Raw genomic sequence first — 56572 nt, 5'->3', positions numbered from 1 at the left:
TTCCATCGAAGATTCGGAGAGTTTGTCGTCAGCTCGGGTAGCGCCACGTTCGGTGAGTTTGGAGGTGCGCAATTCCTCAATAACCTCGGCTGTTGTAGCGGCGGTGGAGTCCACTGCGCCAGTGCAGCTCATATCACCGACAGTGCGGTATCGCACGGTGCGAGTTTCAAGTGTCTCGCCGTCTTTTGGCCCACCCCATTCGCCTGGTGCCAACCACATACCTTTGCGTCGAAAAACTTGACGCTGGTGCGAGTAGTAAATAGATGGCAATTCGATATCGCGCGCCTGAATGTAGGCCCACACATCGGCCTCTGTCCAGTTGGAGATGGGGAAGACTCGCACATTTTCACCAGGCGCATGGCGGCCATTGTAGAGGCCCCATAATTCGGGACGCTGCCGACGAGGGTCCCAGCCACCAAAAGTGTCTCGCACGGAAAAGACTCTTTCCTTGGCTCGTGCCTTTTCCTCATCGCGTCGGGCGCCACCGAGTACTGCGTCATATCCGCGTTCGGCAATGGTTTCTACTAGGGGCACGGTCTGCAGCGGGTTCCGGGTGCCGTCGGCACGCTCGGTGAGAACACCGGAGTCAATCCAATCCTGTACTTTCGCCACGTGCAGGGTAATTCCCGGTTGAGCGGCGATCTTGTCGCGGAACTCAATAACCTCCGGGAAGTTGTGCCCGGTGTCTACGTGCAGCAATTCCATTGGCACTGGCGCCGGCGAGAAGGCGCGCTTGGCCAGCTCCAGGACCAATACCGAGTCTTTACCTCCGGAAAACAACAGAGCGGTGTGATCGAATTGCCCTGCAGCCTGGCGAATGATGTCAATAGATTCCGCTTCTAACTGTGCTAGTCGCGGGTCGAGCGTGGTCATTATCGTGTTTCTCCTACAAGTTCAAGTGCAGCCCGCACTCAGTCTTTTCGGTTCCTTGCCAACGTCCCGATCGTGGGTCTGCGCCCGGAGCAACCTTGGCCGTGCAGGTGGCACAGCCGATGGAGGGATATCCCTGCTTTGTCAGCGGATGGATGATGAGGTTGTGCTCGGCAATGAAGTTGTCGACGTCCTCATTAGTCCAGCTGGCCAGTGGATTGAGCTTAATTCGTCCGGTGTGGTCCAGCTCCAAGACCGGAGTGTTCCTGCGTGTCGGCGCGTCGACGCGCTTAAGGCCACTGACCCAGCCTTCATAGGGCAGCTTCGCTTCCGCTAATGGCTGCACCTTACGCAGGTCACAGCACAGCGTCGGATTGGTTTTGTATAGGTCCTTGCCGTATTGCGCATCCTGTTCGGCGCGGGTTTGTTTTGGCAAAACCCGCAGTAGGCGGTTCGAATAGCGATGCTCGACCGCATCGGCGACATCGAGTGTTTCTTGGAAATGGTAGCCGGTGTCCAAGAAAACCAAATCTGCTGACGGTGCATACTGAGACGCCAATTCTGCCAGCACCGTGTCCTGCATGGACAGGGTCACCGCCATAGGGGTGTGCAGGTGTTCTGCGCCCCAAGCCAACACCTCTCCGGCACTGTAGTTTTCCAGCTTGCTAGCCCAGTCCTGAGCCAGCTGTGATAGTCGTTGAGCGGTATCGGGATTCGCAAGCACGTCCGTACTCATTTACTGAACCCACCTTTCTGCTTCCCGGGCAATATGTCTATGCAATGTCACTGTGAATACGCGACAACACTCTTTACATTCCCATGCGTCACTGTTTTCTGCATTTGGCCAGAGATCCTGACCAGCGCAATAGGGGCAATACATGATGGCCCCGCTGTTGGGAGTGTCGTGAGGGGTCTGTTTGCCGATATCTGAGGTCACTGCAGATCACTTTCATCCGCGCGTGCCACCCAGTGACGGAACTGCTCTCCAGGCTCTCGCTGCTCCTTGTAGTGAGTAATTAGTCGCACAACATAGTCGCCCAGCTGCGCTGAAGTTACCTTGTGTCCGCGCAGTTTGCGCCCGAAGTTCGCGTCCAACCCCAGTGCGCCGCCGAGATGGACCTGGAAGCCCTCGACGCGGTTGCCGTCATCATCAGTAACGATCTGCCCTTTCAGACCGATATCGGCAATCTGGGTACGAGCGCAGGCATTTGGACAGCCGTTGAGTGAGATAGTGATGGGCACGTCCAGGTCGCCGATACGCTCTTCAAGCTCCTCAACCAGCGCAGCTGCTCGTTGACGTGTGGTGACCAGAGCCAGTTTGCAAAACTCCAATCCGGTGCAGGAAATAACGCCGCGACGAAAGGCCGAGGGGGTGGCGGACAGCCCAATTTCATCGAGGTCAGCCAGCAAGCTATCAACCTCGTCATCGGCAACGTCGAGCAGGATGAGTTCCTTCATCACTGACGTGCGGATTCGACTGACCCCGTGCTTCTCAGCGACGTCAGCAAGCTTGATAAGATCAGTGCCCGGTACTCTGCCAACAACTGCCTTAACGCCAACATAGTTGAGCCCGTCGTTTTGCTTATGGACACCAACGTGGTCTCGATCTTTCTCCCACGGCTCCGGGGCTGGCCCGTCAATGAGCTTGCGGTGCAGGTAGTCATCTTCGAGTACCTTGCGGAATTTTTCTACGCCCCACTGCGCCACCAGGAACTTCAGCCGGGCGCGGTTGCGCAGTCGACGGTAGCCATAATCGCGGAATAGCCGACATACCGCTGCCCATACTTCGGGTACTTCGTCGAGGGAGACCCACGCTCCAAGTCGCTGGCCCAGCATGGGATTGGTGGATAATCCACCGCCAACCCACACATCAAAGCCGGGTCCGTGTTCGGGGTGATTGACGCCGACGAAGGCGATGTCCTGGATTTCGTGGGTGACGTCCAGGCGGGGACTACCGGAGATGGCGGACTTGTACTTTCGGGGAAGGTTGACGAATTCGTTGTTGCCGTTTTCGTCGGGACGGAGGTATTCCTCCTTGATACGACGAATTGCCTGCGTACCGTCGATGATTTCGTCGGCGGCAACTCCGGCAACGGGGCTGCCGAGGATGACGCGCGGTACATCACCGCAGCCAAAGTTGGTATCGAGGCCAACTGTGGCCAGGCGATCCCAGATCTCCGGGACGTCTTCAATATGAACCCAGTGGAACTGGATATTCTGGCGGTCGGAGAAGTCTGCGGTATTGCGGCCAAAGTCACGGCTAATTTCCCCAAGGGTGCGAACCGCCTCAGTGGTGAGTTGGCCACCGTCGAGTCGGACGCGCAGCATGAAGTACTTGTCCTGCAGCTCGGCGTTGGACTTGACCCCGGTCTGTTCACCGCCCATGTCTTGGCGACGCTGGGTGTACAGGCCTATCCATTTGAACCGGGGGGCCAGGTCATCAGCGGGGATGGAATCGAATCCCTTCTTGGAATAGATGTCGATAACGCGCTGCTTGACGGCAAATCCAGCGTCTTCCTGCTTGATTCGTTCATCGTCGTTGAGTGGTTTGGTGCCGTCGATAAGCCATTGTCCTTGTGACTTCGGTGCGCGACGCTTGCGCGGTTCCTTGGTGGCGGTGGTCATGGTGGGTGAATTCCCTTTCCTGGTTTGTCCGGTGGCAGACAATCCGGTCTAGTTTTTCGTAAGCGGCACGTAGGACGGATTTGCCGATTGTATTCAAACTGATGCTGTATCGTTTTTATGTTCGCTAATAAAAGTCCTCTGCAGAACGCTCGGGGTTGAGAAGAATTGGTCGTCGGCGGGTGATGTGAGCCATAGCCTCGACGGGATCAGCGGCGTTTTTGTCGCCAACGTAGGAAGTCAAACGGCCTGGCAGGCAATTCCGGGCAATGGGGATGTCAGTGGTGACACCCGTTGCGGACACGGTCATGGATGGTCCTTGGTGATGAGGGGGCAGGGATACGCACGCGTGGATTGGAGCCGCTTGTCAGCGACAGCAACACATTCGCATGCGCATAGGTCCTCTTCTCCAAGGTCTCGTGTCACCAGCTCGCACCTGCGAGCCATCGATGATGGAACAGTACCATCCTGCGAGATGGAGTCTCAAATATTCAACGATACGCGCATGTTGTCGCCCCGAGCGGAGGGGTGTAGTTGACGTCGTGTTCCCGGCAACAGAGCTAGGTGTGGGGACCGGAGATACTTAGCTTCCTGCAGCTTTTCGCCCGAGTTGTCATCTGACTGCTTGCTGGCCTTCTCACTGAGTGCGGAACGATCATCTGGCGGTCTCATCAGGACGGGATCTGGCTCGGCGATCTGATCGGCACCTCTGAGAAGGTGACCGATCGTCGTGTCGTGAAGTCCATGGAGCTCGGGGAGACGCCGTCCTGCCCGGCATGCGGATGTAGGGCATCCTGCGGAAGAACCAGGCCAGCACCCTCAGTGGTCCTGAGCTTTGGGACAAAAAGAAGACCCCGTTCATTCAGTATGCTCATGACACTCACCTTGGCGTCGACGGCAAAGCTGTCGAGATCACGCGCAAGAACCCCACTCCGTCAGGGTGGCGGGACCCGTTCAAGTTCATCAACCACAGTAACGAGAAGTTCTACTGCGGGATTGCGGAAGGTATTGATCCCAACATCAATGTTGAGTTCATGTACCAGGACGTCAGCTGACAGGCATGATGCAGCAGCCTCGCGATGCCCGGCCCGAGCGCAAATGTGTCCATCTGATCGACACATCAATGGAACGTGTCGAAATTCGTCGCTTTCTTCGACACGTTCATTGGATCTGGTTACGTTGTGACCATGTGGAACTACCCTGATCGCCCGTATCAGGATTTGCCTGCGCTCCCACCATCAGGCGTTGTGGAGACGCCGACGGTGCTCAAGGCGACGAATCCCTCGCCGCTCGCCCCATCACCAGCAAGACCGCAGTCGAGGTCTGCTCCCACATCCACGCGCGAACGGCCATCATCCGCAACCAGCCCGGCACCTATATAGGCGATCCCATGACGGGGAACCGGATCTACACTCCACCCGAAGGCAGGGACGTCATCCTCGACCACCTGTCAGCCTGGGAGCGCTTCCTGCACAGCGACCACGGACTGGACCCGCTTGTCGTGATGGCGTTGTCCCACTACCAGTTCGAGGCAATCCACCCCTTCTTCGACGGTAACGGCCGCACCGGACGAGTGCTCAACATACTCATCCTCATCGAGACCGGCCTACTGCAGCTACCCATCCTGTACTTGTCCGGCCACATCATGCGCCACAAGGACACCTATTACGAACGACTGAACGCTGTGACTTGCGAAGATGCCTGGGAACCGTGGATCCTGTTCATGCTGGATGGCGTGGAGTCGACAGCACGCTGGACCCTGGATCTCATCGAGACCACCGACACCATGCGTGCCGCGATTCAGGACGAGATCCGTGCGGTGAATTCGAAGGTACCGGCTACCTCGCTCACCCGGCTCTTGTTTTCGCAGCCCTACCTCAGGATCGACAACGTCGTGGAGGCTGGCCTCGCCAAGCGCCAGACTGCTGCCCGGTGGCTCACTGAGATCTCTGACACGGGGTTGGTCGTCAAGGAGAAGGTCGGCCGAAACGTCGTGTTCATTAACACACGCCTGCTCCAGACGCTGTTCCAGACGCCCCTGCCCCCTTCGTCACCCCGGTAGCGGCAACAACCTCATGAACCGCAACAGCTAGCAGTCTGCCAGTTTCTTCCACTTCCTGATCTTGGCGCGAATCGTGGTAAACGGGGCGACCGTGTTGATATGCACCCATTTCCATACCGGCCACGCCGACGGTGTAGAAGATGCCCATGCTCGCTGTCCAGACTCAAATAACTCCGGCTCAGTTAGCCCACCCACCATCTGGACCACCTCACCAAGCACAACCCCGAACCTGTCGATCAAATCCTCAGTCGATGCCTGTTCCCAGCGCTGGTAAAACTGCTCGTATAGGCGACCTAGCTGATTCCACTTAAAACCCGGTGCCGGGGTCACCACGTCAAGACCGGCTTGTTCGTCATGTTCCCAACTGAGCAGTAATTCCATCCAGCCAAGCTGGTAGGCGATCATCTGCCGGGGCGTGCGGTCAACGCCGTCAACCATCCGGTCCCAACCGTCATCAGGCAGATCTGCGAATTCACCGACAAAAAGACCACCGCGCTTAGTAATCTCTGCAGCCCATGACCTAACCTGCACAACAAAACAGACCTTCCGTGTCACATGTCTTCGGTCATTCGATGGCGATAGGGTTCCGTCATGGGCCACCATGGTCTGGTAGCTAGTAGTATAATAGTAGGTCCGTACCTCGTATGATCCGAACGTAATAGTTCTGTGCCAGATTTACTTCCAATATCACCGACCACTGAGTTCCGGTCGCTGTAACAAAGGGGACGCACGGCGAGGTGCCCGATGCTTTCGGATTAGTATCTTGCACACTTGCCCACGTCAATGTATCGGGCACGGTGTCTCTAATTAGCTTACTGTCGCTTCCTTGGTCACGATTCGTACATCCCTAACCAGCAGAGGCACAAAGTGGAGGGTAATCACCGTGATCGCAGAAATCAGGAGTACCTCATGGGCGCCTACCAGCCGCGATACGGGGCCGACCAGAGCCTGTGACAGTGGTACGGTGGCAAAGGACAGCAAGTCATCGATAGATGCCACGCGCGACAGTTCGCTTCGAGGAACTCGGGTCTGAAGCGCAGAATCGTATGTCACCCCTGCGGCGGTAATTCCGAATGAAGAAACGAATACGATGATGAAGATGACGGCGATCGGGGCATTGATTCCGATCGCTAGGAGCGGTAAAGCAGTCATTGAGCCAAATATCAGTCCCGCCACTAAGGGATTTTTGAATCGCAATTTGAGCAGGACAATGCTGGCACACAATAGGCCGGCAGCGCGTACCGAAAGAATGATACCCCATACGGCTACGTTATGGTCTTGCCGAATTAGGTCGGGGCTAATTACCTGCCAGGGGCCAATGACGAATAGGTTGATCATGGCATAGCTCAAACTCAGCGTCCACACCCACCGTAGCCTGCGGAAAACAGCGAATCCCTCGGACAATTGCTTCAGCATGCCATCTTGATGGCGTTTAGCTGACGTCTGGCCTGGCAGTCGGCTGAAGAAGGCTGCGGCAAGTATGAAGGTAATGGCATCGATGACAAGTGCCATCCCGCCGCCGGCGAAAGCAACAAGCAGACCCGCTATCGTGGGTCCGAGAATTTTGCTGGCATTCTTGGCGGTAGCCAATGCAGCATTAGCGGTTTGAATGTAATCCTCATCGACTAAATCGGGCACGATGCCACGTAACGCTGGAGAAGAAAATGCACTGATCATACCGCTACATGCTGCAAGGACTGCCATGAGGATCAGGCTGAAGCTTTGTGAAAAGAGTGCGGCGGCCATAGCAAGTTGGACAAGTGCGCTAAGTCCACAAGTAATAATGAGGATGCGTGCACGGGAAATCCTATCCGCAACCACCCCACCCAACAGCATCAGAATAAGAGCGGGAAGAACATTTGCGGCAAGGACGACTCCAGTGTCCGATACCGAATTTGTTGCCTGCAAGACAGCCAGAGCCAGTACAACTGGGGTCATAGCGCTTCCCGCAAGATCGATCGTACGACCGATAAAGAAAAGAAGAAACTTTCGATTCGCACGAAACATTGAGCGTTCTCCAATACCTTTAGTAAGTCAGTAAACCGGCACTGATTCATTAGTACATTAGTTCGAGGATGGAACCAAGCCTTCGGAAACGCGCATCGTGGGTTGATTTTCTAAGCGCGATTCTCCTCCGCCCGAAAAAACTGATTATTATACAAAATTGCTAAAATATCTTGACTCACACCCCCCATCAGCAGCTTGACAGTTAGATCTTCTAATGTTTACAAATCGATAAACTTTCCACCCTATTCTACGTAGAAGCGGTCGTCTCAGAATCAAAGCGGTCAAGCGCCCTAAAGGACCGCTATTATAAAGTTCATATACCCACGCTCTAAACCCCCAGACTACCGTTCCATCAGATTGCACCACTGGAACTTCGTGTTGAGCCCTGACAAGATCAATCTCTAGCCCCGAATGACCAATGTCTTGAAGAGGTTGAAACTCCAGATTGCAACCAACTCTTTGGAGAAATAGGATTGATTTTAGACACACCTTGCAGCCGTCATCGTACAGAAATATCGAAGTCGCCGGATCGCTGCACGCCCGTGTTATAGAAGTTTTCCCCTGCATGTGTTGCCTCCGCATTGCGTCCCGGGTTTGGTTCGGACTGTCGCCTTTCAATGAACCCTTGGCTGCCTACAAGGGAAGCTTTGGATCATTCACGATCGACCATGTCGAAAGTCGTGGCAAATTCGCCAACCGTGCAATAATTGATCGTAAAACCCGCACGGTCTACGCGCGAAACCAGAGGCGCCAGCGGCAACTCTACCTACCATGATAACACGGTCACGGTCAGCCGTCAAGCATTGTTCGTGACGCGTGGCGCTAGAAGTCCGACTGTTGCCCGACATTTTGTTGGTAAGTTGCGGAGGTACCAGGACGAATTGCAAATAGGATGCTATACGAATGCCGCATTCAATCTGCTGACTTGAACGGTACCTCGTGATGTAAGTACAGGTGTCAGGAACCCAATCTCGAGGCTTCCAGGGTAGTGGAGCAGAACTGTTCGGCCCTGGTACTCGAGCAACAAGGAAGCGACGCTTAGCGCGTATTTTGTTCGTGGGCGATACTCACTTGGCTTAGCGCGACATATCCGGTTCTGTGGCAAGTTTTGTTACCTTAAAGCCGAGTGTCAGCATATCTACCGTCGTTCCCCGCCCTCATCAGGGAAGGGTTTTCAATTGTTGGTCATCAACGGTCTTTATGCGGTCATCGGAACTAGAGCCAACGTCGATTGACATCAAGCCTGCCATTATTGATTCGAATTTCGCAATACGCACGCACTAGGGTTTGCGCCGGTTTCGCGGTCAATCGCCCTCTAAGTGGAACGCTGTCATGTGGCCGATTTAGAACTCACATGCGTGATGTGAAATGCTTTCCCATGCTACTTTTTGACGCCAGCCCCATACCTTTTGACGCGAGGCCATACATTTTGACGCTTCCTGGCTCGATGCACCGAGTGGGCCCCTGAGATACCCCTCCGAGGGTCCGATCAAGCCGCACTAGGAGCCGCTCCACAGAGCCATGCGCCCGGCACCAACACTCCCAAAACCGCCCTAGAACAGCGAAAACGCCACCCTGGACACTTCCCGGCTGGGCCAGGATTCTTTGTATCCAAAGTGACGTGCTATTGGAGTGGGCGACGGGAATCGAACCCGCGTGTCCAGCTTGGGAAGCTGGCGCTCTACCATTGAGCTACGCCCGCGTATCTCTTGTGGAGACTCGCCGTAGGTTAGCGCACCTCGTCAGAACAGTGCGACTCACCTCGCCGGCTGGTCAGTAATGTTGCGGAACCGGTCCGTAGATGACTGGGCCGTCGAGGTGGTGCGCTTCTGGCGGTGTGGAACCATGCGAATCCATCCAACGGCGTACCGGCGGCAGCCAGACGATGATCCCAGCTGCGACGAGAAACGGCATACCCATCCATGCCACCCAATTTAGGGTAACGGCGGCACTTCCAACCACAACGCCACCAATGGCCCCCACCGCGCCCCAGCAGCGTCAAAAACCACATGAACCGCAACAGCTAGGGCCTCGGTATAGGCCAGGCGGGACAAACCGTCATCGGTGGAGTGCAGATAGGTGTAGCCGACTTTCTGCCTGCCTCTGGTTGCGGCGACCATGGACTCACCAGCCGCCACCATCGTGGGATCGTGGCGACCTTGTTGACGTCCATGTCGACTATGTGGCCCGGGTAGCCGGCGATGATCCGCCCTGGCTGGTGCAGGTGCTGTCTGTCGCGGGTGATGTCGCCGGTTGTGTTGGATGCGAGCCGGTCCAGCCAGTGGCGCATCGTGCGCACGCAGTACTGGAAATCCTGGCTCATCGGCGTGCCCGGGATGATCGCGAGCCGAGCGCTTCTTGGTCGGTCGTCAGTGTTTGATCAGCTCCACCACCCACGCAGGTAGCCGACAGGGGCGGTTGAGCGGAGCGCTGGAACGGTCTTCGAGGCCGGCGCTGCCGATCACGGTAGCAGGCTACCCACTTCGACACCGTGGCCCACCTGATGTGGAACTCGGCGACCACGTGGACGATTGGACGTCCACATTTGATGGCTTTGGCGACAACTCGCTGTCTTCCACCACTGGTTAAGGGGGGCATTACGGTGGGTCATCCAATGGGTCTCCCCCCTAGCAGATGAATGGTTTCGCCACCACCCATCGCACCGGTCAGGAGCCCGTTCCTTCATCCCACACCGTCACTACCATGTCATGACCCGCAACTACTGGTACCGTGATGAAGTCGAATCGATAACGGGAGTGTTTTATGGCAATTAACGTATGCTGTAAAGATGGGATTAGATACTCTTAAGTATGACCGTATAGTTTGTCGTTAAGCTGCCCAGTTTTGTTCGTTTTGAGTCCGTCAAACGTAAAACCTCAGGAGTCATCAGAATTATGAGTCAAAGTGCAAGGAGATGATGATGAACCCAATTATGAAGGCCATAGCCTTTATTTCTAGCTGCGCAATTGCTGCCACCTAGCTGTCTATTTCTATGGCTGGATTTTCGGAAGCTTCCGCCTGTCCGTCTCCTGGTTCTATGACCAGCATTGCTGCTGAGGTAAATGCGAAGTCAGGTATATTAACCGAGCAAGAGTATGCAGAACTTGTTTTAGTTTTTGAAAAGAGCGAGTGGGGTAAAACGGTCCGATCCTACGGGCAGGATCGTAGCGTCGGAACGGCCGCTATCAAAAAGGCGATCAAATGGGCCTTGCATCATGAGGATGACATCGTAAAAGGTGTCAGAAAATGGGTGGGAAAAGAACCAGCTCGGCGAGTAGAAAAGGTTATCTACGATATTAGTCCAACGTTGAATAGATTACTTAGCTATGAGGATCTTGTTTGGCAAACAGTGCAGGATCAGCTATCGCCAGTCATAGGTAGAGATCTTGCTTTTTGGATAACCAAAGTAATTGAGTGGGTAGCTCCCGTCTAGGAGGCGATTAAATGAGCGGACTTCTCAGGGATGAAATTGTCAATGAGTTGCGAGTTGAAGTTTCGTGGATTAGTGATGCTATAACAGAATTAAGCGATCACCTAAAACTCTCATCCTATACTTTTTGTTTACTGCGAAATAAAGTAGAACCGGAGGAAGCTCGTTCTATAGAGCGAGTCATATTTACCGAATGGAAGGAATTAGAATCAACTTCTTTTCGGACTTTGCGCTCACTTATCATTGATGATTTTACTGAGTCAACAGAAAAACCATGGTCACTGTCCGATGAAGTCCTCAAACAACTTATAGAGTTTAAGATTTCAGAACTAATGCCATAGCTTGTGCAACAAGCTGCGCATCACCCCTTATTTGTGATGAGCCACTTTGCCTTCATACTTGAGGAGGAGTGCTTTCAGAGCTTCGAGATTGTCACCGTGGATGATCATGTTCTCGGAGCCATTATCTTCTTGGTGCTGGCCGCTGGCCGGTCTCGTCGAAGGAGTACTGGCGGTCGAGGACGCGGTAAGGCACGTCGAGGTGATGGGTGATTACCTTGTCTTTGCCAACCCATGTAAGTTCAGCCATCAGCGTTTCTCCTTCACCGGCTGAGACATCCGCTTTGCCTGTTGTTGTGAATCCTTAGCGGCTTTCAACACGGCCTCTTCCAACTCTCTCAGAGTCCGGCCAGCCTCGTCTTTCCAGGTGACTTTGCCCGAGGTGGACGAACCGATGAGAAAGTTCGAAGCCGCTGATGGCGAGGTGAACAGGGTGTCTCGCAGTAGTTCACCAGAAGCGCTGATTCGGTCTGCGAAGCGTTGCCGGTTCTTCTTGGCCGACTCGGGTGCCGAATCTGTCATGCGTAAGCGAAGCTTGGCACCAGCTAGGACAACGAAACCGTCGGTGGTTTGTCGGCCATCACCTGAAGCAGAGGCACACTTCAGATGTAACAACGGTTCGGCATTCGGGGTGCTGTCCATCGGTGCAGGAATCACTGTCTTTGCATCATCGACCGCGTCGAAGACCCGGTAGCCCAGTGAACCTATGAGTATCTTCGAGTTGGCTATGAACTCGTCCAGCGCGGCTTTTTTCTCCTCGGTCACGTTGCCTGGGGAGGGGTCGTTGCCGTTGATCGTCTGGACTCGTCCGGCAGCCACGGCCTGCTGGTAGAAAGCGTTCTCAAGGTAGGAGATTTCCGTGGGACCAAGCGAGTTAGTGGAGTCAATGATGACAATGGCGTGGGTGAAGTAATCCAGCTTCTCCTCACCTAGGTGCTCTGCGATCCTAGCCAGTACTCCGTTGCCGTTTTTGCGCTCACGGGCTTGTCCAACATAGAGCTTCTCATCCCCAGTTTCAGTGTCCGTGCCGAATAACAGGTAGATACCGGTTTGGGATAAGTCAACACGGTCTTTGGAACGGGTGAGTTCGGTGCGCGGGATGAGGTAGACCTTGCCCGTCCAGTTATCCAGTGAGCACTTAATCCGCCCCTTGGGTGAGCCGTCCATCAAGAACAGCTGCACAGTTCTGCCGAAAGCCATCGGGTGCCTCACTTCTTCCTCGTCACACCGTGAATACCCGTAGGATATCCGGCGCACTGACCATCATGTCGGTGTCGAGTCTTGCTTTACCCCGCGACTTAACAGAAGGATTCCATCACTATCGGTAATCAGATAGCAATATATAACTCTTGCTAGGCCTTGGAGTAGGAGCAGTCCTTGGACTTCTCACCTACACACAACATTGGTTGTAAACCTTACCATAGAAGGATTACTTGGGGTTGCCCGCATATCGTGGACACGTAATTAAGCGGCTTTGGTGTTGGCCGCGGTTGTTGGGGTCTTTCCTTCGGTGATCTGGCTTTCGAAGCTAACGGGTGAGATCATTCCGATGGCCGAGTGCCGGCGCCGCCGGTTGTAGACCACCTCAATCCAGTGAGCCACCGCCTTGCGCGCCTGGTTCCTTGTGGCCCACGATTTCCGGTCATAGAACTCGGTCTTAAGCGTGGACCAAAACGACTCGCTCATCGCGTTATCAAAGTACACCCCGGTAAGGCCCACCGATTGAGCAATCCCCAGTTCCTGGCAGACCTGCCACATCTGCGTACTGGTGAACTGGCACCCACGGTCAGCATGGAACACCAGACCGTCGGGCACCTCACCACGCAGCGTGTGAGCCATCCGCAGAGCACGCTCCACCAAGTCCGTTGTCTGGACAGAATCCATCGGCCAGCCCAACACCCGGCGAGAATGCCCATCACGGATAACGCACAAATACAACCAGCCTTCACGGGTGCGCAGATAGGTAATATCCGATAGCCATACCCGGTTAAACTCACCAGCATCAAACAGGCGCTTAACCAGGTCAGGAAGGTTCGACCCGTGCTCAGACTGGATCGTGGTCACAGGCGCGAACGTCCGGGGCGAGATTCCTTCAATACCCATCAGCCGCATCCTTTTGGCAACAGTCTTACGGTCAACGATAAACCCGCGATCGGCTAGCGCCACAGTGATCCGTGGTGAGCCGTAGACTTCATCTGATTCATCCCAAATCTTCTTGATCTGCCTATCTAGGGCATCCAAGTCTATCCTCGCCACAATCGCGTTTGTGCTGTGCCTGGGCCTATTTGTAGTAGCCGGAACGAGACACCTTTACAAGCCTGGCCATGCGCTTGATGCTGTAATTTGCCTTCTCTCGCCGAATTAATTCGAATCGTTCCGCTGTCGTTGCTTCGCAGCGAAGAAGGCTGTTGCTTTTGACAAGAACTCGTTATCTATCCGAGCCTCAGCCAACTCACGACGCAGCCTGGCGTTCTCAGCACGCAGATCAGACTCGCTCATTCCATCGGCATTTCCCTGGCATTCGCTCTCGTTTTGACCCATTTACCGAGCGTTTGCTCGCACAGACCCAACGATTTCGCGACGGCAACAATTGTTTGACCAGTATCAATCACTTGACTCGCAGCATCATGACGGTATTCAGGCATAAACCGTCTTCTCTTCGCACTCATCAGACACATCCTTCCAAGGAACCGACACCACAGGCCAATCCCTCTTAGCTAGTGTCAACAAAACAAGGATAACCCCACAGGTGACGCAAATTCCTACTTATCAGACCTGACGTCCTAGCGAAAAATAGTTGCTAGACTTTTACACAGGCGGTAGTATGTCATGCAAGGAACAAGGTTAAGCAAGGATTGGTTGTGTCTGAGTCGCAGTTACGCAAGGGCGCTGTTGAACTGGTTGTCCTTGGATTGCTTTCGTCTCGTCCTTCTTACGGGGGGCAGCTTGTAGAGCGTTTTCGTGAGGAAGCGGGGTTGGAGATTTCGACGGGTACGTTATATCCGCTGCTTGCGCGGCTACGTAAATCAGGGTTGGTAGTTACGGCTTGGGAGGAGTCTCCGGTAGGGCCGCCGAGGAAGATTTATAAGCTCGCAAAATCTGGGAAGAATCGCTTATTGCAGATGCGTCGCGAGTGGGAGGCGCTTGATTGTGCTGTGAAGCGAACAACGCAGAAAGGAATACGGTAATGAAGTGGTTCGGTAAGGACACAGAAGGGCAGGCGCGAGTTTTGGGGATACCTGTCTCCGGGCTGTGGTTGGGGCGCTCTGATGCTGCGTTGGATGGTTTTGAACCAGAGAATCCGCGCTTGTGCATTCCTCGAAAATACGGACTGGGTTGGGACGTTAATCTGGGTGCTGTTGGCGTGCGTTTAGGGCTAATTCGCCCTGATGATTCTCTACCGGACTTGGCCAGTTATGTCCCCTCACGTCTAAAGCGCGGCATTAAGCTCACCACTATTGCCGGCGGGATTGGGGTTGGGTTCTTGGCGGTACTCGTTAGTCGCAATGAGCAGGTTCTCGTCCAGCGGTCAACACGCGGAGGGTCTGAAAAATTTATTACCGGCAGGCAGGCTGCGCTAGCTCCAGTGGTTTTAACGACCGTTGCAGCACTAGCGCCACAGATCTTTCGACGCGATGACCCAGAATCCGAAGATGCCGTACGTTTGGCCAATCACGCTGATCTGCTGGGAGTTGAAGCCATGTCCATAGCCTGGCTTGCAGCAATGCGCCGGGCTGGTGACAAGCAGGAAATGAGCCGCCGGTCGATGGTACCCATTGTTGCTTTATGGCCCCTCGTTGCTGGCGTTTGCCAACTCGCTTATGTGAAAACCGTGTTATCCAGGGTAAAAACCCGGCTACATAATTCAGGAGACGAGCAATGAACTCTATAGATAAACTGTTGGATTTGCCGACCCCAGCATTGATAGGGGTCTGCATCCTTATAGGAGTTCAACTGGTAGCGGTGGTCTGGTCTTTAATTTGGCTGCTGCGCGATAAGCGAACTCACATTGCAGGCTTAAATCGCCTAGTGTGGCTCTTGGTTATCATCTTTGGCCAAGTGATTGGGCCAATCGTCTTTTTGGTTATGTACTTTCACGAACAAAAACAGCTTAAGGTGCAGCGTGAATATGAACAGAACGCTACAGCCAAACATCACCAGGTTGATGCGAGTTCAGTGGTAAGCAAGCTGTATCCGAAGGAATGAAAATGGATTTAGCAGTCTCTACTAAAGATTTGTCCAAAACCTTTGGTAAGCACCAAGTACTAAACAACATAAACCTTCGAGTTCCTACCGGCTCCTGTTATGGGTTTGTGGGAGGGAACGGGGCTGGTAAAACCACCACCATGAGGATCCTTGCAGGACTGGCTGGAGCCAGTAGTGGTAGCGCCACCGCGCTGGGAGTTAGTCGAGGCAAACTTCCGGTCAAACCGATCCCTGGCGTGTCTTACCTGACTGATGTCCCTCAGATTAGCCCCTGGCTTAGAGCCAAGGATGCGCTCATCACTCTCGCCCGCCTTGGTGGAATCTCTCCAGACCTTGCAGCCGAAAGAAGCGACGAACTACTCAATCTGGTGAACCTCGACAAAGCCCCCGGAAGAATCGGCTCCTTTTCTAGAGGCATGAAGCAACGGATGGGAATAGCAGCAGCACTCGTTACTGCCCCGAAACTACTACTGATAGACGAACCAACCAGCGCTCTTGACCCGATCGGGCGAGCAGATGTTCTGGGGCTACTACGCGAGTTAACCGGGCAGGTAACGATAGTGTTTTCCTCCCACATCCTCAGTGATGTCGCTAAAGTCTCTACCCACGTGGGAATCTTGCATCGCGGTAGCCTGCTAGCTCAAGGACAGTTAGGCGAGCTGGTCAATCAGCAAACTAAACACGTTACCCTTGACGTCACGGTGCGTTCAGACGTTGCCACCGCCGTGGCTAAGGCTATCTATAGCCTCGATTCTGCCGCAAAGATTCACCCCACCTTTACCGGCTTAGATGAACTTTTCACCAAACTAACTAAGGACGGCGGTAAAAAATCGTGAGTACCTCGAGTTTCAGATTGATCTGGCGCTATCAAGCTGTCTGGCTCCTGCGCTCCTATGAGACATGGATTATAGGTGGGGTATTCGTTATCCTTGCTCTCACGCAAGGATTGTTTACCCAATACACGCCGCAAATCATCAGATTTCTGGCCGGATCAGAAGTAACCACGCTAATAGAGTCGCTACCAGAACCTTCCTGGCAGCAAGCCTACGCGGGATGGATAAAGAACCTTACCCAAATTCTTATCGTAATTCTTGTTGCAATGAACTCTTTTCGTTGCAGGGTGCTTACCGGCAATGGTGACATTCCTTTTGTTTTCCCTGGTAGCGTGCAGCGCTCTCACTACCTCATTAGCTTTGCTATCAGCAGCTGGCTATCTACCCTATTCCTTGCTCTCTTCAGCGGTACCCTAGCGTGGGCAGGAACATCACTGTTATTCCCAGGCGCTAATCCCGCCCCGATCATATTGGCTAGTTTGGTATGGGCTCTACAAATCATTCTAATTCACGCAACACAAACGGTCGCAGCTACTTTTAAACCAGGCATCGGCATGCCACTTGCGGCCGGATTTGGAGCCTACCTACTAATAACTATGTCAGCGATATTTATCCAGGAGGGCAACAAAACTCCCCTTGGCCTCGCCTCCATAATCAACAACCTCGCTCAAGACACACTCGAGGCACCTTGGATCTGGCCAATCACCAGCACCCTACTGCTAATCATTGCGCTACTTTTCACCGCCACTTACTTATACAACAGAGTAGAACTTAACTAAAAGCCAAACACGGGCAACGCAAATAGATTCGATTCAAAAGTAGAAATAGAACCACCATCGCAAGCACTACAGCGAACGCCACCTGCCATCCGTTAGCGAGTTAAACCACAAAACTCTACCCGAACAGGAAAAACACGATACTAGGTAACGCAAAACCCAAACCCGCTAACGCAAGCGATTTTTCACACCCCCTTGGGGCATACTCGCCAAACGCAACCCCAGCCTTATCAAATCCGAGGTCATAGTGGAGCGGGCGACGGGAATCGAACCCGCGTATCCAGCTTGGGAAGCTGGCGCTCTACCATTGAGCTACGCCCGCGTATCTCTTGTGGAGACTCGCCGTAGGTTAGCGCACCTCGTCAGAACAGTGCGACTCACCTCGCCGGCTGGTCAGTAATGTTGCGGAACCGGTCCGTAGATGACTGGGCCGTCGAGCTGGTGCGCTTCTGGCGGTGTGGAACCATGCGAATCCATCCAATGGCGTACCGGTGGCAGCCAGACAATGATCCCAGCTGCGACGAGAAACGGCATACCGATCCATGCCACCCAGTTCAGGGTAATGGCGGCACACCCTACGCCGACTCCGCCAATGGCCCCCCACCGCACCCAACGGCGTCCTAGCCAGGTGTTCACTGCGAGAATTCCCGGCATAGCCACCATCGCCCCAGCAATGCACATCATCGCGGTAGCCAGCAGCACTGACGCCAACGACCCTGGTCTCGGATGGGTCCACGTCATCAGCTGGGTCGCGTGGATGAAGGTGGGGATGTGGATCGACTGCCACCATGCCACCACCAGAGCAACCGCAGCAGCCACGGCGGCCACGTAGTACAGGCCAGCGGCAAGACGTCCTAATGTGGCTGACGATTTCGTCTGGGTCTCCACGTCCTCCAGAGGAGGAAGGGTGCCGATCGTCTCGGCACTGGCACGGACTGGCTGAGCCTTGTCCGTGTGCGCGTCTTCGGCATGGCGGGGCTGGGGGTATGCGGGTTGTTCGGTCACAATCCTCCTGACGGTCTGGCACCAAGCCTAACCGTGTTTGACTGCGCAACCACGATCACGGGTCAGGGACGTTGACCGGGGCGTTTTGGCATGACGACTTTCCCGATGTGGAAACGGTCGTCTCGACGTACATCGATGTCGTTGAGCCCTTCGACGTCATCGTGAGCGTGGCCCCGGACTCGTCGTGTGCCTGAACCGTTGCGCCGTCGACCCGCTGGTCGAAAAACCCCACCTCGTCGAGGCGATCCTGCACCGAGTCAGCAATATTGCCTTCCCAGTGTGTTTTTTGACAAGAGGTTCCAGCCCCTCATCGGTCGTCCAGGTCACGGACCGGTAAGCGCACGTCGAACCGGATGGGGTGAACCCGACCTTGCTGGCGTCAAGGCGCCAACGATGATCGGGATCGCGGAAAGTCCCGGTGAGTTCGACGAGGGTGCTTTCGTAGGTGACTGAGGCGTTCTCGGTCGTCACTGGTGGGGTTGTGGTGGGGGAGGGGGTGGTTGCCGTCGTCTCGCTGGCTGCCGGGGTACTGGTGTGTGTCGAGGTATTTCCGTTCGAACAGCCGACCATTGCCACGACGACCGCACCTGCGATAGCGATGTGAGCCAGAGCTCCACGTGTTATCACGGTCGATCATGGTAGATGGCAGCTGTGAGCCCGGCAATCAGTCCGCAGGTTTCTGACAGGCCCAAAACCCCTTTTCAAGAGGGTTTACCGAGTCATGAGTGGCGCTGTTCACCGAGGTTTCATCCACTGGTTGCCGAAATGAGGCCCGCTGTGGCCATCGCGTTCAAACCTGTTGCCGACGATGGAGCACGCAGGCATGGACCGCCTGCACACGTCAAGCGTGAGGACAATCACATGTCACGTACCGGAAGGTCCGCGCGTTCCTGCTCGCGGTGGCTGTCACCGTCGCGGCGATGGCCGGTATCAGCGCCACTGACAACCTTGACGGTGACATCACCAACATCACGGTGTCCGGAAACATCAACACCAGCAAGGTTGGCACCTACAAGGTGACCTATCGCGTCACTGACAAGGCCGGGACCGCCGCCAGTGGTGAACGCAACGTGACGGTGGTCGAGAAGACCCCGGCCCCCTCTCCGAGTGGGTCGGCGACTGCTTCCCCAAGCGGCCCGGCGACCTTGTCCCCAAGCGGATCGACGACCTCGTCCCCAATCGGATCAGTGACTCCACCCGCGAGTGCCCCGGACAACCCGAACGATGTCACGAGCACCGCACTGACGATGGCTTCCAGCAACACCGCCACTGCTGGCGGCACCGGTAGCGAAAAGTACCGCCCCGCCATTCTTCCCAGGACTGGAGTGTGATTGACCGGTAGCGGCAGGGGGTTTTGTAAAACCTTCGACCGACACCATGGCTGCGTGCGTCAAAGTCCCGGTCGCCTGTGGTGGCCGGGGCCTCGCGTCGTCTCGCACAGAGCGGGATGGCGCGCCCGGTAGAAAACGAACACCAAGGTCGATCGCTGCCAGCTCAATGGGAGAATCAGTCGTAGTCGGAAGGGAATAGTCCGGCTTGCCATCGGTGTTGCCCTGGTATGACCAACAGATTTGCACAGCTCGCCACGTTCGAAGATCCCTTTACCCTCACAGTGACCGAGGGAGAAGAGCCACATGCCGGTCCAGGCCAGGTCCGAGTGCGGGTGGCCGCAGTCGGTCTCAACCCGCTGGACTGGAAGGTTGCATCCAACCCTCACACGGCTGAGGGTTTCGGGGTGAGCGCACCGACTGGTTTCGGGGGAGATATGGCTGGAACCGTCGACGAGGTTGGTGATGGAACTGAAGGTTTCGCCGTCGGCGACCGAGTGTTCGGGCAAGCCGGTCTGGGCCAGGCAGCTGCCCAATACGTCGTCATTGACCATCCCGAAAAGGACCTTGTTCACACCCCGGACAAGCTGTCCGACGAGGTGGCAGCCGGACTCCCCATCGTCGCGCTCACGGCAGACGGGGCGCTGACGACGATCGGCCTTACCAAGGGTGACACCCTCCTCATCGGCGGAGCGGCTGGTGGGGTCGGAACCATCACCGTTCAGTTGGCCGCGCGTATGGGTGCGACAGTCATCGGCACTGCGTCTGAGGGTAACCACGAGTACCTGCGCAGCTTGGGGGCCATTCCCACCACCTACGGTCCGGGACTGGCCGACCGGGTTCGCAAGCTTGCCCCCACTATCAATGCCGCCCTTGATCTCAACGGCACCCAGACTGCTGAAGCTGCCGTCGAACTCGGCGTCGCTCCCGGGCGAATCGGGGTTATCGCTGCCGGTGACGACGCTCCGGCTGGGGTCCAGCGCACCGGTATGGTCAAAGCAACCGACGGAGCCCTCTCACGTATCGCAGATCTTGTCGCTGACGGTGACATCGTGCTGCCGATCCAGCAGGTATTCCCGCTCGATCAGATTCAGGACGCAGTGACACTTCAGCGGGGCGGGCACGTCCGCGGAAAGGTCATTGTTCGGATCTGAGCTATCGGCCAGAGACGGCACACCCAGATAGCGTGAATGCGAAAGTGGCTCCCGACATATATGCCGGGGGCCACGTGTATCGGTGATCGGTCAGGAAAGCTTCATGGTGCCGGTCTCGAGGAACCGGGTGTGCCACGCATATGCCTCACCCAGCAGCTGCGGGGTGTGCTTGAACTTGCAGTCATGCAGCGCACGCTCGTAGTAGTCCAGCAATATCGGGCGGTAGTCCGGGTGGGCGCAGTTCTCGATGATCTTGGGTGCGCGCTGACGTGGGGCCAGGCCACGCAGATCGGCGATGCCCTGCTCGGTGATGATGACCATGACGTCGTGCTCGGTGTGGTCAACGTGCGACACCATCGGGACGATCGCCGAGATGGCACCGCCCTTGGCAGTCGATGGGGACACGAAAGCCGAGATAAAGGCGTTACGGGTAAAGTCACCGGACCCACCGATACCGTTCATCATCCGCGAGCCGGTGACGTGGGTCGAGTTGACGTTGCCGTAGATGTCAGCCTCGATCATGCCGTTGGCACCGATAACACCGAGTCGACGGATGACCTCGGGGTGGTTCGAGATCTCCTGGGGGCGCAGGACGATGTGCTTGCGGTAGAAGGAGGCATTCTCGTTCATCTTGTGCGCGTACTCAGGCGACAGCGAGAAGGCGGTGGCGGAGGCCACGTCGAGTTTGCCAGCGTCGATGAGGTCGATCATGCCGTCCTGGATGACCTCGGTGTAGGAGGTCAGGTGCTCCAGGTCAGAGTGCAGCAGGCCGTCAAGAACGGCGTTCGGAATGTTGCCGACACCCGACTGCAGCGGCAGCAGGTTCTTCGGCATACGTCCCTGCTTGACCTCGTTGTCGTAGAAGTCCAGCAGATAACCGGCGATCTTGTGGGAGTCGTCGTCGATCGGCTTGAACGGACTGTTGCGGTCAGGACCAGATGTCTCGACCACGGCAACGACCTTGTTCTGCGGCACGCGCAGGTACTTTTCACCAATGCGGTCACCAGGATGGGTGATCGGAATCGGCACGCGGTTCGGGGGCAGGGCGAAGCCGTAGTACACGTCGTGCATACCTTCGAGGTCCTCAGACTGCCACGAGTTGACCTCGATAATGATCTTGTCGGCCTTCTCTACCCAGACATTGTTGTTGCCGATGGAAGATGTGGGGACGACGTCGCCATCCTCGGTGATCTTGGTTGCCTCGATGACGGCGAAGTCAATGTTGCCGAAGAATCCCTCGCGCGCCATCATTCCGGCCTCGGAGAGGTGGATGTCGGTGTACAAGGAGGTGCCGTCGTTGATCTTGGAACGCATTTGGGGATCGGACTGGTAGGGCATACGCCAACCAATGCCGCTGACGGAGGCAAGCTCGCCGTCAAGCTCAGGAGCGGTAGAAGCTCCGGTAAATACGTTGACGGTGAACTTTTCGCCGCGATCGTGGGCTTCCTTGATGCGCTTGGCCAGCGCTCCCGGAACCGCCTTGGGGTAGCCCGACCCAGTGAATCCACCGAATCCGATCTGGTCACCGTCATTGATGAGGGCAGCCGCGTCGTCCGCGCTCATCACTTTCTGACGCAGGGCTGCGTTCGCAATCCGCTCTGACATCTGTCCTCCTGCCGCCGTGCGGCTGGTTGTCGGTGACGGCGCACCGCGCTACCAGTGAGCCGTCGAAGAAACACTGTTTCGTTCCCGTTGCAGGCGGTCCGAAACCGTATCGATATTTTATATGTGGGTTCTTGGCCTTGGACGGCCTACCCCAACTTTTTACTCTCTAATGTGCACAGTTGACCGGAAATCAGTGGTGCCGACGCACGGCTGTTCACGGGACTTCGGGTGGGAGGTAGGCCGACGATGTCACGGGCGTCGTCGTGGCCTTACTAGGATCACAATCTTTCGTGGTCACAATGACGTGACGGTGATTGTCGTCGTCGCGACGAGGTCGGCACCTGGGTCAAGGGTGACCGCGTTGTCCTTGCAGACTCCAGTCTCGACGCACACGAAGTCGCGCCATGCCTGTGCTGTTGGGGTGTCGGCAATTCCCGACGCCGAGCGTGGGTTCCAGACCACTGCGCTGGGGCAGTTGGTCGTCGCCAGATGAATGTTACGGCCCCAGACCGGGTCAACGAGGGTCAGGGCTGGCCCGACTCCCTGAATGACGGTGTCGGTGTCGGGGGCCATGACGAGCTCATCGGTGTCAAAAGACCCCTCGTCACCGGTCGCGAAGTTGCGCCAATCGGCACCCTTGACCCCCTGGACACGGGCCTGTGCGGAGTCACCAACGCGCAGGTAGGAGTGCCACATTCCCTCGACGGTGCGGGGCACCTCGTCATGGTTTGTGAGGGTGAGTGTCATCTCCAGGGCGTTTTTGGTCATGACGACCTGGTGACGAATTCCGATAGCAGCGGTCTCGGCGGTTCCGACGACCTGGAAGGGGTCTGCCATCGTCACCGAGAAGTCGGTGCGGCGAGCCAAACCGTGTTGGGGATCTTGGTCGTTATTCGGCCCGTGACCAAACCACGGGGCACACAGCGGGATACCTCCCCGAATAACCACGTCGGACTCGTCGGCGTGTTCGGCGTCGAACCAGATGACGGGCTTGTCGTCGGCCTGCCAGCTCAGCACCTGGCAGCCGTGCTCTGCCACCTGCCATGCGCCTTCATGAGCGGAATGAACGGTTCCCGGGAGGTTACTCATGCATCCATCATCGTGGTCATTGTGCCCACACCGAGCGAACTGCGTCGATCCGCTCACACCGGATGGTGTTTCGTGCAGCAGCGACGGCGACGGGTTTAGCGCAGAAGGCGATCGCCAGCCCGGCAGTCGCGAACATATCGAGATCATTGGCTCCGTCACCAACGGCGATCGTCCGCCTCAGGTCGACGTTGCGCCCCTTGGCCCAGCGACGTAGCCAGGTGGCCTTGGCGGCGCGATCAACAATGTCTCCGACGACCCTGCCGGTGAGGTGATCGTCGACGATTTCCAGCTCGTTGGCGGCAGTGAGGTCAGCGCCAATCTCCTCAGCCAGTGGGTTCACCAGCGCCGTGAATCCCCCTGACACCAATCCTACGGCGGCACCAACCTGATGTGCAGCCGTGACGAGCTCAGCTGCTCCTGGGGTGATGACGGTGGCCTTGCGTGCTTCCTCGATGGCCCCGACATGCAGACCTTCCAGACATTTCACGCGCTCATTGAGGGACTCAGCGAAGTCGAGTTCCCCGGCCATCGCGCGGGCTGTGACCTCGCTGACTTCCTTAGCCTTTCCGGCATACTCGGCGAGCAGATCAATGGCTTCGGTACGGGTCATCGTCGAGTCGACGTCACAGACGATCAGACCGGGTGGTTCGGTCGCGAGGGGGCCGTGAGGGTGCAGAACCCCGGCGCCTGTCTGGGCGGCGAGCGCGCGCACCTGGGTCATATTGCCGTCGAAAGACATGGCGTATTCGAAGATGTGAGCGGCCCAATCGCCGGTGTGGATGCCGCGCATACATGCGGCGTGGGGCCAAAGAGCGGTGCCGGGGGCGCGGAGGCTGGAGCGGTCGTCGCTGACGAGGATGACGCGAGAACTCATGACACCACGGTAGGAGAGTTTGGGGCTGGGTGGTGTGGGTTCCGCCCCTCGGCATGATCGTCTACCAACGGGACAGCTAGCCGTGCTGTACAACACAAACTATCCTCGTCTTTAAGTAGGCCCCTTAGTGGGGGACGGCGAGTGTTACGCCAATTCAGTCGCTGTCGTAATGTGGATCCTTCTGTAGGTGCGATGTCTTCCGAAAATAGTTACCAGCAACAGATTGCTTCTCTCGAACGCAAAGTTGCGCGATTAGAAGATTTAGTGTTTGACATTGTTCATTGCGTGGAGTACCGCGACGATAAACCATTTAATGCTCTCACTTCACAGTTGATGATATACGGAGATGAGCGCATTGAGTTATTTTTTACACTCGACTATATTTGTGATTTATTGGAAGGTCGGCCTTCTGCTTCAAAATCACATTTACTCAGGCGAAAAATTGACGACAAAGATGTATTTAGACGTACCTCGTTAAGCGAGCCAGAAGCGGTAGGCTATCTCTCTGAAATAGTCGGACCTGCGAATGCTGAAGAGATGCTGAACGCTTTTAGGCGGCAGTATCGACACAAGTAGGTGTCGTTCTGTATGCGCTGTTGACGGCTGCGGGTAGTAGGGGACGAGTGGTCTATCGCGGCCGTTAGTCACTCATCCTTTTTGTGAGCAGTCCGAATAGCTTCAGGGATCATAATGACCAGCCTTATGCCGGTATAGGCTGCGGCGAATACGCCAAACCAAATGAAGGCGTTTTTGACATTCCATCCCGATGGTTTGAGGAAGAATGCTACAGCCATGGCGATTACTCCGGCGAAAGTGTCAGACAGACGCTCTTTCGTTTTGTCTCTCATTTCTTCAGCTTCTCTGCCGCCTTAAGGGCTTGCTTTACCGCCCATGTCAGCGCTCGTGCTGCAACTGGTTTCGGCTTATTTAATGCCCACTCTAAAGGACGCCATCCGGCGCATCCAGCAGCGAATTGCCATATTAGATCGTCTGCCTTGGCAAGGTCACTCCCAAATACGGAAGGCGAACCATGAAAATTTATTTCTGACGCTGAAGCAATGCTGGCGCTGCTACAACCGATAGCCAGCACTGTTGTCCCGACGATGAGCGCCCTAATCTTTTTCATCTCGACTCCTGTGTCTGGATTGTGTGTTCTTCTACTGGGAGTTGAGACTGGAGTAACCGTGTGTTTTTGGTTAGCTGTGTTGGTATCCCATCATGAGTAGCAGACCGAGCGGTACCGACATATGTCGGTGTGTGTTCCCGACATATGTCGATTTGATCGAGTGTTCGGAGCGTCATGGGGAACATTGGAGGTAACGACGAACAAAATCCCTATAAGTATGATTAGCGCGACAGGACTGGCTCAGGTTTCAGCAATGCGGTCTCGGAGGCGGACAAACCCGCTGTTCGTACTCGAGGGTGTGGCGCGGTATAGCGTCGGGGCCTCTCCGCTATGTAGTTGCTCAGCAGGTCGTGCCCCTACCGGGTGATGTGACGAAATTGCTCGTTCCGCCGTGAGACTCTGCACGTGTGTGCACATCGGGACCGGTGACGGTTTTTCACGCCCTACCGTGTGCAGGTGTTAGCTGCGTGATCGGAGGCATTGTGGCCCTACAGGAAATTGAATTCACCTCACACAATGGTCGTGACCATATTCAGGCATGGATCTATGAACCCGCCGCCGACCCGGTGGCAGTGGTGCAGCTTGTTCATGGTTTGGGTGAGCATTCTCGGCGCTACCTGCACATGATCGGCACCCTGCTCGACGCTCGCTGTGTTGTCGTGGCTGACGACCACGCCGGCCACGGACGTACTGCCATGGTGTCGGGGGTATGGGCAGACGCAGGGGATGACGGTGCCACCGTTGTTGTTGAGGACGAGCTGACGTTGCAGGCCTTGGCACGAGAACAGTTCCCGGACCTGCCCTATCTTGTCTTTGGTCACAGCTGGGGTTCGATGATCGCCCGGGTGATGGCGGTCGATCCTCGGGCACGACTTGATGGCCTGGCTCTGTGTGGCGTCGCGGCCGAGCTGAAGGGTTTGGAGCATAGCCTGGACCGGGATGGGTTGCGTGCCGCCGTCGAGGCTGACCCAGCCGGAGCCGTCGAGCCGGTGTTTCTTGAGCAATTGTTTGACGGTTTCCTCGACCGCTGTGGGCCTAACCCGGGTCCCACTGATTGGGTGGCCTCCGACCCGTTCGTCGTTCGCGATCACGGCAGGGACAAGTTCAACAACTTCGGTGCCCCAATGAGCAACCGGTTCGTCTGGAGCTTCCTCGAAATCTATCAGCGCGCCAACGCCGAGTCGTTCTACCGTGATCTGCCACCCATGCCAGTGCTCATTTTCTCCGGCGGCGACGATCCGGTTGCCAATTTTGGTGACGGTGCCCAGCACGTTGCAGACGAACTCACCCGCACTGGTCACGACGTCGAGATTCGTATCTACCCAGGGTTGCGTCACGAGGTTCATAACGAGCCGAAGTCTCAGGCCGATGTGGAGGCCAGACTCGTTGGGTTCGTCACTAAGGTCGCCACAATGACACACACAAAGCGGTAGTGACGAAGCGCGGTGTCATGGCGTCATGACCCAGATATCATGACACCATGGCAGAGTCGCCCTTGGAAATACACGTCATCGCCGATTCGACGGGTGAGACCGCCGTCCGCTTGGCCCGTGCTGCGCGAAGCCAGTTCGAAGGGGTCCACTGGCACATCGTTCGTCATCCCATGATCGGTACGGTTCCGGAAATGGTCGCCGCCCTGGAGGCCGTCAAGGAGTCCCTTGACGCCGGGCAGTGGGTATGCGTGGTACACACCCTCGTTCTGCCCGATATGCGTGAAATGGTCACTGACGCGTGTGAGGAAATGGGTATCCGCGAGGTCAACCTCATGGGTCCCATGCTCGAGGCCATGGAGGAAGCTTCGGGTCTCGACGCCGACGCCGTACCGCGCCGTCCCGTGGGTGTTGAGGCCGACTACTTCACCCGCATTTCGGCGATGGAATTCGCGGTGCGCAATGACGACGGTGCCATACCCGACCGCCTGACTGAGGCTGACATCTGTTTGGTCGGCGTGAGCCGTTCAGGTAAGACGCCCTTGTCAATTTATCTGGGATATCTCGGTTACAAGACGGTCAACGTTCCGCTCGTACCCGGTATCGCTCCGCCGTCGGAACTGGCGGCTGTCGACCGGTGGCGGATCGTCGGGTTGACGATCGACGCTCAGCGGCTGCTGGAAATCCGGGGCCGTCGCGTTCGCGGTCTGGGCGGTTTTGGCAACGAGGACGGTTACGCCGATCTCGCCGCGATTTACGACGAGCTGGATGAGGTTGGCAAGATTCAGCGCCGCTTGGGCTGCCCCATCATTGACACGACCGGGCTGGCCCTGGAGGAGTCGGCGACGAAGGTTATCGACATCGTTGACCGACGGGCCAAGACGGCGGGGACCAGGCTGCGTAAGCCGGCTGGGTCCTACCGCACTCGCCCCTGACCCGCACCGCCCCGACGGGAGCATTCGCAACTTTTGCCGACATCACTCAGCACCGTCATACCGACGGTCGCTTCGTCGGGTTGTCGAGGGCGGCGCACCAAGAGAGATACCAACGGAAATGAGCCGTTTGTGCGCTGCCGTGACCGGTATGGCCAGCGAGCCGACTATTTGGGCTACTGGTGAAAATGCCCCATGAGCGTGAGAGAATGACGGTATCCGGCCTGATGGGAGGCTGGTCTTCGGACTCGCTGCGCAGTCGCACGGGTCCGAATGCCGTGAATTGATGAACAGGCTGACACAGATCGAAGGAGATCAGTCATGACTGACCGTTACGTGTACGACTTGTCCGAGGGCAGCGCCGAGATGAAGCCGTTGCTCGGAGGCAAGGGCGCAGGAGTTGCCGAGATGAAGCGCCTCGGTGTCCCGGTGCCTGACGGATTCACCGTCACCACCGAAGCCTGCGTGGACACTATGACGAGGGACGGAGAGTGGCCCGAAAGCCTCGAATCTCAGGTGTGGGATGGGCTTAAGCGTCTGGAGGAGCGCACTGGTCGCGGTCTGGGCGACGTCAACAAGCCGTTGCTCGTGTCGGTCCGTTCCGGTGCCGTCATCTCAATGCCCGGCATGATGGACACCATCCTCAACCTCGGCATTTCCGACGACACCGTTGAGGCCGTCGGCAAGGAAGCCGGCAGTGAGCGCTTCGCATGGGACTGTTACCGTCGCTTCATCCAGATGTACGGCGAGGTCGTCGAGGGCATCGACGCTCACGTCTACGAGGACGCCCTGACTGCCCTCAAGGAGGAGAAGGGCGTCGAGTCCGATACTGATCTGACGGCCGATGATCTCAAGGGTCTAGTTGATACCTTTAAGAAACTGTCCAACGAGCAGCTTGGCGGCAACTGGACGACGGACCCGCGTGAGCAGCTCATGCGTGCTGTTGACGCCGTGTTCCGTTCTTGGCTGAACCCGCGGGCTTTCGTCTACCGCAAGGCCAATAAGATTCCAGACGATCTGGGCACCGCCGTCAACGTCATGCAGATGGTCTTCGGTAACCGTGGCGACACGTCCGCCACCGGTGTCTGCTTCACCCGTAACCCTGCCACCGGTGCCAAAGAGCTTTACGGTGAGTTCCTCGTCAATGCCCAGGGCGAAGATGTCGTTGCCGGTATCCGTACCCCGCGCTCCCTCGCTGAGATGGAGGAAGTGCTGCCGGAGGCCTACCACGAGCTCATCGACACCATGAAGAAGATGGAGTCGCACTACCGCGATATGCAGGATATGGAGTTCACCGTCGAAAACGGCAAGCTCTACCTACTGCAGACCCGTAATGGCAAGCGCACCGCTGCTGCTGCCCTCAAGGTGGCTCGCGACCTTGTTGACGAAGGCGTCATCAGCAAGGAAGAGGCCCTTATGCGGATTGAGCCTGCTCAGCTCGACCAACTGCTTCACGAGGCCATCGATCCGAACCACACCGAGCGGCCCGTCGCCGAGGGCTTGCCTGCCTCTCCAGGTGCCGCTGTTGGTGAGGCGGTCTTTGACGCCGATGTGGCCGCCGAGCGTGGTGCCAAGGGTGAGAAAGTCGTCCTCATTCGTTTCGAGACCACCCCTGATGACATTCACGGTGTCATCGTCAGCCAGGGCGTCCTGACGGCTCACGGCGGCATGACCTCTCACGCTGCCGTGGTCGCTCGTGGCATGGGCAAGCCCTGTGTCGCCGGTGCGCGCGGTATCAAGATCGACGCCAAGGCTGCCACCTTGACGATCGGCGATACCGTCATCCACGAGGGAGACATGATTACCCTCGACGGCTCCACAGGTGAAGTCTTCGCTGCTGGTCTGCCTCTCATCCCGCCGCAGATCAACGCCGACTTCGAGGAGGTTCTCTCGTGGGCTGACGAGGTTCGGCGTATGGGCGTCGAGGCCAATGCTGACAACGCCACTGACGCCGCCAAGGCCCGTGAGCTGGGTGCTGAGGGTATCGGCCTGTGTCGCACCGAGCATATGTTCTTCGGTGCCGATCGCCTTCCTGCCATGCACGAGATGATTACGGCGGAGACCCCGGAGGAGCGCCAGGTTGCCGTCGACAAGATTCTGCCGATGCAGCAGGCCGATTTCGAGGGTATTTTCACCGCGATGAAGGGCCTGCCAGTCACCGTCCGTCTACTTGACCCGCCGCTCCACGAGTTCCTGCCGGATCTCGTCGAGCAGTCCCTCAAGGTCCAGAAGCTGCAGGACAAGGGGGCTGATCCGAACGAGCTTGACAAGGAACGTCGTCTGCTGGCCCAGGTCAAGAAGCTGCATGAGCAGAACCCGATGCTCGGTACGCGTGGCTGCCGCCTCGGCATGTTGTACCCCGAGATTCCCGATATGCAGGCCCGCGCCATCATCCGCGCTGTTCTGTCGGTGCTCAAAAAGGAGGGGGAGACGGTGCAGATCAACATCATGATTCCGCTGGTCTTCACCCCGGTTGAGCTTGAGACCCAGCGCCGCATTGTTCAGCAGGCCATTGATGAGGAGTTCGAGGCCGCTGGCACGAAGGTCGACGTCAAGATTGGCACCATGATTGAGCTGCCGCGTGCTGCCCTTATCGCCGATAAGATCGCCGAGGTCGCTGACTTCTTCAGTTTCGGTACCAACGACTTGACCCAGACCACCCTGGGCATTTCCCGTGACGACGCGGAGAACGGCTTCCTGACCGAATACCTGCGTACCAAGGTCCTCAAGGAGAACCCGTTCGCCTCGATCGACCAGGAGGGCGTCGGTCAGCTCGTCGCCGGGGCTGTGGAGAAAGGTCGCGCAACCAATCCGCAGCTGAACCTGGGTGTCTGTGGTGAGCATGGTGGCGATCCCGCGTCGATTCACTTCTTCAACAAGACCGGACTCGATTACGTGTCCTGCTCGCCATACCGTGTGCCGGTTGCACGGTTCGCTGCGGCCCAGGCCGTCATCTCGCAGAAGGAGAAGTGAGGTTAAAGGATTCACCGTCTTGCTGACGTGAGCTTTCGGCCCCTCCATAGCGGTGGAGGGGCCGATTGCGTTCGTGGAGCACCCGAAAGCGTGTGTGGAATACAACAGGCCGGCGCAGCACCCGAGAATCCGAGTCCGGTAGGGGGTATGTCGACGGCGTAGCCATATGCGCGGAATAATAGTTACGACCGTGCCCCCGACTTCTGGAGGATTAATGTCCCAGACTTTCGGCGCCTGGCGCGCCACCTACACCCCTGGTTCCTGGGTGGTGCTGGCTGGGCCGAGCAGCCTTGTCGTCATGCAGCCGGCCGCCCCGCGTCATTCCGGATTGGTGGCGTCGATCTGGCAGCAGGTGGCCGAGGCCGATGATCCGCAGGCGCTCGTCTCGACGTTGACGATGATCGGACTGGCAAAGATGCCGAGCCTGGGAGTGTTTTTCTGGGTCGATGGTGAGATGTACTCCATGGCCCGTGGCCAGGTCGTCGTCAAAGACGCCTCCACCGGTGAGGTTGTCAATCATGGGGACGGCCTGCTGACGTGGAGCGAGAAAAAGCTCAACCCATCGACCGTCGTCGTCGAGATGGAAGAGGTCGAGCAGAGGCTGGCCATGCCGCTGCTGTTGGGTGTAGCCCAGGCGAGCAAGGTCATCATCGACGCGACTGGCCAGGTTCAGCCTTTTGTCGTTGGCGGTGGGATTCATCGTCCGCGAGTGGTGGCGAGTTCCGACGACGCCCTCAAACCGTGGGTTCCCCAGGAGCAGCAGGCCGAGGAGGAAGCTGGCGAGCTGACACATCCAGCTGATGAGTGGGACGCTCCCGGTTTCGTTGAGGTTCCGGCCCCTGATAGCGCTGCTATTGATTCTGCCGAGGCCGCCCCTGAACAGCCGGTGAGCCCGGTGGCCGTGCAAGCTGCCGAGCCAGAGTCCGTTGAGACTGCGGTCGCGGGTGAGGAGACTGAGCCCGTTCGCGCTCAAAACGACGGCCTAGGTGACGCCGGGGCTTTTGATGGCCAGTTTTATACCGGTACCCAGCCGGTTGGAGTACAGCCTGAGCCAGGGGACGTCGTTTCCGCTCTTGCCCCGGGAACATCGCCTCAGCAGCCCAGCCAGTTTCAATACAGTGCCGACGAGAGCGAGGACGAGGGATTCGCCTCTGCCTCGGTGAGCGATGGGCCGTTCCCTCCGTCAAATGTTGCGGCAACCCTGGTCTCGACCACCGGAGAGGTCACGTATCTCAAGGATGTGGTTTTGGTCGGACGTGCCCCGAGGGCCGAGAACGGTGAGGACATCATGCGCGTGCCCTCCCCGAGACAGGACATCAGCCGTACTCACGTCAAGTTCGCTGTTGGGCAGTGGGGGATTGAAGTGACGGATATGCATTCCACGAACGGCACCGTCGTTCGCCGTGTCGGTCAGGATCCGCTGCGGCTGGAAAGCGGTCAGACGATCGAGTTGGCCATTGGTGACGCTGTTGATCTGGGCGACGGTGTCGTCATCACCATCGAGGCTTACCAAGGCTGACAGGTCAGGGTACGGGGGCTGTACGAAGGAATCGTGGCGACGACGGGGAACGACGCCGGAGATAATTCGTCCTTAGTGGGGTTAGTGTCCTAGTGTGACCTTTTAGATCCACCCAGGATCAGGAAGGAAATCCCATGGGGCACATTCTCGTTTTGTCGGGATCTGGGCGTTACGCCGACGACATCCACGACTTTGACGCCACCTCCGAGGCTGTCTCCCAGATCTTGACCGAGCGCGGTCACCAGGTGGAGGTGAGGTGTTCTGAGCCGGAAGCTTTGGACCACCTCGCGGACACGGATCTGCTCATCGTCAATACTGGCGGGGGAGACCCGGAGGAGGAATGGGACTACGTCCCCGAGTGGTCGCGTGCCCACAACAAGATCCGGGAACACCATGAGGCTGGTAAGCCGATTCTCGGTCTGCATACCGCCTGCAACACCTTCTGTGATTGGGACCTGTGGCCGTCCATTCTCGGTGGCCAATGGGTGTTGGGGGTCAGCGGACATCCGGAGCGTTCGTACGGAGTCTTCGAACCGGTACCCGACGCTGCCGATCACCCGATTTTGCGCGGCATTGAGCAGGTGGTCGTTTATGACGAGCGGTACTCCAATTTGAAGATCAATCCGCTTGCGACTCCGTTGCTCTTCCACGAGACCGGTGAAGAATTCCACGCGATGTGCTGGGTGATGGGCAACAACGTCGTATACGACGGGCTGGGTCATTCGGCGCGGTCGTACGATTCGGCGTCTCGACGCCAGCTGCTGTGTAACGAGGTGTCCTGGTTGCTGAACTGGAAGCGCCGGGAAGCTGCTGCGCAGGCTGCCGCCCCGGTGGGGGTGGAACCTCAGACGGTCTGAGCGGCGGTCGGCGGTACGGGCGCACGAGGCGAGGTCCAGGTGCGCCACTTGTTTTCCGAGTATTTGCTTCACCCGTCCCATTAGCTGTTGCGGTTCATAGGGTGTGTTGTTGTGGGTACTCGCCGGCAGACTCCTTACTCGGGCAATTAGTTTGCACTTCATATCCTGACGGGGCCTGTCCCTCGTCGCCCCGGCAGCGTTAACAACCTCAAAAACCGCAACGCCTCGTATTTAAGCAATACATTTGTATTGTAACTCGATATGGTTTAGCGTCTCTTAAGAGATAACCCGACCCAGATTCCCATGTCGCGAACCCGCTGAAACAAATTGGCCTGACGAAAGGAACGCTTAATGTTTAACAAGAATCAATCGCCACACCATCACCCCGCTACACCCTCGTTTGCGATGAGCCGCTTTAGACGGTTGCGGTGCTGGGGTGTCGGCAGGTCAGCGCCAGTATGAAGAGTTACAGAACAAACCACGTGCACGGCCACGATGGCCATGCAGCCATTGTTGAACCCGGCACCGGACGAAGACCTTAACGGCCACACGGGTCGCGCGGAGCTTCATTCCTTGGGAGCGCCGGCAAGGATCTTGGCGGTTGATGAGACGCCGAGACGAGTCGCACCGGCTTCGACCATGGCACATGCGGTGTCGTAATCACGAATACCACCGGAGGCCTTGACCCCCAGGCGACCCCCAACTGTGTCAGCCATGAGCTTGACGGCCTCGACGCTCGCCCCACCTTTCGGGTGGAACCCTGTGGACGTCTTGACGAAATCCGCGCCAGCTTCTTCAGCGGCCTTGCACGCACGAACGATCTCGTCGTCGGTGAGTACGGCTGATTCGATGATGACCTTGAGGATCTTTGGGTCCGGCACAGCCTGCTTGACGGCAGCAATGTCGGCGGTGACATCCTGCCAGCGTCCTTCCTTGACCATGCCAAGGTTGATGACCATGTCAACCTCGTCGGCCCCGGCGGCGATCGCGTCACGGGCCTCAGCCGCCTTCACTGCGCTGGTGTGTTTGCCAGAGGGGAACCCGCATACCACGGTGAGCTTGACGTCACCCATGTCGACGTTTAGCGGGAGCATTGACGGTGACACGCACACCGACCAGGTTCCGTATCTCTTGGCGTCGGCGACCAGCTTGGCGACGTCATCGTGGGTGGCCTCCGGGGTCAACAAAGTGTGATCGATCATACCGGCCAGCGTGGCAGCAGACAGTGGGGTTGAGGGCATGCCAACTCCTTTTCTTGGACAAGCGTGTCCACCCTACCCGGGCTGTGCCCGAGAGTTTTCACACCCAGTAGCCCCAGGCGCACTGATGGGGACCCAGCCACATCCCGGATCGGGTATGACGGCACTGCTGACATTCGGCCATCTTCGGGCCAATCTCCTTCCCGAGCGCGCAATGTGAACGCGTACTGGGGGTGAACTCTTTATTAACAGGAGTGGGCAATGTCGTTTCGCACTTCTCCCGCTGCTGTAGGAGTATCCCCTAGTAGAACCGATGTACAACATGTCAACACTATGTCTCCAAGGGGTGCTTCGGCGGTGAGATTGTTCACCTTGTCGTTACTTCGTGGGGAACTCGCCACACGGACGGGTGCTGACTGGGCGTAACGTGTCAGTCGGTCGGAACTGCTCCCGGGTTCTGGCCGGAACGTCCGCCCTGCTTCGATAAGGAGTGGGGTTCCCAGCTCGCCGTCCGGGGGCGTTACGGCCCGCACAAAGGATCTTGCATGAGTTCGACCCTGTTAATCGTGGTCATCGTCGTCGTGACGGCGTTGGCATTCGACTTCACCAACGGCTTCCACGACTCGTCCAACGCGATGGCGACGTCAGTGGCAACCGGAGCACTCAAGCCTAAGGTGGCCGTCATCATTGCGGCCGTTCTCAACGTTATCGGTGCCTGCTTGTCGACCGAGGTTGCCAAGACGATCTCCGGTGGCATTGTCAATGACCAACTCGTTACGGTGCCGATGGTTTTCGCTGGTCTCATTGGCGCAATCATCTGGAACCTTGCAACCTGGCTGTTCGGTCTACCGTCCAGCTCGTCCCATGCTCTGTTCGGGGGCCTCATCGGCGCTGTCCTAGTCGAGGCCGGCATGAGCGGTATCCACGCCGACAAGATTATAAGCAAGATCATCCTGCCTGCCCTGGTCGCCCCGTTTGTTGCTGGAATTGCTGCTCTGCTGGCGACGTGGCTGGCGTACCGCATTACCGATCACACCGCGCACCATTCGTCGCGGATGTTCCTGAATGGCCAGCGAGTCTCGGCCTCGATGGTCGCTTTGGCTCACGGGACCTCTGACGGTCAGAAAACAATGGGTGTCATCACTCTGGTTCTCGTCGCTGCCGGATATCAGACGTCGGGTGCCGGACCGGCGTGGTGGGTGATCTTGGCGGCTGGCTGCGCCATCGGTCTCGGCACTTACTCCGGGGGTTGGCGCATTATGCGCACCATGGGCAAAGGCCTGTGTGACATCGAGTCTCCGCAGGGATTTGCTGCTGAGACGGCGTCGACGGTCGCCATTCTGGCTTCTTCTCACCTGGGCTTCGCGCTGTCAACCACCCACGTCTGCTCTGGTTCGATCCTCGGTTCGGGGCTTGGGCGCCACACCGAGGTGCGTTGGGCAACTGCCGGAAAGATGGTCATTGCCTGGGTAGTCACCCTGCCGGCTGCCGCCATCGTCGGTGCCATCACCTCGGCCATCGCTGGGATCGGCACCTGGGGCGTCATTATCGACCTCGTCCTGCTGGCCGTGATGGCTGCCCTCATCATCCGTCAGGCCAACCACCACAAGGTTGACCACAACAACGTTAATGACTCCACCCAGGTCGGCGTCCGGAAGGGCTCGGCCATTGCCGGAGGGACTGCAGCATGAGTATTGATTGGGCTTCGCTTGGATTGGTGGCCGTCGTCACGGTTGCGGCCACCGTTATCATCGTCAGCATTGCCGCCGGTGGTGCGCTGATGCTTGACCGAGCTCATGCACGCACTGAAGCGGGAATCGATGGGGCTGCTGGACTTGTGGCTCTGGGTTGGACGGCCATCGGTGTCGCAGGGCTCGTCGTCTTGTACGGCCTCTATTTGATTGTTCCCTACTTCCATTGATTCCCCAGCGTGCGTTGCCGAGAGTGCCGGACGGTCTGCCGTCCGGCATTTTTACGCTCTCAGTGAGTTTTTGCTGAGCCGTTGTCTGCGGTGATGGCCGGTTTTCGGTGGGCCGGGAATACAGCGGTGCCTAGGCGGGTTGAGTGTGGTGAACTCAATCTCATTGAAAAATGAGTCAACATCAACTTGAGTGACGGCGACTCAGGGGTTAGGGTTGAGTCGAAGTCGCTCAAGGGGATGCTTTCCCAGAACTTTCGTCCAGCAGGAGGAAACAAACTATGGCCCGTTCAGTCGGTATCGACCTCGGAACCACCAACTCGTGCGTCGCCGTCCTCGAGGGCGGCGAGCCCACCGTCATCCCGAACGCTGAGGGTGCTCGTACCACCCCGTCGGTGGTTGCTTTCACCAATTCGGGGGAGACCCTCGTTGGCGAGGTCGCCAAGCGTCAGGCTGTCACCAACGTTGACCGCACCGTCCGTTCCGTCAAGCGTCATATGGGCGAGTCGTGGACGATGGGCGTTGACGACAAGACCTACAAGCCGCAGCAGATCAGCGCCTTCATCTTGCAGAAGCTGAAGAGGGACGCTGAGGCATACCTCGGTGAGTCGGTCACCAACGCCGTCATCACCGTCCCGGCCTACTTCTCCGACGCTCAGCGTCAGGCCACCAAGGAGGCCGGTGAGATCGCCGGACTGACCGTTGACCGTATCGTCAACGAGCCGACCGCTGCTGCGCTGGCCTACGGACTCGACAAGGCTGACAAGGAGCAGACTGTTCTGGTCTTTGATCTCGGCGGCGGCACTTTCGATGTCTCCGTGCTCGACATCTCCGATGGCGTCTTCGAAGTGAAGGCCACCAACGGTGACAACCACCTCGGTGGTGACGACTGGGATCAGCGAATCGTCGACTGGCTGGTGACCCAGTTCAAGAACGCCAATGGCATTGACTTGTCCGCCGACAAGATGGCCAAGCAGCGTCTGCAGGAGGCAGCCGAGCGCGCCAAGATCGAGCTGTCGCAGGCTTCTGAGACTCATATCAACCTGCCGTACATCACCGCCGGTGCCGCTGGTCCGCTTCACCTCGACGAGAAGCTGACCCGCGCTGAGTTCCAGCGCCTGACCTCGGACCTTCTTGAGCGGTGCCGTACCCCGTTCAACGCGGTGATGAAGGACGCTGGCCTCAACGTCTCCCAGATCGACGAGATCATCCTCGTTGGTGGCTCGACCCGTATGCCCGCCGTTTCCGAGCTGGTCAAGGAGCTTGCTGGCAAGGAGCCGCACAAGGGCGTTAACCCCGATGAGGTCGTAGCCCTCGGTGCCTCTCTGCAGGCCGGTGTGCTGAAGGGCGAGGTCAAGGACGTGCTGCTCCTTGACGTCACCCCGCTGAGCCTCGGTATCGAGACCAAGGGCGGCGTCATGACCAAGATCATTGAGCGCAACACCACCATTCCGACCAAGCGTTCCGAGGTGTTCACCACCGCTGAGGACAACCAGCCGTCGGTGATGATTCAGGTCTTCCAGGGTGAGCGCGAGTTTGTCCGCGACAACAAACCGTTGGGCAACTTTGAGCTGACCGGTCTCATGCCCGCCCCGCGCGGTATCCCGCAGATCGAGGTGTCCTTTGACATCGATGCCAATGGCATTGTCCACGTCCACGCCAAGGACATGGCTACCGGTAAGGAGCAGTCCATGACTGTTACCGGCGGTTCTGCCTTGGGCAAGGACGAGATCGACCGCATGGTCAAGGAGGCTGAGGCCAATGCCGAGGCTGACAAGAAGCGTCGCGAGGCTGTCGAGATGCGCAACGAGGCCGATGCGCTGGCCTTCCGCACCGAGAAGCTGCTCGACGAGAACGCCGACAAGATCCCCGAGGACACCAAGGCCCCGGTGACCGAGGCCATCGCTAAGTTGAAGGAGACCCTTAAGGGCACCGACAACGACGACGAGGTGAAGGCCGCCATGGACGACTTGAACCAGAAGGCGTCGGCTATGGGACAGGCGATCTACGCTGCAGCCCAGCAGGCCCAGGCTGAGAACCCGCAGGGTGAGGGTGCCGAGTCGGCCAGCTCTGAGTCCGGCGACGACACCGTCGTGGACGCCGAGATCGTGGACGACGAAGACGACAAGAAGTGATCGGGGCCACGGCCTGACCTCAAACCCCGCATGGACCGCCGGGTCGCCAATCATGACGGCCCGGCGGTCGGCACCCACGTGGAGGAAGAAAGATGACTGACAAGAACGTCAATCCTGAACAGAACCAGGCCGACGATAACCAGGCTGGTGAAAACGTAGACGAGCGTTTCGCCGATATCGTCGATGGCGTCGATATTGACGCCGAAGCCTCGGCCGAGGGGGCGCAGGCACCCGAGGAACAGGCTCCCGAGGAGCTGTCGCGGGAGGCTCAGCTCGAGGCTTTGCTGGCTGAGCGCACCGAAGATCTGCAGCGTCTGCAGGCCGAGTACGTCAACTACAAGAGGCGCGTCGATCGGGATCGCGCGCTGTCGCGTCAAGCCGGTGTCGATAAGGTCATTACCGACCTCATGCCGGTTTTGGACTCGATTGCGATGGCCCGTCAGCACGGTGAGGTCGAGGGCGGGTTCAAGCTCGTCGTCGACGATTTGGAAAAGGTGACCAATGCTCACGGCCTGACCAGCTTCGGTGAGGTGGGTGACGCCTTCGACCCGACTCTCCACGAGGCTCTCATGCAACTTCCGATGGAAGGGGTCACCGTAACTTCCGTGAGCCAGGTGATGCAGCCCGGTTACAAACTTGGTGACCGAGTGTTGCGTCCTGCGCGCGTTGCAGTTTCGGACCCAGATCCGAACGCCGCGCCCGCTGAGCCGGGAGCCACTGAGCCGGGAGCCCCTGCTGAGTCGGAAGCCGAGGAGCCGAAGGTCGAGGAGTCTCAGGACCAGACCCCCGAGACCGACGACTGAGCCGAATCACTGAAGCGGGTGGCCATGATCGCAGACCAGACGAACTCACGATGACTAGGGAGGGAGGAAGAATATGAGTACGAAGGACTGGGCCGAGAAGGACTACTACAAGATTCTCGGCGTCTCCAAAAATGCCAAGCCCGAGGAGATCAAGAAGGCATTTCGCAAGATCGCTCGGGATAACCATCCCGACTCCCACCCTGGTGACAAGGCTGCCGAAGCTCGTTTTAAGGAAGCTTCTGAGGCCAACGACGTGCTGTCGGACCCCAAGAAGCGCAAGGAATACGACCAGGCACGCAGCCTCTTCGGATCAGCCAGTAGGTTCGGGTTTCCGCATGGCGGTGCCCAGACGAGCGTCAACGTCGAAGACTTCATCCGCACCGCGTCCAATGGTGACGGCTTCGGAGATCTCTTTGGCAACCTCTTTGGTGCTACCGGTGGGCGACGTACCACTACCCGGGCGGCCCGTCGAGGTGCCGACATCGAGGCGGAGACGACGATTTCCTTCGAGGACGCTGTCTTCGGAACGACTGTCACCATGGACATGGTTTCCAAGGCCCCATGTCAGGCCTGTCGGGGGACTGGGGCCCGAGCCGGAACGGTGCCGAGGGTGTGTTCGACCTGTCAGGGTTCGGGTATGCACGCGACCTCGGCTGGCGGCGTCTTCGAGATGACCGAGCCGTGCCCGGATTGCCACGGGCGAGGCATGGTCGTCGAGGACCCCTGCCAGGTTTGCCACGGATCGGGTCGGGCCAAGTCCACTAAGTCCATGCAAATCCGCATTCCAGCGGGAGTTGAGGATGGCCAGCGAATCCGTATCAAGGGCAAGGGTTCCCCGGGGGAAAACGGTGGTCGGGCCGGCGACCTGTACGTCAAGGTGACAGTGCGGCCGCACAAGATTTTCGGACGTGACGGCAGCACCCTGACGGTCGATGTTCCGGTGACTTTCGCTGAGGCGGCTCTGGGCGCTGAAATCGAGGTGCCGACCCTGGCTGGAGGTACTGTCCGGCTGCGGATTCCTGCCGGCACCCCGAACGGTCGTACTTTCCGGGTACGCGGGCGTGGTGCGCCGCGTTCTGACGGCAGCAAGGGAGACCTGCTCGCCACTGTCGAGGTCGTTGTCCCCGATAAGCTGGGCGACAAGGCACGACATGCCTTGGAGAGTTTCCGTGACGCCGTTCGGCAGCCCAACCCGAGGCCGTGGGAGGTGAAGTGAGATGGTGCGGCGCAGCCGGGAACTGTCGGATGCTGTCGACTTGGCGGTGATCGATAAGGACGCCGCCATCTTCCCTATTTCGGTGGCTGCTGAGCTTGCCGGGATGCACCCGCAGACCTTGCGCACCTATGACCGGCTTGGATTGGTCGTCCCGGAGCGCACTCGCGGACGGGGGCGTCGGTACTCCATGCGTGACGTCGCCTCGCTGCGGATGGTTCAGCATCTGTCGCAGGATGAGGGGATCAACCTCAATGGCATTCGACGTATCCTCCAGATGGAGCGTCGTATCGAACAGCTGTCAGACCAGGTTCAGCAGCTCACCGAGACCGTGCGGGGAATGCAGGCGGCCCGGTTCCACGGCAGGGCGGACCCGAGGGTATTCACCGCCGAGTCCACTGGGCGGGTCCACATGGGCAGGACGGTTGTCCACGCTCAGTTGGCATTACCCGCTCATCGCGGTTGACGGCGTGGGTGAGAGGGCGGCGAGGACGGTCCGCCGTGGGTTGACTCGGGACCCGTAGGATGATGGTGTGAATAGGCACGAGTTCTTCCAGACCAGCCTGATATCTTCCCTGATGGATGGGGTGTACGAGGACGAGCTGACGATCGGTGAGTTGCTGTCCCACGGGTCGTTTGGCCTGGGGACATTCAATGCCCTCGATGGCGAGATGGTTATTCTTGACGGCCACTGCTACCAGCTGCGCGGTGATGGGACGAGCCGCCCGGCACCGTTGGGGGCCAAGACGCCCTACGCGACGGTGACGGATTTCGTTCCCTCTCATCGGCTGGAAGTGCGCTCCCCGGTTACCCGTGCCGAGATCTCCAAGCTCATCGACAAGGTGCTTCCCAGCGCCAATTACATGTATGCCCTGCGGATCACGGGGCATGTCGACTGGGTGACGACGAGGACCGTCGTTCAGCAATCGAAGCCGTACCGACCGATGGTGGAAGCCACTGACGGCGAGGAAATCGTGCGTACAGAGGATGTCAGCGGGTCGTTCGCCGGGTTCCGGACCCCGGTGTACCAGCAGGGGATCTCGGTGCCGGGTTGCCACGTGCATTTCATCACAGAGGCTCGGGACCACGGCGGTCACGTCGTTGACTTCCAGCTGGGGAGTGGACTGGTCGAGGTCTGCGTCGGGACAGACCTGCGACTGAGGTTGCCTATTAGCACTGAGTTCGCCCATGCAGAGTTGGCCCCGGAGGATCTTGCGATCCAGGTCGCCAAGACCGAGCACACGGCAGGGGAGTGACGCCTGTTTTCGGCTGTCCCCGGCGTTTTCCCGCAGTTCTCGGCACCGTCACCCCACGGGTTCCCTCACAGCTACCTGCTACCTGATGATGTGTGTGCCCCGGTGCTGCGCAGCTGGCCACAGTGGCGCAACTGCACAAATCTGGCGCAACTGCCCGGGAGAGCTGAAGGACGTCAAGAGCGGTATCGAGGAGTTGGAGTCCCACCAGGGCAACCCGATCCGTATCCTCGTCCAGCCCTGAACCAAGGTCTTACAATTCAAGGGTTTGTTCCCATCCGGGTCTGCTGCGACGGCGCATTCTGCTGCCGAGGCGGGATCGCCGGTACGGCGTCAGGAGTTTTATGACAGTGCTGACCGACTTTCTCGCCACACACCAACTGCTGACGATCCTCATCGTCCTGGCCGCTGGCGCTCTGCTAGGTCAGATCAAGTTCGGTCCGCTGAGGTTTGGTGCGGCCGGAGCACTCTTCATGGGGCTTGTCGTGGGTGCCCTCGACCCGCGTCTCGGCCAGGACCTGGGGATGATTAAGGGTTTCGGTGTCGTACTGTTCTGTTACACCGTCGGTCTGGCCGCCGGGTCTACCTTCCTGTCGGATCTCAAACGCCAGTGGAGTCTCATGCTCGCTGGTGTGGTTGGTCTGGCTGCCATGGCTGCCGCAGGGCTTGGACTAGGGCGATTACTCGGACTGAGTCCGGCTCACGTTGCTGGTCTGTACGCCGGCGTCCTCACCTCGCCAGCCATTGATGCCGCGTCAACGGCAACACATGGGGCTGGCGACACCCTCGTCGGCTATGCGCTGTCTTACCCGGTCGGCGTCATTGTTGCGCTCATCATGGTGGCCTTCGTTGCCAAGCGGCGTTGGCCGGCCAGCAAGGACAACACCTCGATGGCCGAGGCTGGGCTGACAGCGACATCCACCTTCGTTGACCAGGAAACTTCCATCCGCGAGACCCCTGGCTTTAGCGACGACCAGATTCGTATGTCCTACCTGCTGCGGGACGGCGAGATGCGGCTGGCTGCCCCTGACGACGACCTGCACGTTGGTGACCAGGTCCTCGTCGTCGGTAATCCTGACGACGTGAACCGTGCCGTAGAGCACCTCGGGCATGTCTCGGATCGCACCCTCACTGACGAACGCCACGAAATCGATTTTCGCCGTTTCTTGGTGTCCAACCCGGCCTTGGTGGGTCGGACTCTCGGCAGTATCGACGTGCGCGGGCGTACCAGTGGCAAGGTGACGCGGGTGCGTCGTGGCGACCTCGACATGCTGGCCCGCGACGACATCGTTTTGCAGCCAGGGGACCGCGTGCTGTGTGTGGTGCCGGCCAATCGTCTCTCCGACGCTGCCGACCTCTTCGGTGATTCCGAAGCCCGCGTCTCTCAGGTTGACGCCCTATCCCTGGGGCTCGGCGCTGCCCTCGGTTTGTTGCTTGGTGCCCTGATGGTGGCCCTGCCTGGCGGTCTGCAGTTCGAGTTGGGAACCGCTGCCGGACCGCTCGTCATGGGGATGATTCTGGGGTCAGTTCACCGGACCGGCCCGTTGCGCTGGCAACTGCCTCATGCCACGAACGCGATTTTGCGTCAGCTGGGGCTCATGATTTTCCTGGCTTGCGTCGGGTTGACGTCGGGTCCGGCTTTCTTGTCCCAGGCCATCAGCTGGACGGGTCTGGCCGTCGTCGGCGTCTCTGGCATCACCCTCGTTCTCGGCGGCGCGATCGTCATCGCTGCAGCGTGGTTCATGAAACTGTCGGCCCAGCGCGCTACCGGTGCTTTTGCCGGTTTCGTTGGGCAGCCAGCCATCCTGGGCTACGCCAACTCCCTGGTCAACGACGAGCGTATTGAGTCGGCCTACGGTGCCCTTTTTGCGCTGGGAACCATCGTCAAGATCATGCTGGTGCAGGTCATCGTCCTGGTGTGAGGTTTTTTGACTACCAGAGAGGGCCGGTCGAGTTCACGCCCGACCGGCCCCCATCGCGCGAGTTCAGATCATGCGGAAGTACGAGACTGCTTGCGGTGACGCGACAGCCACCATCCCAAGGTCAAAACGGCCAGCCATATTGGGCCAATCGCCACAGCGACGCGGTACGGCGGCATGATCGTCATGACGACGACCATGAGTACCAAGAAGGCCAGCACGATCCAGTTGGTGACCGGGGCTCCGGGCATCGTGAAGTGCAACTCGGCCCGAACCTCGGGAGCCAGACGGCGACGGAAGAGCATTTGGGTGACGATAATTGTCGCCCAGTTGATGATGGCGGCGATCGTGGCGATCGACATGATGTACATGAACGCCTGTTCCGGCAATAAGCCGACGATGATAACCGCAATGGCCGTCACTGCGCTGGAGACCAGCACGCCAACCCACGGGGAACCAGCCTTGTTGACCTTGCCGAGAACCTTGGGGGCGTCACCTTGGTGAGCCAGGGCATGAAGCATTCGACCGTTGGCGTAGAGCCCGGAGTTATAAGCCGATATTGCTGCGGTGAGCACGACGAGGTTGAGAATGGCAGCCGCGCCGGGGATTCCCACAAGGTCGAAAATCTGCACAAAGGGGCTGGCAGTGCCGTCGATCCTGGTCCACGGGACGATAGCCAGCATGACGATCAGGGCACCGACGTAGAAGATGAGGATTCGGCCGACGACTTGGTTGATGGCCTTCGGAATGGAACGCTGCGGGTTCTCGGCCTCGCCAGCAGTGATACCGATGAGCTCGGTGCCGCCAAAGGAGAACATGACGACGATGATTCCGGCAAGTGTCCCGGTGACGCCGTGAGGCATGAATCCGCCGTTGCGCCACATATTGCTCAGTCCCGTCGCCGGGGTGGAGGAGGTCCCGAAGAGGATGATCCACAAACCCAGGACGATCATCGCAACGATCGCGACCACCTTGATGATTGCGAACCAGAATTCCACCTCGCCATAAGCCCGCACGTGAAGCAGGTTGACGGTGGTGACGATGACAAGGAGGACCGCCGCTGACAGCCAGCGTGGCACCCCCGGGAACCAGTAGTTGATGTAGATCCCGACCACCGACAGCTCGGCCATCGACACGAAGATGTAGTTGAACCAGTAATTCCATCCGGAGATGAATCCGGGCAGATCCCCCCACCATCGGTGCGCGTATTCACTGAAAGCACCCGAGGTCGGGTGATGAACGCTCATTTCACCGAGGGCACGCATGATGAGGTAGATCACCACGCCACCCACCAGGTAACTCATGACGATGGCAGGGCCGGCGGCGGAGATCGAGTCGGCAGCTCCGTAGAACAGGCCGGTTCCGATGGCACCGCCTAAGGCGATGAGCTGGATGTGTCGGTTTCGCAGACTGCGGTGCAGCTGCTGGCTGGGTTCGGTCACGGCGGTGAGTTTAGGGGGTGGACACTACCCAGCGCTCTTGTCTCAGTGTCCCCTAGTCAGCCCAACGCCTCACTGCTGCTTTTTCGGTGATCTACCCGTCCAGCAGCAGCGAGGCGTGGCGTCAGTTACGTCACGGTGTCACTCCTCGGCGAGGGCAACTGCAGGACGAATCTTGGCTCCCCGACGACCAGGTATCACGGAGGCCAGCCATCCGGCCACCATCGCGACGGCGGCCACGGCAACCATCTGCAGCCATGGCACAGTCGTCTGGACAGTCATGATCGAGCCAAAGAGGGCGTGGGATCCGGCAATGCCGTACCCGATTCCCAAGGCGATACCAACAATCGCGGCGATACCCGAGAGCATGAGCGCCTCCGTGCCAAACATTGACCTCACCTGGGAACGGGTCAGCCCGAGGGCGCGCAGTAGTCCGATCTCGCGGGTTCGTTCCACCACCGACAGACCAAGGGTGTTGGCAACACCAACCATTGCGATGATGACCGAAATCACCAGCAGACCAACCACCGTGCCGAGCAACATAGTGATGATCTTGTCCATCTGGGCCTTCTGATCCGCCACCGATGTAACTGTCACTCCCTGATGGGCCGACATCGCCTTGGCCAAGGCCTGGGTGGCTTTGGACTGGTCGGTGCCATCCTGGTAGCGGACCTGCAATTGGGTGGGCTTGACCTGGGGAGTCAGCTGGGCCATAACGTCCTGGGTGACGACGATGCCCTGCGAATCCTGGCTGACTAAGGTCAGGTTGACCTTGTTTCCGTTGACGGTGACAGTGATCTTCTCTCCATCAGACACGCCAGGAACAGAACCCACAGCGTGAGTGTCGTCAAGCCCCTCGGTGGCTGATTCATCACGAACAACCTTGGGGAACTCCGGTGACACACCCCTAATCCAGGCCTTGGTGGCGTCACCGCCGCCTTCAACAATCCCGCTGGCCCACGCCACGGTGGCGACATCGGAAACTCCTTCGGTCTCCTTGACGTCGGTAATAGTCGCCTCGTCGAGTGGGCCTTGAGCCTGCACGACCGCGTCAACGGGGAATTGACCATTCATGGCCTTGTCGATGGAGGCACGTCCGGTGGCAGCTCCTGTTGCGACGGTGGCGATGAGGGTGACGCCGATGAGCAGGGCTGAGGCGGTAGCTGTAGTACGGCGCGGATTGCGCTGGGTGTTCTCGACGGCCATTTCTCCCGGAATCCCGCCGAGGCGGGTGGCCCTGATGACTCGGCTCAGTCCGCCAATGATGGTGGGCGCCAGCATGAGCACCCCGGCGAAGCTGATGAACCCGCCGGCAACTCCGCACAGCACGGCGACATTAGTCTTCATGTCGGCTGTGGCGCAGACGACGACAAGGGTTGCGCCGGCGACGAAGAACAGAGTTCCGACCACGATACGGACCCGCCCGATCGCCCGAGTGGGCGTCTCAGTCATGGGTTGCAGAGCCGCGACGGGGGAAACCTTGGTGGCGTGGCGTGCCGGTCGCAGGGCAGCCAGGGTCGTCACTGTCACCCCGACGACGATCGGGACGAGGCAGGACAGTGCCGTGACGCTGACGGTAATGTCACTCGCGGAGCCCGTCGAGATGACGCCCAGGATCATGAGCTTGGTGACGCCAACACCCAGAGCGGTTCCTGCGATTGATCCGATGAGGCCGGTGGTCAGTGCCTCCCCCAGCACACTGCGACGCACCTGTTTGCGGGTAGCGCCGATACAACGGGCCAAAGCCAGAGTGCGAGTGCGCTGGGCGACGAGGATGGTGAAGGTGTTGACGATCACCATCGCCGCAACGGCTAGGGCGATGACAGCGAAGGCACCCATGAAGGTCATCATGGCTGCAAGTCCCTGAGACGCTTGCTTGGCCTGATAGGCCCGCTCGTCGTCAGCAGTGCGGACCGTTGCGGTGACACCGGCTGCTGCAGAAACGTCTTTGAGAACCTGTTCGGCGGGGCGATCAGAGTTCACGTACAGAACGTCGGCCCCGGACTCGCCGCTGATATTGGCCAGGGTCGTGGCAGGGAGGTAGATCTCTGCCGAGGTGGGACTGTCCGTGGTACGAGCATTCGGATTGAGCACACCTACCACGGTGAGGTCGGTGGATTTCGCGTTCGCCTGGGAGGTAGTGCTGACAGTGATCCGAGAGCCAATCGTGGCATTGTTGTTCGCAGTGATCTGGTTGACGGCTACCTCGTTCGGCCGGGACGGAGCGCGTCCTTTGACCATGTCGGGATGGGGCGGAACCAGATGGCCGGACACATATGCCGACTGCCCGCCGTCGGTGCGCTGCAGGAAGACGTCACGGGTGGCCTCCACCGAGGTGACCCCATCGACCGTGGCAATTTTGTCGGCGGTGTTCTGGGAGATGGGCTTCCCGTCATCCTTGGGGGTCACCACTACGGCGGCGTCTCCGACGGCAGCAGCCTGGGCACGTAATGTGGCAGCCTTGATCGAATCCATCAGCATGAGGGCGCTCGCCATGAAGGCCACCCCGATAATGACGGCGACCATCGTGGGTATCAGACGACGACGTTCATGAATCATGCCTGCTCCCCCTGCCTGTGGGTGTTGGACACCTGGCCATCAGTCACGGTGATAATGTCGTCGGCCCGGCTGGCGGCATCACGGTCGTGAGTGACCATGACGACGCTCTGGCCAAGGTCGTCGACGCAGTGGCGCAGGAAGGCGAGTAGGTCGTCGCTGGCGTGTGAGTCCAGGGCACCGGTGGGCTCGTCAGCGACGATGACGTCAGGGCGGGTCATCAGGGCGCGGGCGACGGCGACGCGCTGCTGCTGGCCACCGGACAGCTCCGAAGGCTTGTGTCGGAGACGCTCGGTGAGGCCGAGCATTCCGGTGATGTGATCGAACCACTCTTTGTCGACCTTGCGGTGGGACAACCGCAAGGGCAGCGTGATGTTGTCGGCCGCCGTCATCGTCGGCATGAGGTTGAAAGACTGGAACACGAACCCGACGTGATCGCGGCGTAGCTGGGTGAGCGCGTCGTCGTCAAGATGAGTGATCTCAGTGTCGCCAATCCATACCCGCCCCGAGGTGGGGGAGTCCAGACCCGTCATGCAGTGCAGCAGGGTTGACTTGCCCGACCCAGAAGCTCCCATGATGGCGGTGAAGCGCTCAGCTGGGATGTTGAGGGTCACCGAGCGCAGCGCCCGCACGGCGGTGGCTCCGGAACCGTAGGTTTTCGTGAGGTCAACGGTACGGACCGCACTGGGGATCGTCGTTGAGGACGTGGCTGGCACGGCCATCACTGAGGCAGACATGAGAACTCCTGTGTCGAGGTTCACTAACAGCAGTGACGCTATGAGTGTTTTCCCTCGTCACACATCAGTCTCGGGTGTGGTTCCTCTTCTCCTACCGCAGGAGGATTGCGTCCCTCCCCAGGAGGAGTGTGTCCCTCCCCAGCTGGGGGGTTTCCTGACTGAAGGTCAACGTCCGGGTCGAACTAGCCCGGCTTCATATGCGGTGATGACCATGGAGACCCGGTCGCGCAGGCCAAGCTTGGACAAGATGTGCCCGACGTGGGTCTTCACTGTCGTCTCGGCGACATAGAGCCGCTCGGCGATCTCGGCATTCGTCAGTCCCTCGCCAACGCAGGTGAGCACCTCGCGCTCCCGGTCGGACAGGGACTCGACGAGTGTGGGGTCTGTCATGGGCGCAGCATTCTGACGAGGGATGAAGCGTTCGATGAGGCGTCGAGTGGCCGACGGGGCGACGACAGAGTCGCCGTTTCGGACTGCTCGGATGGCGGCCAGTAGTTCGGTTGGGCCAGCGTCCTTGAGCATGAATCCGGACGCCCCAGCCCGCAGCGCGGCATGGACATACTCGTCAAGGTCGAAGGTCGTCAGGACGAGGATTCTGGCCTCGGGATGGGTGGCCATGATCTTTTCAGTGGCTCCCAACCCGTCGAGGATGGGCATTCGAATATCCATGAGGACGACATCGGGCGACAGCTCGTTGACGAGGGTGACCGCCTCGGCACCGTTGTTGGCTTCCCCGACGACGGACATATCGGGCTGGGCGTCGAGGACCAGGCGGAATCCGGCACGGACCATCTGCTGGTCATCGGCCAGGAGAAGCCGTATCGGGTCGGGCATGGCGGGGTCCTTAGAATCGAAGTGGTCAATGAGTGGGAATGACGGCGTGGACGCGGAATCCATGGTCCGGACGACTTCCCACCTCAAGGGTGCCACCCCAGACGGACACTCGCTCGCGCATTCCGGCAAGGCCATGGCCGGCACCGTCGGCCCTCTCGATACCGTGCACACCGGCACCGCAGCCGTCATCGAGGATTTCCAAGGTCACGTCGTCGGGATGATGGCTGATGATGACCTGGGTATTGGCGGCCGGGCCGCCGTGCTTGAGGACGTTGGTGAGAGCTTCCTGGACAATGCGGTAACACGCCAGTGCGCCACCTTGGGAAAGGGGTTCGTGACATCCGGGGTCCCCCTCGATCGTCAGGCTGATGGACAGCGCGCCCCTCATCTCCTCGACAAGACGGGGAATGTCATCAAGCCCCTGAGTGGGTGCTAGCTCGGGGGCGGAGCTGTCGTCGCGCAGCACACCGACAAGGTGCCGGGTTTCGTCGAGGGCGTGGCGGGCCGTCGTGGCAATGGTGTCGAGAGCCTGGCCGCTGGCTGCTAGGCGCGTCTGGACATCACCAAGCTCGTCATGGTGGGCGAGGTAGGAGCCACCGTCAGCCTGTACCACGATGACCGACAACGAATGGGCGACGATGTCGTGCATATCCCGTGCGATCCTGGCACGTTCTTCCTGAGCAGCCAACCGAATGCTTTGGTCCCGCTCGCGTTCCAGGTCAATGGCTCGCTGGCGCAGCGCCTCCACGGTTTGACGACGATCATGTGCCGCGCTTCCTGCGAACCAGGCCGTCAAGCAACACCCCATGCATCCGAGCGCGATAATGCTGGCGCGCACCAAATTCTCCCGGGTATCCAGACCGTACAAGGGGGCAAATCCCCAGCTCACACCTGCCGCGATCGGTGCCACGAAGCACAGCGATAGCCAGAAACTGCGCCGTGGTCTTTCGGTTTTCGATGAGAGTTGGTACAGGATTATCGGCACCAGACCGTTTTGGGGCCACGGTTCGACTGCCATCGCAAGCTCGATGAGGTGCGAGATGACTAGTACCGACGCCGTGATTTCCGGCTTCGATCGTGCCCAGACCCAGGAGACCGCGACCGCGAGGATCAGCACGACAATCCACACCTCGCGGGCGGTGAGGTGGTCCCGGGAGACCCAAGGCGGTACGCCGACGATGACGACGCTGAAGGCGAACACCGAGTCGAGGATCATGGGACGGGCGCGCAACCACCGGTAGCCACGACGGAGTCGTCCTGGGGGACGACGCGCGGGGACGGAGGTGCTGCTCACCCTCTTGACCCTACGGCCACAACGAATGAGCCACATCCTTCTGTCGGTGGATTCTGCAATGGTTCAGCACGTGTGATGACTCGGTTCGTGTCGAAACTGTGCGCGTTAGCCGTGGCATTTTAGCGAGGTTGTTGTCCAAGGGGCCATGATTGCGATGTGCAGAACCGTTCCCGACTGATACGCCTGATGGGCCCAGCCTTTGTTGCTGCCGTGGCGTACGTCGATCCCGGGAACGTTGCTGCGAACCTGTCGGCGGGGGCCGGTTATGGCTACTTGCTGGTGTGGGTGCTTGTGATAGCCAACGTCATGGCAATGCTGGTGCAGTATCTGTCAGCCAAGCTGGGGTTGGTCACGGGGCAGTCCCTCCCGGAACTTGTTGGAGAAGCCTTGCCACGTCGAGGCAGCCGGTTGGCCTTTTGGTTTCAGGCTGAGTTGGTCGCGGCTGCGACGGATTTGGCTGAGGTCATCGGCGGGGCAGTGGCCTTGCAGCTGCTCTTCGGGCTGCCTCTGCTTGCCGGAGGTCTCATCACAGGTGCGGCGTCGCTGGTGATTCTGGCAATCCCGTCTCGTCATGGCCAGCGCACCTTCGAGATCGTCATCATCGGAATGCTCGTCATCATCACCATTGGTTTCACAGCTGGTTTGGCGTTTTCGCCGGTGTCGTGGAGCGGAGTTGCCTCCGGCTTGGTGCCAAAGTTCGAGGGCAGCGAGACTGTCATGTTGGCCACATCCATGCTGGGTGCCACGGTCATGCCACACGCGGTCTATATGCATTCCTCGCTCGTGCGAGATCGCCACGGTGTGAATGAGCGTCCAGGCCGGATCACGAGGCTGCTCAAAGCGACACGGTGGGATGTCGCGGTGTCCCTGGTGCTGGCTGGGTCGGTCAACATTGCGATGTTGTTGTTGGCTGCGGCAAGTCTGCAAGGAGTCGAAGGAATTGACGGTATCGCCGAGGCCCATGCGGCTATCAGCGATTCGCTGGGTCAGGCAATCGGGGTCATCTTTGCTGTTGGGCTGCTCGCGTCGGGTTTGGCCTCGACGTCGGTGGGTGCCTACGCCGGAGCCGAGATTATGGCGGGGCTGCTCCATATGCGAGTGCCGATGCTGGTACGGCGTCTGGTGACAATCATCCCGGCTCTCGTTTTGTTGGCGTCAGGGGCGAATCCGACGAGAGCCCTCGTCTTCAGCCAGGTTCTCTTGAGCATGGGGCTGCCGCTGGCTCTCGTTCCGCTGGCACGGTTTACAGGGGACCGGCGGCTGATGGGTCAGTGGGCGAATGGCCGCCTCATGAGGGTCATTGCGTGGACGGTAGTGGTTACGGTGTCGGCCCTCAACGTTGTCCTCGTTGTCGCGACACTCATGGGGTAAGTGATCTCTGAGTGAAATTGTCTGGCGTCATCCGCGAGAATGGTGACACACTCAGTGGGGTGACGGGGAACACCACTGACGAATTGGGCAGTGATCTGGACGGGTTGGGCAGTGATCTGGCGACCGCTTTCCGTGGACATCCTGCCGGCGTGGCTATTTTGACGACGATGGGTGCCGCCGGACCGGAGGGGTTGACGGTATCTTCCTTGGCGTCGGTATCGATCACGCCAGCCGTCGTCTCGGTGTCTTTGGGTAACGGCTCGACAACTTTGGCGGCTTTGGATGAGGGGTCGCGCGTCATCGTCCATATGCTTGACGCGGACCGAATTGATGTGGCAGACGCTTTTGCGGCACCGGGCACGGACCACTTCGCCGGAACCGAGTGGATACCCAGCAGTGAAGGAGCCCCTCAGCTCACAATTCCAGGTCCCGTTTTGCATGGCTTTGTCCAGACGATGACTGACACTGGATCTGCCACGCTCATCGCCATCACGGTTGACCGGATCACCATTGGAAATCGTCGCGCTCCCGGGCTGGTGAGGATGGCGCGAGGGTGGCACGAAATACCTCGCTAGGGCTTTTTTGGCCCACTTTTGCGAGTACGTTGGAAGATGCCATCGAAGTCGAAGGAGATGTCGCTATGACAGCTACTGACGCGCATACCCAACAGACTGAGCGTATGGGAACTGCGCCCGGATTCATTGCCGCTCTGGACCAGTCTGGCGGTTCCACCCCGAAGGCCCTCAAGGCGTATGGGGTCGAGCCTGAGGTCTATGGTGATGACAAGGACAAAATGTTCGATTTGGTCCATGAGATGCGGACCAGGATCATCACCAGCCCATCGTTCACCAGCGACCATATTCTTGCCGCGATCCTGTTTGAGATGACCATGGATCGTGAGATCGAGGGAATGCCCACCGGCGATTTCCTGTGGCAGAAGAAGGGAATCGTCCCGTTCCTCAAGATTGACAAGGGCTTGGCTGACGAGGAATCCCACGTCCGCGTCATGAAGCCGATACCCGGTCTTGATGAGCTACTTCATCGCGCCGTCGAGGAGAAGCACATCTTCGGCACCAAGGAGCGTTCCGTCATCCTTGACGACGACAAAGATGGCATTAAGAAGATCGTCGATCAGCAGTTCGAGCTTGGTGAGCAGGTCCGCGCCGCTGGGCTGGTCCCGATTCTTGAGCCCGAGGTCGACATCCACGCCCCGAATAAGCAGAAGGCGGAGGAGAGGCTGCACAATCTCATCCGGGAGCACATTGATTCTCTGCCCCTGGACGCCAAGATCATGTTGAAGCTGACGATCCCGACGACTGACGACCTGTACGCGGATTTCATCGCAGATCCGAAGGTTCTTCGCGTCGTCGCTCTGTCCGGCGGTTATTCCCGTGATGAGGCCAATGAGAAGCTGGCCCGCAACCATGGACTGATCGCGAGCTTCTCGCGTGCTCTGGCTGAGGGACTGAGCCACGATCAGTCTCAGCGGGAGTTCGACGAGACCCTCCACAGCTCCATCGATTCGATTTACGCTGCTTCGGTGTCCTGACCCTTCGTCGTGCGACGGACCCGTGAGGAAACTCGCGGGTCCGTTGTCGTACCTGGTTTTCGGAGATGCCTGTTTTTCGGAGGTGCTCGGGGTTTTCAGTTGCGCCAACTATTCTCACTTGCGCTCTTAGGGGGTACGCAACGACGTTTGCTGCAACGTTGGGGGCGGTAAGGAGGCCCCTCCGCCTTGTATAGTCTCCCCGTGTTTCCCAAACTTGTTGCGTTCGATCTTGACGGCACTTTGGCCCCCTCCAAGTCCCGCCTCCGGGAGCCGATGGCGCATATCCTCGCGCGTCTTCTGGAACGTACGAGCGTTTGCGTCATCTCCGGTGGCCAGTTTGGTCAGTTCCGTGTTCAGGTCGTCAAGGCGCTGGAGGACGTCAACGCCATCCATTTGGACCGTCTGCACCTGCTCCCGGCCTGCGGCACTCAGTATTACCGCCGCGTTGGGGACGAATGGCAACGTATTTACGTTGAGGCTCTGAGCGAGGACGAGAAGTCGCGTGCCACCGAGGCCGTTGAGGCTTCCGCCCGTGACTTGGGGTTCTGGGAGGAACACACCTGGGGACCGGTGTTGGAGGACCGCGAATCTCAGATCACCTTTTCCGCGCTCGGGCAGCAAGCCCCGGTTGACGCGAAGAAGGCATGGGACCCCAGCGGCGAGAAAAAGCTGAAACTGCGCGAGGTCGTCGCGGCGAAACTTCCAGACCTCGAAGTGCGTGCGGGCGGGTCTACCTCGATCGACATCACCCGCGTTGGCCGGGACAAGTCTTTCGGGATGGGTAGGTTGCTCGGGATGACGAATGTGGCCAAGGAGGACGTCCTTTTCTACGGCGACCGTCTCGATGAGCACGGCAACGACTACCCCGTCAAGGCCATGGGGATTCCCTGTATTGCTGTCACGGATTGGCAAGATACGGCCCAAAAAATTGAAAAACTATTGTCCGATTGACAAGGTGTGCAAAATAGGTTCTCGCCCATCAATATACCTGGGTTAATGCGCCGTGGGTTAATGGTCATGGGTAAATGTCCATGAGAAAATGTAATAGTGCCGCTTTTATCACGCGGAGGGATCATCGGCGCGACGTTCATCGGTGTGATGTCCCGATTTCCCGGTATAAGAGTTCACCTCGGGATCGTCTCCATGTCATCGGATCATTGGAGTGACGTTATCTCAGCTTCCTAACGTCCATCCCCGGTGCCGCCGTTCAGAGGGTGGCAGGAAGACCCTGAGGAGGACGTGTGAACATCGGAGTCGACGAGGCCGTGCCGATGGGTGCGACGTCGGTTGCAGTGACGGAGCTTCTGTCGCCAGATCCAGCACTGCCGGTCACGTCCGCGACGGTGACCAGCTCCGCAGCTACGCCACAGCAGGGATCGAAACGCCGCCCGAGTCGCAGAGTGCGGCGGGAGGCATTGCTCTTTTTGGCGTTTGTGGCCCCGAACGCGCTTCTCATTGCACTGTTTGTGTACCGACCGTTCTTGTTGAACATCTACTATTCGGCCCTTGACTGGACCCTCGGCTCCGCCAACGCCACCTGGGTCGGGTTGCAAAACTATGTGGAGTTCTTCACTCACGACGCCGGAACGGTCTTGACGACGACCCTTATCTTTACTGTCGCCACCGTCGGATTCTCAATGCTCATCGGATTGGGCCTGGCTCTCGTCCTCAATCGTCAGTTGCTGGGGCGAGACATCGCGCGGGCCATTCTGTCGTTCGACTCCGCTGTTCTACTACAACAAAAATCACTTCAAGGCCGCTGGTCTGCCCGACCGTGCCCCAAAGACCTGGGATGAGTGGAAAGTCTGGGCCAAGAAGCTGCAGGACGCCAAGACGGGTGCTCAGCACGCCTACCAGTTCCCGTCGGTTACTGATTACGCCGGGTGGACGCTGCAGAACATCCTGTGGGTTTACGGTGCCGGTTGGTCCAAGAAAGACTCCTTCGACGTCATTTGTGACTCCGAGACCTCCGCGTTGCTCAAGGAGAATCCGCTCATCGGCCAAGCCATCAAGCAGCTCGACGCCACCCGCCCGCAGGACTACGCCCGCGTCTTCCTACCCGGTGGCGATCAGGAGATCGCCAAGGCAATTGCCTCGGTCATTCAGCAGGGCACCGTGCTGAAACCGCCATGACCACACTGCGCTCCACCCTTGAGGACATCTACAACACCCAGGTGAAGCCTCACCTGTGATCGGAACTCCGCGCCGTACGAGTCGCACCAATGGCATTCGAGTACGGCGGTGGTTTTCCGCACGATGTGGCGGTTTTCGCCATTTTTGCCCTTAAGTTCGTCACGCTCGGTCGGGTTTCCGCATGATGTAGGGGTTTTGGGCTGGGGTGGGGGTCTTGTATCTGCCCATAGCGAAGTTGAGTCGATAGGACTCAACCTCACTTGACTGTGCTCCCTGAGGGGTCATACTTGAGTCATAGGTACTCAACTTCAGCGAGGCAAGTGATGGACACTAATCTCACCACGATGAGCCGTGACGCGGTCACTGCCGCCACCCGGCACGCGTTGGCCCACGGGAATCCGTCCGTGGAGCCTTCGCATCTTCTTCACGCACTGTTCACTATTCCGGACAACACCGTCGGTCCGCTGGTAGCCGGTCTCGGTATTGACCCGCAGCGAGTCGACTCCGTCGCTACCACGGCCATGCGTGCCCTGCCGTCGAGCTCGGGGGCCTCGGTTGCCCAGCCGCAGCTCTCCGGTGCGTTCGCCCGGGTCATCGCTGACGCGCAGAATCGTGCGGAGGCCATGGGTGATTCCTTCGTCGCCACCGAGCACCTCCTCATCTCCTTGACGGCAGTACCCTCCGACGTCCAAAGTGGTCTGGCCAATCTTGGGCTGAAGCCCGATTCCCTGGCAGCCGCGTTCAACGAGGGTCGCGGTGACCGTCGCGTCACCTCCGAGGAGTCCGAGGGCGGCGAGTCTGCCCTGGCCAAATACTCCGTTGACCTCACCGAACGTGCCCGCGCCGGCAAGCTTGACCCCGTAATTGGCCGTGACCAGGAAATCCGGCGTGTCGTTCAGGTGCTGGCGCGACGCACCAAGAACAACCCGGTCCTCATCGGTGAACCCGGAGTCGGCAAGACAGCCGTCGTCGAGGGGTTGGCTCAGCGTGTTGTCGCCGGGGATGTCCCTGACTCCCTGAAAGGTCGCCGCGTCGTCTCCCTTGATCTGTCGTCGATGGTGGCGGGTGCCAAGTACCGTGGCGAATTCGAGGAACGACTCAAGGCAGTTCTCAACGAGATCAAGGAGGCCGAGGGTCAGATCATCACCTTCATCGACGAATTGCACACTGTCGTCGGTGCCGG

57 protein-coding genes, 2 tRNA genes and 2 pseudogenes (2 of these 61 only partly in view) are annotated in these 56572 nt (G+C 58.7%); 34 read left to right on the top strand and 27 right to left on the bottom strand.

All coding sequences use genetic code 11. The features are described from left to right. The 4 genes from cysD to Q4B98_RS04500 all read right to left on the bottom strand — a co-directional run. A protein-coding gene (gene cysD / locus Q4B98_RS04515) for a sulfate adenylyltransferase subunit CysD (RefSeq protein ID WP_303195935.1) crosses the window boundary here: on the bottom strand, positions 1–873 show its 5' portion. It extends 27 nt beyond the left edge of the window; the window shows 873 of its 900 coding nt (coding positions 1–873); its start codon is at positions 871–873; its stop codon lies off the left edge, out of view. A gap of 13 nt (positions 874–886) precedes the next feature. After that, complete coding sequence (locus Q4B98_RS04510) at positions 887–1606, bottom strand: phosphoadenylyl-sulfate reductase (RefSeq protein WP_303195934.1); 720 nt, start codon at positions 1604–1606, stop codon at positions 887–889. A 197-nt stretch (positions 1607–1803) separates the two neighbouring features. Further along, positions 1804–3495, bottom strand: a complete 1692-nt coding sequence (locus Q4B98_RS04505) for a nitrite/sulfite reductase (protein ID WP_303195933.1) — start codon at positions 3493–3495, stop codon at positions 1804–1806. Positions 3496–3619: 124 nt separating this feature from the next. After that, positions 3620–3802 carry a hypothetical protein gene (locus Q4B98_RS04500; RefSeq protein WP_303195932.1) on the bottom strand — a complete coding sequence of 61 codons (183 nt, stop codon included), beginning with the start codon at positions 3800–3802 and terminating at the stop codon, positions 3620–3622. A gap of 1080 nt (positions 3803–4882) precedes the next feature. Between Q4B98_RS04500 and Q4B98_RS04495 the strand changes: the two genes are divergently transcribed. Further along, positions 4883–5554: a Fic family protein gene (locus Q4B98_RS04495; protein WP_303195931.1), complete on the top strand. Its 672-nt coding sequence runs from the start codon at positions 4883–4885 to the stop codon at positions 5552–5554. Between the two features lie 27 nt (positions 5555–5581). Here the strand turns inward: Q4B98_RS04495 and Q4B98_RS04490 are convergent, their stop codons facing one another. The 6 genes and pseudogenes from Q4B98_RS04490 to Q4B98_RS04470 form a co-directional block, all read right to left on the bottom strand. Then, the gene (locus Q4B98_RS04490) at positions 5582–6109 is read right to left on the bottom strand and encodes a ClbS/DfsB family four-helix bundle protein (protein ID WP_303195930.1); all 528 of its coding nucleotides are present in this window, start codon (positions 6107–6109) and stop codon (positions 5582–5584) included. 252 nt (positions 6110–6361) lie between these two features. Then, positions 6362–7561 (bottom strand): MFS transporter, encoded by a 1200-nt coding sequence (locus Q4B98_RS04485; protein ID WP_303195927.1) that lies wholly within the window; start codon positions 7559–7561, stop codon positions 6362–6364. Between the two features lie 147 nt (positions 7562–7708). Further along, a complete protein-coding gene (locus Q4B98_RS10545) occupies positions 7709–8128 on the bottom strand; it encodes a DCC1-like thiol-disulfide oxidoreductase family protein (protein ID WP_368492306.1) in 420 nt (139 codons plus the stop codon). Positions 8129–9189: 1061 nt separating this feature from the next. After that, positions 9190–9263: transfer RNA gene (locus Q4B98_RS04480), tRNA-Gly, on the bottom strand. A gap of 71 nt (positions 9264–9334) precedes the next feature. Next, positions 9335–9541 (bottom strand): annotated as a pseudogene (locus Q4B98_RS04475) (hypothetical protein); the annotation flags it as partial. Continuing rightward, positions 9496–9681 carry a hypothetical protein gene (locus Q4B98_RS04470; protein ID WP_303195924.1) on the bottom strand — a complete coding sequence of 62 codons (186 nt, stop codon included), beginning with the start codon at positions 9679–9681 and terminating at the stop codon, positions 9496–9498. The pseudogene Q4B98_RS04475 and the gene Q4B98_RS04470, both read right to left, overlap by 46 nt. A gap of 917 nt (positions 9682–10598) precedes the next feature. Between Q4B98_RS04470 and Q4B98_RS04465 the strand changes: the two genes are divergently transcribed. Together Q4B98_RS04465 and Q4B98_RS04460 are read left to right on the top strand one after the other, a co-directional pair. Then, complete coding sequence (locus Q4B98_RS04465; RefSeq protein WP_303195921.1) at positions 10599–10994, top strand: hypothetical protein; 396 nt, start codon at positions 10599–10601, stop codon at positions 10992–10994. Positions 10995–11005: 11 nt separating this feature from the next. Continuing rightward, entirely contained in the window at positions 11006–11332 is a 327-nt protein-coding gene (locus Q4B98_RS04460; protein WP_303195919.1) for a hypothetical protein, read from the top strand. 121 nt (positions 11333–11453) lie between these two features. Here Q4B98_RS04460 and Q4B98_RS04455 read toward each other — a convergent pair whose 3' ends face one another. From Q4B98_RS04455 to Q4B98_RS04445, 3 genes and pseudogenes are all read right to left on the bottom strand, one after another. Beyond that, positions 11454–11579, bottom strand: a complete 126-nt coding sequence (locus tag Q4B98_RS04455) for a hypothetical protein (protein WP_303195917.1) — start codon at positions 11577–11579, stop codon at positions 11454–11456. Beyond that, entirely contained in the window at positions 11579–12529 is a 951-nt protein-coding gene (locus Q4B98_RS04450; protein ID WP_303195915.1) for a GIY-YIG nuclease family protein, read from the bottom strand. Before Q4B98_RS04450 ends, Q4B98_RS04455 begins: the two co-directional genes overlap by 1 nt. A gap of 264 nt (positions 12530–12793) precedes the next feature. Further along, positions 12794–14007 (bottom strand): annotated as a pseudogene (locus tag Q4B98_RS04445) (IS3 family transposase). A 183-nt stretch (positions 14008–14190) separates the two neighbouring features. Between Q4B98_RS04445 and Q4B98_RS04440 the strand changes: the two are divergent. From Q4B98_RS04440 to Q4B98_RS04420, 5 genes are read left to right on the top strand one after another with little or no spacing between them, the layout of a single operon-like run. Next, a complete protein-coding gene (locus Q4B98_RS04440; protein ID WP_073995684.1) occupies positions 14191–14517 on the top strand; it encodes a PadR family transcriptional regulator in 327 nt (108 codons plus the stop codon). After that, the gene (locus Q4B98_RS04435) at positions 14517–15212 is read left to right on the top strand and encodes a DUF5808 domain-containing protein (protein WP_303195911.1); all 696 of its coding nucleotides are present in this window, start codon (positions 14517–14519) and stop codon (positions 15210–15212) included. The genes Q4B98_RS04440 and Q4B98_RS04435 overlap by 1 nt, the downstream gene beginning before the upstream one ends. Next, the gene (locus Q4B98_RS04430; RefSeq protein ID WP_303195909.1) at positions 15209–15535 is read left to right on the top strand and encodes a PLD nuclease N-terminal domain-containing protein; all 327 of its coding nucleotides are present in this window, start codon (positions 15209–15211) and stop codon (positions 15533–15535) included. Before Q4B98_RS04435 ends, Q4B98_RS04430 begins: the two co-directional genes overlap by 4 nt. Beyond that, positions 15532–16371 (top strand): ABC transporter ATP-binding protein, encoded by an 840-nt coding sequence (locus tag Q4B98_RS04425; protein ID WP_368492305.1) that lies wholly within the window; start codon positions 15532–15534, stop codon positions 16369–16371. Before Q4B98_RS04430 ends, Q4B98_RS04425 begins: the two co-directional genes overlap by 4 nt. Continuing rightward, positions 16368–17147, top strand: coding sequence for a hypothetical protein (locus Q4B98_RS04420; RefSeq protein WP_303195904.1), 780 nt, complete (start codon positions 16368–16370; stop codon positions 17145–17147). Before Q4B98_RS04425 ends, Q4B98_RS04420 begins: the two co-directional genes overlap by 4 nt. A gap of 245 nt (positions 17148–17392) precedes the next feature. Here Q4B98_RS04420 and Q4B98_RS04415 read toward each other — a convergent pair. From Q4B98_RS04415 to Q4B98_RS04405, 3 genes are all read right to left on the bottom strand, one after another. After that, a tRNA-Gly gene (locus tag Q4B98_RS04415) sits at positions 17393–17466 on the bottom strand. 71 nt (positions 17467–17537) lie between these two features. Next, a complete protein-coding gene (locus Q4B98_RS04410; protein WP_303195903.1) occupies positions 17538–18149 on the bottom strand; it encodes a hypothetical protein in 612 nt (203 codons plus the stop codon). A 55-nt stretch (positions 18150–18204) separates the two neighbouring features. Beyond that, the gene (locus tag Q4B98_RS04405; RefSeq protein ID WP_303195901.1) at positions 18205–18402 is read right to left on the bottom strand and encodes a hypothetical protein; all 198 of its coding nucleotides are present in this window, start codon (positions 18400–18402) and stop codon (positions 18205–18207) included. A 26-nt stretch (positions 18403–18428) separates the two neighbouring features. Here Q4B98_RS04405 and Q4B98_RS04400 point away from each other — a divergent pair, with 26 nt between their 5' ends. The 4 genes from Q4B98_RS04400 (at position 18429) to Q4B98_RS04385 (ending at position 20631) form a co-directional block, all read left to right on the top strand. Then, positions 18429–18602: a hypothetical protein gene (locus Q4B98_RS04400; RefSeq protein ID WP_303195899.1), complete on the top strand. Its 174-nt coding sequence runs from the start codon at positions 18429–18431 to the stop codon at positions 18600–18602. After that, entirely contained in the window at positions 18595–18753 is a 159-nt protein-coding gene (locus Q4B98_RS04395; protein ID WP_303195898.1) for a hypothetical protein, read from the top strand. Before Q4B98_RS04400 ends, Q4B98_RS04395 begins: the two co-directional genes overlap by 8 nt. Before the next feature lie 295 nt (positions 18754–19048). Continuing rightward, positions 19049–19480: an immunoglobulin-like domain-containing protein gene (locus tag Q4B98_RS04390; RefSeq protein WP_303195896.1), complete on the top strand. Its 432-nt coding sequence runs from the start codon at positions 19049–19051 to the stop codon at positions 19478–19480. Between the two features lie 227 nt (positions 19481–19707). After that, a complete protein-coding gene (locus Q4B98_RS04385) occupies positions 19708–20631 on the top strand; it encodes an NADP-dependent oxidoreductase (protein WP_303195894.1) in 924 nt (307 codons plus the stop codon). A 90-nt stretch (positions 20632–20721) separates the two neighbouring features. On the opposite strand, the gene Q4B98_RS04380 is transcribed toward Q4B98_RS04385, so the two are convergent. The 3 genes from Q4B98_RS04380 to serB all read right to left on the bottom strand — a co-directional run bounded on the left by Q4B98_RS04380 (position 20722) and on the right by serB (position 24199). Beyond that, on the bottom strand, positions 20722–22236 hold the full coding sequence (locus tag Q4B98_RS04380; RefSeq protein WP_303195893.1) for an acetyl-CoA hydrolase/transferase family protein: 1515 nt from the start codon (positions 22234–22236) through the stop codon (positions 20722–20724). A gap of 294 nt (positions 22237–22530) precedes the next feature. Beyond that, positions 22531–23325, bottom strand: a complete 795-nt coding sequence (locus Q4B98_RS04375; RefSeq protein WP_303195892.1) for a D-hexose-6-phosphate mutarotase — start codon at positions 23323–23325, stop codon at positions 22531–22533. 16 nt (positions 23326–23341) lie between these two features. Next, positions 23342–24199 carry a phosphoserine phosphatase SerB gene (gene serB, locus Q4B98_RS04370; protein ID WP_303195890.1) on the bottom strand — a complete coding sequence of 286 codons (858 nt, stop codon included), beginning with the start codon at positions 24197–24199 and terminating at the stop codon, positions 23342–23344. A 192-nt stretch (positions 24200–24391) separates the two neighbouring features. Between serB and Q4B98_RS04365 the strand changes: the two genes are divergently transcribed. Then, positions 24392–24775: a hypothetical protein gene (locus Q4B98_RS04365; RefSeq protein ID WP_303195889.1), complete on the top strand. Its 384-nt coding sequence runs from the start codon at positions 24392–24394 to the stop codon at positions 24773–24775. A gap of 68 nt (positions 24776–24843) precedes the next feature. Here Q4B98_RS04365 and Q4B98_RS04360 read toward each other — a convergent pair whose 3' ends face one another. Beyond that, complete coding sequence (locus tag Q4B98_RS04360; RefSeq protein ID WP_303195887.1) at positions 24844–25047, bottom strand: hypothetical protein; 204 nt, start codon at positions 25045–25047, stop codon at positions 24844–24846. Further along, on the bottom strand, positions 25044–25325 hold the full coding sequence (locus Q4B98_RS04355) for a hypothetical protein (RefSeq protein ID WP_303195885.1): 282 nt from the start codon (positions 25323–25325) through the stop codon (positions 25044–25046). The genes Q4B98_RS04360 and Q4B98_RS04355 overlap by 4 nt, the downstream gene beginning before the upstream one ends. Before the next feature lie 467 nt (positions 25326–25792). On the opposite strand from Q4B98_RS04355, the gene Q4B98_RS04350 reads away from it, so the two are divergent. The 5 genes from Q4B98_RS04350 (at position 25793) to Q4B98_RS04330 (ending at position 33036) form a co-directional block, all read left to right on the top strand. Next, entirely contained in the window at positions 25793–26758 is a 966-nt protein-coding gene (locus tag Q4B98_RS04350) for an alpha/beta fold hydrolase (RefSeq protein WP_368492304.1), read from the top strand. 47 nt (positions 26759–26805) lie between these two features. Continuing rightward, positions 26806–27690, top strand: a complete 885-nt coding sequence (locus tag Q4B98_RS04345; RefSeq protein ID WP_303195883.1) for a pyruvate, water dikinase regulatory protein — start codon at positions 26806–26808, stop codon at positions 27688–27690. A 318-nt stretch (positions 27691–28008) separates the two neighbouring features. After that, a complete protein-coding gene (gene ppdK, locus Q4B98_RS04340; protein WP_303195881.1) occupies positions 28009–30660 on the top strand; it encodes a pyruvate, phosphate dikinase in 2652 nt (883 codons plus the stop codon). A 214-nt stretch (positions 30661–30874) separates the two neighbouring features. Beyond that, on the top strand, positions 30875–32179 hold the full coding sequence (locus Q4B98_RS04335) for an FHA domain-containing protein (protein WP_303195879.1): 1305 nt from the start codon (positions 30875–30877) through the stop codon (positions 32177–32179). 134 nt (positions 32180–32313) lie between these two features. Further along, on the top strand, positions 32314–33036 hold the full coding sequence (locus Q4B98_RS04330) for a ThuA domain-containing protein (protein ID WP_303195878.1): 723 nt from the start codon (positions 32314–32316) through the stop codon (positions 33034–33036). Between the two features lie 566 nt (positions 33037–33602). Here Q4B98_RS04330 and deoC read toward each other — a convergent pair. After that, positions 33603–34277 carry a deoxyribose-phosphate aldolase gene (deoC, locus tag Q4B98_RS04325; protein ID WP_303195876.1) on the bottom strand — a complete coding sequence of 225 codons (675 nt, stop codon included), beginning with the start codon at positions 34275–34277 and terminating at the stop codon, positions 33603–33605. Between the two features lie 503 nt (positions 34278–34780). On the opposite strand from deoC, the gene Q4B98_RS04320 reads away from it, so the two are divergent. The 9 genes from Q4B98_RS04320 to Q4B98_RS04280 all read left to right on the top strand — a co-directional run bounded on the left by Q4B98_RS04320 (position 34781) and on the right by Q4B98_RS04280 (position 43479). Further along, positions 34781–35926 (top strand): inorganic phosphate transporter, encoded by a 1146-nt coding sequence (locus tag Q4B98_RS04320; protein WP_303195873.1) that lies wholly within the window; start codon positions 34781–34783, stop codon positions 35924–35926. After that, positions 35923–36156: a hypothetical protein gene (locus Q4B98_RS04315; protein WP_303195871.1), complete on the top strand. Its 234-nt coding sequence runs from the start codon at positions 35923–35925 to the stop codon at positions 36154–36156. The genes Q4B98_RS04320 and Q4B98_RS04315 overlap by 4 nt, the downstream gene beginning before the upstream one ends. 278 nt (positions 36157–36434) lie before the next feature. Further along, on the top strand, positions 36435–38288 hold the full coding sequence (gene dnaK, locus Q4B98_RS04310; protein ID WP_303195870.1) for a molecular chaperone DnaK: 1854 nt from the start codon (positions 36435–36437) through the stop codon (positions 38286–38288). A 92-nt stretch (positions 38289–38380) separates the two neighbouring features. Further along, complete coding sequence (gene grpE, locus Q4B98_RS04305) at positions 38381–39091, top strand: nucleotide exchange factor GrpE (RefSeq protein ID WP_303195868.1); 711 nt, start codon at positions 38381–38383, stop codon at positions 39089–39091. Positions 39092–39164: 73 nt separating this feature from the next. Then, positions 39165–40307, top strand: coding sequence for a molecular chaperone DnaJ (gene dnaJ, locus Q4B98_RS04300; RefSeq protein ID WP_303195866.1), 1143 nt, complete (start codon positions 39165–39167; stop codon positions 40305–40307). 1 nt (position 40308) lies between these two features. After that, entirely contained in the window at positions 40309–40770 is a 462-nt protein-coding gene (locus Q4B98_RS04295; protein WP_303195864.1) for a heat shock protein transcriptional repressor HspR, read from the top strand. 67 nt (positions 40771–40837) lie between these two features. Further along, positions 40838–41560: an acetolactate decarboxylase gene (gene budA / locus Q4B98_RS04290; protein WP_303195862.1), complete on the top strand. Its 723-nt coding sequence runs from the start codon at positions 40838–40840 to the stop codon at positions 41558–41560. Between the two features lie 85 nt (positions 41561–41645). Continuing rightward, positions 41646–41801, top strand: a complete 156-nt coding sequence (locus Q4B98_RS04285) for a hypothetical protein (RefSeq protein ID WP_303196149.1) — start codon at positions 41646–41648, stop codon at positions 41799–41801. A 100-nt stretch (positions 41802–41901) separates the two neighbouring features. Then, positions 41902–43479 carry an aspartate:alanine exchanger family transporter gene (locus Q4B98_RS04280; RefSeq protein WP_303195860.1) on the top strand — a complete coding sequence of 526 codons (1578 nt, stop codon included), beginning with the start codon at positions 41902–41904 and terminating at the stop codon, positions 43477–43479. A 68-nt stretch (positions 43480–43547) separates the two neighbouring features. On the opposite strand, the gene Q4B98_RS04275 is transcribed toward Q4B98_RS04280, so the two are convergent. The 5 genes from Q4B98_RS04275 to Q4B98_RS04255 all read right to left on the bottom strand — a co-directional run bounded on the left by Q4B98_RS04275 (position 43548) and on the right by Q4B98_RS04255 (position 50258). Then, positions 43548–44918, bottom strand: a complete 1371-nt coding sequence (locus tag Q4B98_RS04275) for an amino acid permease (protein WP_303195858.1) — start codon at positions 44916–44918, stop codon at positions 43548–43550. Between the two features lie 138 nt (positions 44919–45056). Next, complete coding sequence (locus Q4B98_RS04270) at positions 45057–47474, bottom strand: ABC transporter permease (RefSeq protein ID WP_303195857.1); 2418 nt, start codon at positions 47472–47474, stop codon at positions 45057–45059. Beyond that, positions 47471–48208, bottom strand: coding sequence for an ABC transporter ATP-binding protein (locus tag Q4B98_RS04265; protein ID WP_368492303.1), 738 nt, complete (start codon positions 48206–48208; stop codon positions 47471–47473). Before Q4B98_RS04265 ends, Q4B98_RS04270 begins: the two co-directional genes overlap by 4 nt. Before the next feature lie 165 nt (positions 48209–48373). Beyond that, positions 48374–49042 carry a response regulator transcription factor gene (locus Q4B98_RS04260; protein WP_303195855.1) on the bottom strand — a complete coding sequence of 223 codons (669 nt, stop codon included), beginning with the start codon at positions 49040–49042 and terminating at the stop codon, positions 48374–48376. 25 nt (positions 49043–49067) lie between these two features. Beyond that, a complete protein-coding gene (locus Q4B98_RS04255; protein WP_303196111.1) occupies positions 49068–50258 on the bottom strand; it encodes a sensor histidine kinase in 1191 nt (396 codons plus the stop codon). Between the two features lie 264 nt (positions 50259–50522). On the opposite strand from Q4B98_RS04255, the gene Q4B98_RS04250 reads away from it, so the two are divergent. From Q4B98_RS04250 to clpB, 7 genes are all read left to right on the top strand, one after another. Next, positions 50523–51707 (top strand): Nramp family divalent metal transporter, encoded by a 1185-nt coding sequence (locus Q4B98_RS04250; protein WP_303196110.1) that lies wholly within the window; start codon positions 50523–50525, stop codon positions 51705–51707. A 59-nt stretch (positions 51708–51766) separates the two neighbouring features. Further along, positions 51767–52282 carry a flavin reductase family protein gene (locus Q4B98_RS04245; protein ID WP_303195853.1) on the top strand — a complete coding sequence of 172 codons (516 nt, stop codon included), beginning with the start codon at positions 51767–51769 and terminating at the stop codon, positions 52280–52282. A 29-nt stretch (positions 52283–52311) separates the two neighbouring features. Next, entirely contained in the window at positions 52312–53256 is a 945-nt protein-coding gene (locus Q4B98_RS04240) for a fructose bisphosphate aldolase (RefSeq protein ID WP_303196109.1), read from the top strand. A 201-nt stretch (positions 53257–53457) separates the two neighbouring features. Continuing rightward, entirely contained in the window at positions 53458–54207 is a 750-nt protein-coding gene (locus Q4B98_RS04235; RefSeq protein ID WP_303195850.1) for an HAD-IIB family hydrolase, read from the top strand. 290 nt (positions 54208–54497) lie between these two features. After that, positions 54498–55052: a carbohydrate ABC transporter permease gene (locus Q4B98_RS04230; protein ID WP_303195848.1), complete on the top strand. Its 555-nt coding sequence runs from the start codon at positions 54498–54500 to the stop codon at positions 55050–55052. After that, complete coding sequence (locus tag Q4B98_RS04225) at positions 54982–55389, top strand: extracellular solute-binding protein (RefSeq protein ID WP_303196108.1); 408 nt, start codon at positions 54982–54984, stop codon at positions 55387–55389. The genes Q4B98_RS04230 and Q4B98_RS04225 overlap by 71 nt, the downstream gene beginning before the upstream one ends. Before the next feature lie 323 nt (positions 55390–55712). Further along, positions 55713–56572: the beginning of an ATP-dependent chaperone ClpB gene (gene clpB / locus Q4B98_RS04220; RefSeq protein ID WP_303195847.1), read on the top strand. The gene runs 1714 nt beyond the window's last position; the window shows 860 of its 2574 coding nt (coding positions 1–860); the start codon lies at positions 55713–55715; its stop codon lies off the right edge, out of view.

Origin of the sequence: Cutibacterium sp. (genome assembly GCF_030525615.1) — a bacterium.
In the GTDB taxonomy this organism is placed as follows: domain Bacteria; phylum Actinomycetota; class Actinomycetes; order Propionibacteriales; family Propionibacteriaceae; genus Cutibacterium.
Note: the sequence above shows the minus strand (reverse complement) of the source record. Positions and strands in the feature narration are given on the sequence as shown.

Bases quoted from the DNA above. Each gene is read 5' to 3' on its own strand.
- Q4B98_RS04510 (WP_303195934.1), bottom strand. From the start codon at position 1,606: ATGAGTACGGACGTGCTTGCGAATCCCGATACCGCTCAACGACTATCA.
- Q4B98_RS04505 (WP_303195933.1), bottom strand. From the start codon at position 3,495: ATGACCACCGCCACCAAGGAACCGCGCAAGCGTCGCGCACCGAAGTCA.
- Q4B98_RS04500 (WP_303195932.1), bottom strand. From the start codon at position 3,802: ATGACCGTGTCCGCAACGGGTGTCACCACTGACATCCCCATTGCCCGG.
- Q4B98_RS04495 (WP_303195931.1), top strand. From the start codon at position 4,883: ATGACGGGGAACCGGATCTACACTCCACCCGAAGGCAGGGACGTCATC.
- Q4B98_RS04485 (WP_303195927.1), bottom strand. From the start codon at position 7,561: ATGTTTCGTGCGAATCGAAAGTTTCTTCTTTTCTTTATCGGTCGTACG.
- Q4B98_RS10545 (WP_368492306.1), bottom strand. From the start codon at position 8,128: ATGCAGGGGAAAACTTCTATAACACGGGCGTGCAGCGATCCGGCGACT.
- Q4B98_RS04470 (WP_303195924.1), bottom strand. From the start codon at position 9,681: ATGGTCGCCGCAACCAGAGGCAGGCAGAAAGTCGGCTACACCTATCTG.
- Q4B98_RS04465 (WP_303195921.1), top strand. From the start codon at position 10,599: ATGACCAGCATTGCTGCTGAGGTAAATGCGAAGTCAGGTATATTAACC.
- Q4B98_RS04460 (WP_303195919.1), top strand. From the start codon at position 11,006: ATGAGCGGACTTCTCAGGGATGAAATTGTCAATGAGTTGCGAGTTGAA.
- Q4B98_RS04455 (WP_303195917.1), bottom strand. From the start codon at position 11,579: ATGGCTGAACTTACATGGGTTGGCAAAGACAAGGTAATCACCCATCAC.
- Q4B98_RS04450 (WP_303195915.1), bottom strand. From the start codon at position 12,529: ATGGCTTTCGGCAGAACTGTGCAGCTGTTCTTGATGGACGGCTCACCC.
- Q4B98_RS04435 (WP_303195911.1), top strand. From the start codon at position 14,517: ATGAAGTGGTTCGGTAAGGACACAGAAGGGCAGGCGCGAGTTTTGGGG.
- Q4B98_RS04430 (WP_303195909.1), top strand. From the start codon at position 15,209: ATGAACTCTATAGATAAACTGTTGGATTTGCCGACCCCAGCATTGATA.
- Q4B98_RS04425 (WP_368492305.1), top strand. From the start codon at position 15,532: ATGAAAATGGATTTAGCAGTCTCTACTAAAGATTTGTCCAAAACCTTT.
- Q4B98_RS04385 (WP_303195894.1), top strand. From the start codon at position 19,708: ATGACCAACAGATTTGCACAGCTCGCCACGTTCGAAGATCCCTTTACC.
- Q4B98_RS04380 (WP_303195893.1), bottom strand. From the start codon at position 22,236: ATGTCAGAGCGGATTGCGAACGCAGCCCTGCGTCAGAAAGTGATGAGC.
- Q4B98_RS04375 (WP_303195892.1), bottom strand. From the start codon at position 23,325: ATGAGTAACCTCCCGGGAACCGTTCATTCCGCTCATGAAGGCGCATGG.
- serB (WP_303195890.1), bottom strand. From the start codon at position 24,199: ATGAGTTCTCGCGTCATCCTCGTCAGCGACGACCGCTCCAGCCTCCGC.
- Q4B98_RS04365 (WP_303195889.1), top strand. From the start codon at position 24,392: ATGTCTTCCGAAAATAGTTACCAGCAACAGATTGCTTCTCTCGAACGC.
- Q4B98_RS04360 (WP_303195887.1), bottom strand. From the start codon at position 25,047: ATGAGAGACAAAACGAAAGAGCGTCTGTCTGACACTTTCGCCGGAGTA.
- Q4B98_RS04355 (WP_303195885.1), bottom strand. From the start codon at position 25,325: ATGAAAAAGATTAGGGCGCTCATCGTCGGGACAACAGTGCTGGCTATC.
- Q4B98_RS04345 (WP_303195883.1), top strand. From the start codon at position 26,806: ATGGCAGAGTCGCCCTTGGAAATACACGTCATCGCCGATTCGACGGGT.
- ppdK (WP_303195881.1), top strand. From the start codon at position 28,009: ATGACTGACCGTTACGTGTACGACTTGTCCGAGGGCAGCGCCGAGATG.
- Q4B98_RS04335 (WP_303195879.1), top strand. From the start codon at position 30,875: ATGTCCCAGACTTTCGGCGCCTGGCGCGCCACCTACACCCCTGGTTCC.
- Q4B98_RS04330 (WP_303195878.1), top strand. From the start codon at position 32,314: ATGGGGCACATTCTCGTTTTGTCGGGATCTGGGCGTTACGCCGACGAC.
- deoC (WP_303195876.1), bottom strand. From the start codon at position 34,277: ATGCCCTCAACCCCACTGTCTGCTGCCACGCTGGCCGGTATGATCGAT.
- Q4B98_RS04320 (WP_303195873.1), top strand. From the start codon at position 34,781: ATGAGTTCGACCCTGTTAATCGTGGTCATCGTCGTCGTGACGGCGTTG.
- Q4B98_RS04315 (WP_303195871.1), top strand. From the start codon at position 35,923: ATGAGTATTGATTGGGCTTCGCTTGGATTGGTGGCCGTCGTCACGGTT.
- dnaK (WP_303195870.1), top strand. From the start codon at position 36,435: ATGGCCCGTTCAGTCGGTATCGACCTCGGAACCACCAACTCGTGCGTC.
- grpE (WP_303195868.1), top strand. From the start codon at position 38,381: ATGACTGACAAGAACGTCAATCCTGAACAGAACCAGGCCGACGATAAC.
- dnaJ (WP_303195866.1), top strand. From the start codon at position 39,165: ATGAGTACGAAGGACTGGGCCGAGAAGGACTACTACAAGATTCTCGGC.
- Q4B98_RS04295 (WP_303195864.1), top strand. From the start codon at position 40,309: ATGGTGCGGCGCAGCCGGGAACTGTCGGATGCTGTCGACTTGGCGGTG.
- Q4B98_RS04285 (WP_303196149.1), top strand. From the start codon at position 41,646: ATGATGTGTGTGCCCCGGTGCTGCGCAGCTGGCCACAGTGGCGCAACT.
- Q4B98_RS04280 (WP_303195860.1), top strand. From the start codon at position 41,902: ATGACAGTGCTGACCGACTTTCTCGCCACACACCAACTGCTGACGATC.
- Q4B98_RS04270 (WP_303195857.1), bottom strand. From the start codon at position 47,474: ATGATTCATGAACGTCGTCGTCTGATACCCACGATGGTCGCCGTCATT.
- Q4B98_RS04265 (WP_368492303.1), bottom strand. From the start codon at position 48,208: ATGTCTGCCTCAGTGATGGCCGTGCCAGCCACGTCCTCAACGACGATC.
- Q4B98_RS04260 (WP_303195855.1), bottom strand. From the start codon at position 49,042: ATGCCCGACCCGATACGGCTTCTCCTGGCCGATGACCAGCAGATGGTC.
- Q4B98_RS04255 (WP_303196111.1), bottom strand. From the start codon at position 50,258: ATGATCCTCGACTCGGTGTTCGCCTTCAGCGTCGTCATCGTCGGCGTA.
- Q4B98_RS04250 (WP_303196110.1), top strand. From the start codon at position 50,523: ATGGGCCCAGCCTTTGTTGCTGCCGTGGCGTACGTCGATCCCGGGAAC.